The organism is Rhizobium aethiopicum, from assembly GCF_014197535.1.
Lineage (GTDB): Bacteria > Pseudomonadota > Alphaproteobacteria > Rhizobiales > Rhizobiaceae > Rhizobium > Rhizobium aethiopicum_A.
Map to the genome: position 1 here is coordinate 171424 of NZ_JACIFV010000006.1, position 57256 is coordinate 228679.

At 60.8% G+C, this 57256-nt stretch carries 52 protein-coding genes and 3 pseudogenes (2 of these 55 running past the window's edge); 23 read left to right on the forward strand and 32 right to left on the reverse strand.

The window, feature by feature from the left end; all coding sequences use genetic code 11:
• The 7 genes in view from cpaB to GGD53_RS11530 are tightly spaced (at most 14 nt apart) and all read right to left on the reverse strand, a layout consistent with a single transcriptional unit that may run on beyond the window.
• A protein-coding gene (cpaB, locus tag GGD53_RS11500) for a Flp pilus assembly protein CpaB (protein WP_184455965.1) crosses the window boundary here: on the reverse strand, positions 1–867 show its 5' portion. Its footprint begins 63 nt before the window's first position; the window shows 867 of its 930 coding nt (coding positions 1–867); its start codon is at positions 865–867; its stop codon lies beyond the left edge, outside the window.
• Positions 864–1775: a hypothetical protein gene (locus GGD53_RS11505; RefSeq protein WP_184455967.1), complete on the reverse strand. Its 912-nt coding sequence runs from the start codon at positions 1773–1775 to the stop codon at positions 864–866. Before GGD53_RS11505 ends, cpaB begins: the two co-directional genes overlap by 4 nt.
• 1 nt (position 1776) lies before the next feature.
• On the reverse strand, positions 1777–2457 hold the full coding sequence (locus GGD53_RS11510) for a TadE/TadG family type IV pilus assembly protein (protein WP_184455969.1): 681 nt from the start codon (positions 2455–2457) through the stop codon (positions 1777–1779).
• Complete coding sequence (locus GGD53_RS11515; RefSeq protein WP_184455971.1) at positions 2429–4069, reverse strand: TadE/TadG family type IV pilus assembly protein; 1641 nt, start codon at positions 4067–4069, stop codon at positions 2429–2431. The genes GGD53_RS11510 and GGD53_RS11515 overlap by 29 nt, the downstream gene beginning before the upstream one ends.
• Positions 4066–4863, reverse strand: a complete 798-nt coding sequence (locus tag GGD53_RS11520; RefSeq protein WP_184455973.1) for a TadE/TadG family type IV pilus assembly protein — start codon at positions 4861–4863, stop codon at positions 4066–4068. The genes GGD53_RS11515 and GGD53_RS11520 overlap by 4 nt, the downstream gene beginning before the upstream one ends.
• A 5-nt stretch (positions 4864–4868) precedes the next feature.
• Complete coding sequence (locus GGD53_RS11525; protein WP_184455975.1) at positions 4869–5432, reverse strand: prepilin peptidase; 564 nt, start codon at positions 5430–5432, stop codon at positions 4869–4871.
• A gap of 14 nt (positions 5433–5446) precedes the next feature.
• On the reverse strand, positions 5447–5650 hold the full coding sequence (locus tag GGD53_RS11530; protein WP_018246152.1) for a hypothetical protein: 204 nt from the start codon (positions 5648–5650) through the stop codon (positions 5447–5449).
• A gap of 510 nt (positions 5651–6160) precedes the next feature.
• On the opposite strand from GGD53_RS11530, the gene GGD53_RS32115 reads away from it, so the two are divergent.
• Together GGD53_RS32115 and GGD53_RS11535 are read left to right on the forward strand one after the other, a co-directional pair.
• Positions 6161–6292, forward strand: a complete 132-nt coding sequence (locus GGD53_RS32115) for a hypothetical protein (protein ID WP_257784635.1) — start codon at positions 6161–6163, stop codon at positions 6290–6292.
• Positions 6292–7446 carry a CpaF family protein gene (locus GGD53_RS11535; protein WP_246717755.1) on the forward strand — a complete coding sequence of 385 codons (1155 nt, stop codon included), beginning with the start codon at positions 6292–6294 and terminating at the stop codon, positions 7444–7446. Before GGD53_RS32115 ends, GGD53_RS11535 begins: the two co-directional genes overlap by 1 nt.
• A 65-nt stretch (positions 7447–7511) precedes the next feature.
• On the opposite strand, the gene GGD53_RS11540 is transcribed toward GGD53_RS11535, so the two are convergent.
• Together GGD53_RS11540 and GGD53_RS11545 are read right to left on the reverse strand one after the other, a co-directional pair.
• Entirely contained in the window at positions 7512–8246 is a 735-nt protein-coding gene (locus GGD53_RS11540; RefSeq protein WP_184455979.1) for a class I SAM-dependent DNA methyltransferase, read from the reverse strand.
• A gap of 46 nt (positions 8247–8292) precedes the next feature.
• Positions 8293–8544 carry a DUF1127 domain-containing protein gene (locus GGD53_RS11545; protein WP_184455981.1) on the reverse strand — a complete coding sequence of 84 codons (252 nt, stop codon included), beginning with the start codon at positions 8542–8544 and terminating at the stop codon, positions 8293–8295.
• A 95-nt stretch (positions 8545–8639) separates the two neighbouring features.
• On the opposite strand from GGD53_RS11545, the gene GGD53_RS11550 reads away from it, so the two are divergent.
• Complete coding sequence (locus GGD53_RS11550; protein WP_184455983.1) at positions 8640–9491, forward strand: helix-turn-helix transcriptional regulator; 852 nt, start codon at positions 8640–8642, stop codon at positions 9489–9491.
• Between the two features lie 20 nt (positions 9492–9511).
• A pseudogene (locus tag GGD53_RS32120) lies at positions 9512–9676 on the forward strand (carboxy terminal-processing peptidase); the annotation flags it as partial.
• A 17-nt stretch (positions 9677–9693) separates the two neighbouring features.
• Here GGD53_RS32120 and GGD53_RS31650 read toward each other — a convergent pair.
• From GGD53_RS31650 to GGD53_RS11585, 7 genes are all read right to left on the reverse strand, one after another.
• The gene (locus tag GGD53_RS31650; RefSeq protein WP_184491528.1) at positions 9694–10062 is read right to left on the reverse strand and encodes a hypothetical protein; all 369 of its coding nucleotides are present in this window, start codon (positions 10060–10062) and stop codon (positions 9694–9696) included.
• Between the two features lie 23 nt (positions 10063–10085).
• The gene (locus GGD53_RS11560) at positions 10086–10553 is read right to left on the reverse strand and encodes a hypothetical protein (RefSeq protein WP_184455985.1); all 468 of its coding nucleotides are present in this window, start codon (positions 10551–10553) and stop codon (positions 10086–10088) included.
• 20 nt (positions 10554–10573) lie between these two features.
• Positions 10574–11782: a hypothetical protein gene (locus GGD53_RS11565; RefSeq protein ID WP_184455987.1), complete on the reverse strand. Its 1209-nt coding sequence runs from the start codon at positions 11780–11782 to the stop codon at positions 10574–10576.
• A 54-nt stretch (positions 11783–11836) separates the two neighbouring features.
• Positions 11837–12601: a TfuA-like protein gene (locus GGD53_RS11570; protein WP_184455989.1), complete on the reverse strand. Its 765-nt coding sequence runs from the start codon at positions 12599–12601 to the stop codon at positions 11837–11839.
• On the reverse strand, positions 12591–13763 hold the full coding sequence (locus tag GGD53_RS11575; RefSeq protein WP_184455990.1) for a YcaO-like family protein: 1173 nt from the start codon (positions 13761–13763) through the stop codon (positions 12591–12593). The genes GGD53_RS11570 and GGD53_RS11575 overlap by 11 nt, the downstream gene beginning before the upstream one ends.
• 31 nt (positions 13764–13794) lie before the next feature.
• Entirely contained in the window at positions 13795–16770 is a 2976-nt protein-coding gene (locus GGD53_RS11580) for an ATP-binding protein (RefSeq protein ID WP_184455992.1), read from the reverse strand.
• A 142-nt stretch (positions 16771–16912) separates the two neighbouring features.
• Positions 16913–19525, reverse strand: coding sequence for an AMP-binding protein (locus tag GGD53_RS11585; protein WP_184455994.1), 2613 nt, complete (start codon positions 19523–19525; stop codon positions 16913–16915).
• A gap of 356 nt (positions 19526–19881) precedes the next feature.
• Here GGD53_RS11585 and GGD53_RS11590 point away from each other — a divergent pair, with 356 nt between their 5' ends.
• The 5 genes from GGD53_RS11590 to GGD53_RS11610 all read left to right on the forward strand — a co-directional run bounded on the left by GGD53_RS11590 (position 19882) and on the right by GGD53_RS11610 (position 27306).
• Positions 19882–20778 (forward strand): GGDEF domain-containing protein, encoded by an 897-nt coding sequence (locus tag GGD53_RS11590; protein WP_184455996.1) that lies wholly within the window; start codon positions 19882–19884, stop codon positions 20776–20778.
• A gap of 480 nt (positions 20779–21258) precedes the next feature.
• Positions 21259–21771: a hypothetical protein gene (locus GGD53_RS11595; RefSeq protein WP_184455998.1), complete on the forward strand. Its 513-nt coding sequence runs from the start codon at positions 21259–21261 to the stop codon at positions 21769–21771.
• Between the two features lie 279 nt (positions 21772–22050).
• Complete coding sequence (locus GGD53_RS11600) at positions 22051–25626, forward strand: DUF3427 domain-containing protein (RefSeq protein WP_184456000.1); 3576 nt, start codon at positions 22051–22053, stop codon at positions 25624–25626.
• A 271-nt stretch (positions 25627–25897) separates the two neighbouring features.
• Positions 25898–26662, forward strand: coding sequence for a hypothetical protein (locus GGD53_RS11605; protein WP_184456002.1), 765 nt, complete (start codon positions 25898–25900; stop codon positions 26660–26662).
• Positions 26659–27306, forward strand: a complete 648-nt coding sequence (locus GGD53_RS11610) for a hypothetical protein (RefSeq protein WP_184456004.1) — start codon at positions 26659–26661, stop codon at positions 27304–27306. Before GGD53_RS11605 ends, GGD53_RS11610 begins: the two co-directional genes overlap by 4 nt.
• Positions 27307–27493: 187 nt before the next feature.
• Here GGD53_RS11610 and GGD53_RS11615 read toward each other — a convergent pair.
• A pseudogene (locus GGD53_RS11615) lies at positions 27494–27775 on the reverse strand (ABC transporter ATP-binding protein); the annotation flags it as partial.
• 16 nt (positions 27776–27791) lie between these two features.
• Between GGD53_RS11615 and GGD53_RS31655 the strand changes: the two are divergent.
• Together GGD53_RS31655 and GGD53_RS11620 are read left to right on the forward strand one after the other, a co-directional pair.
• Positions 27792–28023: pseudogene (locus GGD53_RS31655) on the forward strand (hypothetical protein); the annotation flags it as partial.
• A gap of 178 nt (positions 28024–28201) precedes the next feature.
• Entirely contained in the window at positions 28202–30055 is a 1854-nt protein-coding gene (locus GGD53_RS11620; protein ID WP_184456006.1) for an AAA family ATPase, read from the forward strand.
• 155 nt (positions 30056–30210) lie between these two features.
• Here GGD53_RS11620 and GGD53_RS11625 read toward each other — a convergent pair whose 3' ends face one another.
• The 10 genes from GGD53_RS11625 to GGD53_RS31660 all read right to left on the reverse strand — a co-directional run bounded on the left by GGD53_RS11625 (position 30211) and on the right by GGD53_RS31660 (position 39820).
• A complete protein-coding gene (locus GGD53_RS11625; RefSeq protein WP_184456164.1) occupies positions 30211–30969 on the reverse strand; it encodes an ABC transporter ATP-binding protein in 759 nt (252 codons plus the stop codon).
• A gap of 47 nt (positions 30970–31016) precedes the next feature.
• The gene (locus GGD53_RS11630; RefSeq protein ID WP_184456009.1) at positions 31017–32006 is read right to left on the reverse strand and encodes an ABC transporter ATP-binding protein; all 990 of its coding nucleotides are present in this window, start codon (positions 32004–32006) and stop codon (positions 31017–31019) included.
• A gap of 1 nt (position 32007) precedes the next feature.
• Positions 32008–32865, reverse strand: a complete 858-nt coding sequence (locus GGD53_RS11635; protein ID WP_064808333.1) for an ABC transporter permease — start codon at positions 32863–32865, stop codon at positions 32008–32010.
• Positions 32866–32868: 3 nt separating this feature from the next.
• Positions 32869–33873, reverse strand: coding sequence for an ABC transporter permease (locus tag GGD53_RS11640; protein WP_085781016.1), 1005 nt, complete (start codon positions 33871–33873; stop codon positions 32869–32871).
• Positions 33874–33990: 117 nt separating this feature from the next.
• Entirely contained in the window at positions 33991–35895 is a 1905-nt protein-coding gene (locus GGD53_RS11645; protein WP_184456012.1) for an ABC transporter substrate-binding protein, read from the reverse strand.
• A 185-nt stretch (positions 35896–36080) separates the two neighbouring features.
• Positions 36081–37589 (reverse strand): alpha-N-arabinofuranosidase, encoded by a 1509-nt coding sequence (locus GGD53_RS11650; RefSeq protein ID WP_184456013.1) that lies wholly within the window; start codon positions 37587–37589, stop codon positions 36081–36083.
• Positions 37590–37800: 211 nt separating this feature from the next.
• Positions 37801–38727 (reverse strand): ArsR/SmtB family transcription factor, encoded by a 927-nt coding sequence (locus tag GGD53_RS11655; protein ID WP_184456015.1) that lies wholly within the window; start codon positions 38725–38727, stop codon positions 37801–37803.
• 103 nt (positions 38728–38830) lie between these two features.
• Complete coding sequence (locus GGD53_RS11660) at positions 38831–39253, reverse strand: PIN domain-containing protein (protein WP_184456017.1); 423 nt, start codon at positions 39251–39253, stop codon at positions 38831–38833.
• Positions 39250–39498: a FitA-like ribbon-helix-helix domain-containing protein gene (locus GGD53_RS11665; RefSeq protein WP_184456166.1), complete on the reverse strand. Its 249-nt coding sequence runs from the start codon at positions 39496–39498 to the stop codon at positions 39250–39252. The genes GGD53_RS11660 and GGD53_RS11665 overlap by 4 nt, the downstream gene beginning before the upstream one ends.
• 163 nt (positions 39499–39661) lie before the next feature.
• Positions 39662–39820, reverse strand: a complete 159-nt coding sequence (locus GGD53_RS31660) for a hypothetical protein (protein ID WP_246717756.1) — start codon at positions 39818–39820, stop codon at positions 39662–39664.
• 215 nt (positions 39821–40035) lie between these two features.
• Here GGD53_RS31660 and GGD53_RS11675 point away from each other — a divergent pair, with 215 nt between their 5' ends.
• From GGD53_RS11675 to GGD53_RS11685, 3 genes are all read left to right on the forward strand, one after another.
• The gene (locus GGD53_RS11675; RefSeq protein WP_184456019.1) at positions 40036–41124 is read left to right on the forward strand and encodes a polysaccharide pyruvyl transferase family protein; all 1089 of its coding nucleotides are present in this window, start codon (positions 40036–40038) and stop codon (positions 41122–41124) included.
• Between the two features lie 19 nt (positions 41125–41143).
• A complete protein-coding gene (locus tag GGD53_RS11680) occupies positions 41144–42658 on the forward strand; it encodes a lipopolysaccharide biosynthesis protein (RefSeq protein ID WP_184456021.1) in 1515 nt (504 codons plus the stop codon).
• A gap of 88 nt (positions 42659–42746) precedes the next feature.
• A complete protein-coding gene (locus GGD53_RS11685; RefSeq protein ID WP_184456023.1) occupies positions 42747–43838 on the forward strand; it encodes an acyltransferase family protein in 1092 nt (363 codons plus the stop codon).
• Between the two features lie 51 nt (positions 43839–43889).
• Here the strand turns inward: GGD53_RS11685 and GGD53_RS11690 are convergent, their stop codons facing one another.
• On the reverse strand, positions 43890–44648 hold the full coding sequence (locus GGD53_RS11690) for an IclR family transcriptional regulator domain-containing protein (RefSeq protein ID WP_184456025.1): 759 nt from the start codon (positions 44646–44648) through the stop codon (positions 43890–43892).
• Between the two features lie 132 nt (positions 44649–44780).
• Here GGD53_RS11690 and GGD53_RS11695 point away from each other — a divergent pair, with 132 nt between their 5' ends.
• The 8 genes from GGD53_RS11695 (at position 44781) to GGD53_RS11730 (ending at position 53670) form a co-directional block, all read left to right on the forward strand.
• Positions 44781–45488 carry a 3-oxoacid CoA-transferase subunit A gene (locus GGD53_RS11695; protein ID WP_184456027.1) on the forward strand — a complete coding sequence of 236 codons (708 nt, stop codon included), beginning with the start codon at positions 44781–44783 and terminating at the stop codon, positions 45486–45488.
• Positions 45485–46174: a CoA transferase subunit B gene (locus tag GGD53_RS11700; protein ID WP_184456029.1), complete on the forward strand. Its 690-nt coding sequence runs from the start codon at positions 45485–45487 to the stop codon at positions 46172–46174. The genes GGD53_RS11695 and GGD53_RS11700 overlap by 4 nt, the downstream gene beginning before the upstream one ends.
• 10 nt (positions 46175–46184) lie before the next feature.
• Positions 46185–47390 (forward strand): 3-oxoadipyl-CoA thiolase, encoded by a 1206-nt coding sequence (gene pcaF, locus GGD53_RS11705; RefSeq protein WP_184456031.1) that lies wholly within the window; start codon positions 46185–46187, stop codon positions 47388–47390.
• A gap of 48 nt (positions 47391–47438) precedes the next feature.
• Positions 47439–47921 (forward strand): GNAT family N-acetyltransferase, encoded by a 483-nt coding sequence (locus GGD53_RS11710; RefSeq protein WP_184456033.1) that lies wholly within the window; start codon positions 47439–47441, stop codon positions 47919–47921.
• A gap of 115 nt (positions 47922–48036) precedes the next feature.
• The gene (locus tag GGD53_RS11715) at positions 48037–49251 is read left to right on the forward strand and encodes an MFS transporter (RefSeq protein WP_184456035.1); all 1215 of its coding nucleotides are present in this window, start codon (positions 48037–48039) and stop codon (positions 49249–49251) included.
• 311 nt (positions 49252–49562) lie between these two features.
• On the forward strand, positions 49563–50357 hold the full coding sequence (locus tag GGD53_RS11720; protein ID WP_184456037.1) for an SDR family NAD(P)-dependent oxidoreductase: 795 nt from the start codon (positions 49563–49565) through the stop codon (positions 50355–50357).
• Between the two features lie 103 nt (positions 50358–50460).
• Complete coding sequence (gene glgX / locus GGD53_RS11725; protein ID WP_184456039.1) at positions 50461–52617, forward strand: glycogen debranching protein GlgX; 2157 nt, start codon at positions 50461–50463, stop codon at positions 52615–52617.
• A gap of 15 nt (positions 52618–52632) precedes the next feature.
• The gene (locus GGD53_RS11730) at positions 52633–53670 is read left to right on the forward strand and encodes a DNA topoisomerase IB (protein ID WP_184456041.1); all 1038 of its coding nucleotides are present in this window, start codon (positions 52633–52635) and stop codon (positions 53668–53670) included.
• On the opposite strand, the gene GGD53_RS11735 is transcribed toward GGD53_RS11730, so the two are convergent.
• The 3 genes from GGD53_RS11735 to GGD53_RS11745 all read right to left on the reverse strand — a co-directional run bounded on the left by GGD53_RS11735 (position 53643) and on the right by GGD53_RS11745 (position 55088).
• Complete coding sequence (locus tag GGD53_RS11735) at positions 53643–54368, reverse strand: glutathione S-transferase family protein (RefSeq protein WP_184456043.1); 726 nt, start codon at positions 54366–54368, stop codon at positions 53643–53645. The two genes, GGD53_RS11730 and GGD53_RS11735, sit on opposite strands and share 28 nt — an antisense overlap.
• Before the next feature lie 2 nt (positions 54369–54370).
• Positions 54371–54661: a DUF3175 domain-containing protein gene (locus GGD53_RS11740; RefSeq protein WP_184456045.1), complete on the reverse strand. Its 291-nt coding sequence runs from the start codon at positions 54659–54661 to the stop codon at positions 54371–54373.
• Positions 54662–54773: 112 nt separating this feature from the next.
• Positions 54774–55088, reverse strand: a complete 315-nt coding sequence (locus GGD53_RS11745; RefSeq protein ID WP_184456047.1) for a plasmid stabilization protein — start codon at positions 55086–55088, stop codon at positions 54774–54776.
• A 177-nt stretch (positions 55089–55265) separates the two neighbouring features.
• Here GGD53_RS11745 and GGD53_RS11750 point away from each other — a divergent pair, with 177 nt between their 5' ends.
• On the forward strand, positions 55266–55655 hold the full coding sequence (locus tag GGD53_RS11750) for a hypothetical protein (RefSeq protein WP_184456049.1): 390 nt from the start codon (positions 55266–55268) through the stop codon (positions 55653–55655).
• On the opposite strand, the gene GGD53_RS11755 is transcribed toward GGD53_RS11750, so the two are convergent.
• Positions 55652–57256 carry the 3' portion of a hybrid sensor histidine kinase/response regulator gene (locus GGD53_RS11755; RefSeq protein WP_184456051.1) on the reverse strand. Its footprint extends 1131 nt past the window's final position, so 1605 of the gene's 2736 nt are visible here — the last part of the coding sequence; the start codon falls outside the window, past its right edge — the gene reads right to left on this strand; it ends in the stop codon at positions 55652–55654. The genes GGD53_RS11750 and GGD53_RS11755 overlap by 4 nt on opposite strands.

The window sequence follows — 57256 nt, forward strand, 5'->3', positions numbered from 1 at the left end:
CACGAGGTTGAGGCTGCCATTGGCCTGGCCCATGGCGAAGATCAGCATCTCGGCTTCCGACGGCGTCACCTCGACCGTCACGTGATTATAGCTGCTATTGGCCTTGGTGACCGCACCTTCCGGCGTGGTCGCCGCGCCGACGGCGAGCACCTTGACGTTCTGCAGGAAGGTGCGGGTGACGACGCGGGTGCGCGAGCTGATGCCGAGCTTGTAGTCCTGCGCCTGTTTCCGGTAGGCGTTGATGTCGTTCTCGTCGGCGCCCGGATACTGGGTGAGATAATTCTTGAGCATCTGCTCGACCGGCGAGGGCGGCTGGGCCGGAGCCGCCGGTGCGGCGGGCGCCTGGCCGGGTGCTGCCGGTGTCTGCCCGGGAGTTCCCGGCTGTGCCGCAGCGGGCGGCGCCACCGGCTCGACCGGTTCGTCGACCGTGCCGAGAATATCGACATAGCTGCCCGGCTCGACGAAATGGCCGACCGCCTCGGCGGCGTTGACCGGCAGGGTGAGCGCCCGCTTGCCGGGGGCGATCATCGTCGTCAGGCGCCCGCCGTCGGTATCGTCGAAATACTGGAAGAGCAGCACCGAGCCGGCCGGAATGTCGGCCGCGGCCGTCCGATCCTTCAGCCATTCCTGATAGGCGCTTGCCGCAGGCACGGCCAGCTTGGCGAGCGCCCCGAAACTTTCCGGCAGCATCACCGGTTCGGCGAGCATATCAGGCGTGATCGCCTGACCTCTCGTCACCTTCTTGTCGGGCTGGAGCCGCATGAAGGCATAGGCCACCTGCTCGTTCTTGACGCTCTCGGTCCAGAAGTAGAGGAGAACGCCGGTGATGAGCCCGACGATGACAGCGGCAATGAGCTTCCAGTTCATGGTGTTATTCCCCCTAAGAAGGCTTGCCTGATTTGAATGACCTCAACGGTCCTGCCGTCGGTTTTGCTTCTGGTGTAGAGAACATTGGCTTCGACGCTGCCGCGCCGGCCGTAAAGCGCGGTGACGCCGCCACGCTCAGCCGGCGGCGTTTCGATGGTGAAGCCATCGCGGATTAGCAGGTCGGCGCGCTGATCGGACCAGCGCGCGGCGGCAAGCGTGCCCTTCGATACCACCGTGCGCGACATATGGCCCTTGTCATGGTCGCCGATATCGCTCAGCACCTCGACGCCGGCCGGCGGCCGCAGCGACAGCGGCAGCTTGCCGATATCGGCAGGGGCGGCGAAGGCCGGCAGCGTCGCGGCGACATCGTCGAAGCGGCTCATCAGCACTTCGGTCATCGGCGCATCGGCAGGCCGGCGGATCATGATCGAGACACCCGGGATCGGCGCTCTCGCCGACGGATCGTTCGGATCCTGCCGCCTGAGGTAGTCAAGCGCAGCCTCGCCGTCGCCGTCGAAGAAGCGCACGACAACGGCAAGATCGTCGCGGATGCGGCTCACCTTCGGGACGATCATCATGTTGGCGGCGATGACGGCGGTCAGTTCTTCCCGATCGCTGCTTTTCGGCATGGCCGGCCGGGTATTGGCGGCCAGCACCCGCAGCCACTCGTCGGTGATATCGGCAATGCCGCGATCGCTCTGGTAGGGCGTGAACTCGAGCGGCTGGCCGTTGATGACGAGATCGCGCGGCGCCCGTTCCGGCGTCCCGAGAATGCCGGCCAGCATCGAATTCAGCGTCACCCGGATATCCTTATAGATCTCGGCGCGGCCCGGCGTGGCCATCACGGCGAGCCCGACGACCAGGGCCGTGCCGATGAGATGAACGGAGATGCGTGAGCGCTGTGCCATGTCACTTCGCCCCCGGAAAGACGCCGTCGAAAAGATCGCCGGAATCGCTGGCCACATCACGGATTTCCCGGCGCAGCGTCGGATCGTAGCCGCGGCGCGTGGTGTCGTTGTCGTGCGAGATAAACAGCGTCGAGTCGTCGACCGTGAACGCATCCTTCCAGCGGATGCTGCGGATGGTGTCGAGATCGTCGGAATCCCTGAACTTGTAGACGCGGTCGGCGGTCGCGGTGACGAGCTGCGGCTTCTCGTCGGCAAGCTCGCCGACCATATCGCCGAAGTCGCGACCATTACCCTTGAGGGTGTTCTGCACGTCGTCCCAGACAAAGGTGCGTTGGGGATCGCCGCCGCCTTCATGCGAAGGCGTGCGCGAACAGTTGATCGCGTCTCCTCCGGGCAGGGCCGGCAAGGCCGGGATCGGGAACACGTTGGAGAAATCCGAGGTGCAGGTGAGGCCGCTCGCCTCGGCGAAGGCGGAATTGCGCATGGCGAGCATGGTCGCGACCTTCTTGGTGGAGATCTTGTTGGCGTGAATGACGAAGATCACGATCAGCAGGATCACCGGCGCGGCGAGCACGAATTCGATCGAGGCAAGACCGCGCCGGTCGCGGTGCAGCCGCATCATGAGCCCGCCGGCCGCAGCGCTGACCGCATGCTCAGTGTGTATTGACGGCAGCCCAGGCATTGGCTCCTCCCTGGTCGAAGACGCGCGTCAGGCCGGTGAAACTGTCGGCGGCAGGGCTTTGTTTGATGGTGCCGGAAACTGCGCCGATATCATCGGCGAGCGTCGCCGGCGCCAGCGAGGCAAGCCAGTCCTGTGTGTAGAGGTCGAAGGCCGTGTAATTGTGGACCCAGCTCTGCGCCAGGGCGTAAGCCGACGGCGTCTTGTCCTTGAACAGCCGGACCTGGAGCCTGGCGCGCGGCGCCCGCGAAACGATCGCCAGCGTCTGGTAGTCGGTAAGCTGGTCGCCGCCGAAGGGCGTGAAATTGAAGGGGATGCGGCCCTTCAGCCAATAGGGCTTCGGGAAGGAGAGGAGCGGCAGACTGACGCCGGTCACCGAGATCGCCCCGCCCGCCGGGCCGCAGACCTGGTTCCAGATCATGTCGAACTTGCGGGTGAAGTCGTTCTCGTCCTTCGTCTGTTTGTCGGAATAACGCGGTGGCACGTCGATCGGCAGCTGGAAGGGGTTCACAACCCCGAATTCGATGCCGAAGAATTCCTCCGCCACAAAGAAGCTGCCATCGAGCAGCAGTTCCTGCCACCAGCTGAGATCGGCATATTGCTCGATAATCGCCTTGAACGGGATCTTGCTCAGGTATTTCGGGCCGAAGGCTTCGTAGAAGATGTAGAATTCCACCAGCTGATCGTCGATGCCGCTCTCGTGGTTGACCCAGTCGCGGATATGGCTGCCGTCGACGCCGCCCGCCGTCAACGGGCCCTTGCCGTTGGGGAAGCCGCGATTGGCGTATTCGCCGCGCATCAGGAGCGGATCCTGCCCCTGGGTGCCATAGGACATGGCAAGGCACATTTCGGTGTAGGCAGCGGCTGGATTGACGCCGTCACGGTCGACCGGCAGGTTGCCGCCGGCGCCTTCCCCGGCCTGGCCGCAGGATTCGCAGGGCGGATGGAAGACGACATGATCCGACTTGTTCAAACGAACCAGATGCAAGGCGTCGTTGCCGACCCGCTCGGGAAAACTTTCGACGAGGTAATCGTTGAGGTCATTCATCGCGTCGATGATGTCGCTCGATTTGTTGATCAGACCGAGGGGATCATACTTGACCTGCGCCGCCACCGTATAGGCGATCGCCTTGGTGGCTTCGGTCGCCCGGAACCCCTGGAACGCCAGGCAAGCGCCGTAGATGATGCCGCCGACGATCGGGACCTTCTGCCAGCCGGGGCAATAGGGCATCGGCGGAAGCGGCGGCAGGAGCGATGCCGGTCCGAAGCCTTCGGTGAAGGAATATTGGGCGAGTTTCGCCAGAATGGCGGCCGAGCGCAGGGCGAGTTCCGCGGTGGTCAGCTGATAGGCGACCGACGTCGCCATGACCACGGTGGCCTGCGAGGAGGCGACATTGTTCATTGCCATGATGTTGAGATAGCGCGCCTCCCAGTCGGCATGGACGAGCGCGGCGGCATCGGCGGTATCCTGCGTGCGCTGCTTGTCGTAGATCATCTGCCCGGTGTTCAGGATCCAGACGATCATCAGCGCGAGCGCGATCGTCATGTAGAGGATGATCGGAGACAGGAAGCCGCGCTGATCGCGGTGCAGTCGGTTGATGAAGGACGGTGTCATAACAGGTTCACCTCCGCCGTCGAAATCGTGTAGTAGCGCCCGTCCTTCCGCTGGCCGCGGGCAAAGACCCAGCCGGCATATTCGAGCAGCAGGAAGCGCGCTTCGACCTTCGCCGTGACAGGCACATGCGGCGAGCGGTTGATGGCGGCATAGAGCGCCATCGGCGCGCGATCGACGGTGACCGTGACGTTCTGCGGGTCGAACATGTAGCGGGCCTGGTTGCGCATCGCGCGCCAGTTCTTCGAAAGGCCCGAGGCGTCGGCAAGGCTCTTCAGCGCCTCTTCCGGCGGCTGGCAGGCGCCGACGCATTTCAGCTGGTCGTAGGGAGCGGCCGGGATCAGCGCCAGGCGGGCGGCGAGATCGGCCTTGCCGGCTGCAGCGTCGTCATCGCAGGTCTTGGGGCCGATGAAGCTGTGGATGGTGATCGGCAGGGCCGGGCAGAAATAGACGCGGGCGCTGCGGGCCGCCGCATAGGCGGCATAGTGGGTGAAGAGGTGGTTCTTCGCCAGGATCGTGAACTGGAAGACCACGAACATGAAGAAGACGAAGATCGGGGTGACCAGCACGAAATCCATCATCGTCGTGCTGCCTGAGGTATCGCCGTGAAGCTCCGACATCCGGCGCCGGCGGGCGGAAAGCCGTGGCAGCAGCAGCATCGCGGTTAGCAACAGCATGGCGATCGCGAAGGTGCCGAGAAGCGCGCCGTGATCCTGAGGGATCCAGAAGGTCCGCGAGTGCAGGATCGAACTCCAGAAAGCACCGTCGAAAGTGGGGCGTTCGAGTTCCGCGCGCATTGCCGTTACCTCACGAGGGAAAGAGGGGTGAAATCAGGCATGAACAGGCACCAGAGAAGTCCGAGAGCGGCGGCGACGCCGAAACGGACGGTATGATGGGTTTCGCGCGGCTTCAGCACGGTGGCGGCATCGCGGAAACCGGCGGGCAGCAGCAGGGCGAACAGGCCGACGGTTCGCGCCAGCACGCCCCATTGAACCCGCCGCGCCATCGAGAAGACGGCAATCGCGCCGCCGATCATCAGCGATGCGAGCGTCACGTCGACGGCGGGCCAGAGGCCGAGAACGGCGCCGAGCGCCGCCATCAGCTTGACGTCACCGCCGCCGCAGCCTCCGGCTGCGAAGGCGATGATGAAGATCAGGCCTGAGGCAAGGAGACCGGCAAAAGCCAGGCCGATCCCCGCCAGACCGCCGCTGATCGCTGCCAGCATGAAGCCGGCAAGCAGGCAGGGGTAGGTGACGGCGTTCGGGATCTGACCATGGCGGTGATCGAACACCGCCGCGGTCGTGGCGCAGGCGACGGCAAGAGCCGCCGCCGCTGGCATCAGGGTCAGATCGTAGGTCATGTCCATGACACCGACCCCGCTTATTGGCCCGGTTCAGGAATTCTCTCGGCATCGGAGAGAGCCGTGTTCTTTTCGTTGAACCATTCGCCGATCTGTTTGCCGAATGCGAGCAGGAGCAGCATCAGCGGAATGACGATCAGGGCGACGGCGAGGACGATCTGGGCCATGTCGCCGCGTTCGTCCTTGTGAAGTGCAATTGCGAGAGTCTTGAGTTTTCCAAACATCTGCGTATTCCTCGTTCCATGGTTTGTTTCGGATCGAAGACCTTGGTGAAGAAGAAGCAAGCATACGCTATCGATCCGAACCAGCACGTTGCTCGTTCCAATGATTTTTTCTGCTTCTGCTTTTCTTCCCCGGTCGCCAACGCTTGTTGAGCAACATCATTAAGACCCAAGAGTGCGCCCAAGGCCAGCCCTCCGTCAAGCAAACGGAAGGCAGGGTTCCAATTGTCTTGGAGGCGTCGCCTGCAGACATGCGGTTGGCGGTGGCGTTTTCACGCTAACCGACTGATTACACTATAATTTTTTTGGGAGAGGCATGTTGTGAGGCGGTTTTCGCTGATATCGTCAGCTGCTCCATTATTGGTCAATGGTTTCAAGGTGATAGAACAGGCGGAAGCAACGCGCCCATACTGTCGCGCGGGCGAGGGCGCCCCCATGGCGTTGCTTGCCGATCTGGATTAAGCTCGTCGTCAATATTGGGTATGGCCCGTCAGTCGTTCCGGAGACAAAACCATGGAAACGATGAGCAGCGTCTTGATACTTGCATTGGTCCTCATTCCACTGATGTTGTTCTTTCCGACTGCTGTCCAGATGATGGTAACGCTGTTCGGCATGAGCTCCGTCCTTGTCGGGATGCCGCTCTGATGAAAGCCGTTTCCGACGACGCTGCCGAACAGGCGACCTTCCAGGTTCTGACCCGGGCGCTGGACAAACTGCTGGCGCCGATCCGCTTCCTGCTCGAGGATCCGAGCGTTTCCGAAATCCTGATCAACGGAACCTCCGACATCTTCGTCGAACGGCGAGGCAAGCTCGAGCGTGCCGATACGCGTTTCGCCAGCCGCGAGGATCTGGAATCGGCGGCGCGCAGCATCGCGCAATTCTCAGGCAAGCGCCTGACGCCGGAGGAGCCGAGCGTCGAAGCGCGCCTGCCGGACGGTTCGCGCGTGCAGATGATCCAGCCGCCGGCCGCCCGCACCGGGCTCTGCATTTCCATTCGCCGCTTTCTGAGAGAACATCGCAGCATTCGCGACCTCGTCACCCAGGGCAGCCTGACGGAGGAGTCGCTGTCGTTGCTGCAGGCAGCGGTCGGGCTGCAGAAGAATGTCATCATCTCTGGCGGCACCGGGACCGGCAAAACGACGATGCTGAACGCGTTGTCGGAAGCCTTCGCCGATCATGAGCGTGTCATCGTCATCGAGGACACCTCGGAACTGCAGATCCGCAAGGAACACGTCGTCTATCTCGAAGTCACCAAGCCCGACAGGTTCGGTCGCGGCGGCGCCAGCATTCGTGAGCTGTTCCGCTCTTCCTTGCGAATGCGGCCGGACCGCATCATCGTCGGCGAGTGCCGCGGCGGCGAAGCGCTCGATATGATCCAGGCGATGACATCGGGCCATAGCGGCAGCCTTTCGACCGTGCACGCCAATACGCCCTATGACGCACTGCACCGGCTGGAAACCCTGGCGCTGATGTCGGATATCGACATGCCGCTGCGGCCGCTGCGCTCGCAGATCGCCTCGGCCGTCGACGTCGTCGTCCAGATTGCCCGATTCAAGCGCACCGGGCGGCGACGGGTGATCGAAATTTCCGAGATCAAGGGCCTGAATGATGACGGCCAGTATGTCGTCGAGAGCATCTACAAGCTCGACGGCGGCGGCCATTCGAACTCGGATGGAGAACTGCGCTGGACAGGCGCCGTGCCGAGCTTCGCCACGGAAGCCTTTGAGGAGCTGGGAACCGGCCTGACGGAGCTGCCGAGCTGGATGAAGCCCGCAGCGACCCCTCACCGGCCTGAGTAAAAAGGCGGGATCGGTCTCGCCGACCTCGACAGATCGCGAGCGACCTCGCCGTTCAATTCCCTGGCCTAACCTGCAATCTTCTGCCAGACGGAGACATGTCGATCGCTGACCTTTGTGAACGGCTCCTTTTTCCACCCGCCCCATCGGTCTTTGAGTTTCAGGCCGGCCAGCCGCGCCATCAGGTCGAATTCCGCCGGCCATGCATAACGAAACGGGACCGAGAACTGCCTGTAGTTTCCGTCCCGGATCCGGATGTGATGGGACGTGAAGTTTTGGCTTACCACGTCATACTCGTCGACGCCCCAATGGGTATCGGTTCGGTCGAACGCCAGGATCGTATCGCCGAGCGGAAGCCGCTGAAGCGGCGGGACGCCAACCTCGATCAGGAAGTGCCCGCCAGGTTCAAGGTGTGCGGCCGCATTCAGAAAACACGCGACCTGGGCTTCCTGCGACGTCAGATTGTTGATTGTGTTGAAAACCAGATAAACCAGGGAAAAGCGCCTCTCGAGACGGGTTGTCGCCATGTCGCCGATCACCACCGGAATGTCCGCGCCGCCCTCTTTATCGCGAAGGCGAGACACCATCGCTCGCGACAGCTCGATGCCTTCTACCTCCACCCCTTTGCGCGCGAGAGGGAGCGCCAGGCGCCCGGTCCCGATCGCGAATTCCAGCACGCCCCCGCTGCCGGCGAACTCGGCCAGGAGATCGACCTGGGGATCGACGACCTCCGGGGCCGAGATCCCGTCAGCGTCATCGTAGGTAGCCGCGATCTCATCGTCAAAAAAACCGTCGTCGTGCATCTTTCTTACCTCTCTGATAGCAGTTGCCTGAGGACCGGTCGTGCCATCACCTTGCCCGCCGCTTCGCGGGCAACGCGTCAATTGGTCCTAGCGATCGCGCCAGCTCGCCAATCTCGTGGCGGGCGACGCCGATGTCTTCCAGATCGCGGTCCGACAGCCACTCTAGTGCCTGTTCCGTTTCGCGCCGTTGCCACCAGCGGAGGAGCACGGGCGCTGCAAACCGCAAAGCTGCCATCTTCGTCAGAAGGCTGGGAGCAAAACGATCCGAAATTTCAATGTGCCGGAGTTCGAATGTCATAACCTACGTCCAAGTTGTGTTGCGGTGATATCAATCTAGCGAAATGCCAGCCGACGTGTTATCGGCAGTCTGTCAAAATATGTCTGTGAGACGCCATGATTGCCCGCGACAACCTGACCAACGTTCATCTGCCGGAAGACGCATTTGGAGATTATCCGCACACCGCCGTCGCTCAGGGTGGCGCAGAGCCCGCCGGGCGAACCTATTCTTTCCACGTGCACCACCGCGCTCAGCTTTTCCAGATCGTGCGCGGTTCGCTAAGGCTGGAGACCGAGCGGGGCTACTTCATCGTTCCGCCTGAACGGGCCGTGTTCGTGCCATCAGGCGTCCTGCACGAAGTGACATACCTGCAGGAGACGGAGCGCAGCTACATCTTCTTCCGGCCCGATGCGGTCGTGAACCTGCCCTCAGAGGTCTCAGTGATCGGTACGACGCCGCTCCTGCGCGAACTGATCCTGGCGTTCCTGGAGATACCGCGCGCGGAGGCCGGCAGTGCCCCTGCCGAACGGCTCGTCGCCGTCATTCTCGACCAGCTTCAGACGAGTCCGGTCGCGCCGCTGTCGCTTCCCTCGCCGGCAGCCGAACGCCTCCGCAGCATCGCTTCGGACATCCGCAACGAACCGGGTGCCGATTGGCCGCTCGATGAACTTGCCTCGCGTGCGGCCATGTCCGCCCGCAGCTTTCAGCGCCATTTCCAATCCGAGACCGGCATGAGTTTCCGCGCCTGGCGTCAGCAGGCGAAACTCCTCAAGGCAGTGGAGTGGCTGGCCGCCGGCCGCAGCGTCGGCGATATCGCCTTCTCGCTCGGCTACTCGGGCCCCAGCGCCTTCATTGCGGTGTTCCGGACGGCCTTCGGAGTCTCTCCCGGACAATACTTCCAGGAAACCTTTCCTAGCCCTGGTGCCGGATCCCCCGCGCCGCCGGCGCAATCACGCGCTTCTGGCTAAAAACGGCAAAGGCAGAGTCATCGCCCAATATCAGCCTGCGGGGACTGTCGGATCTCGCGAATTTCGGCGAGACTAGTTATGACAATGCTCTGCCATGGGCGGAGATCAAGCCGGCGAAATACGCGCCGGAAGGCGATGTCGCCGCCTTGCTGCCGGAGCTGCAGAGCCGCCATGATGCGCCGGTCGGGCGGCTTCCAATCCGCTACTTTAGCGCCGCGACCTCTCGCCTTAAAGCCGCGACCTCCTCCCTTAACTCCTCGACCCCTTTGGCAAGGTTGTCGAGATCCTTTGGCGATACGGCCCCTTCTTTAGGAAACGTAATTTTTCCACTCGCATCAAGCTCGCGCGGAATATTGTATTTGGAAGTACCATGTGCCGGATCATCGATATCGACACGACCTGCGCCGTCTCTAATCCCCACCGCTATCTCGAAGGTCGTCGGGGCAGCTATTTCAACCTCTTTGATCTCTTCACCCGTTGCTAAGTTCACGCAGGGTCTGTTGCTGAGCCAGTCTGTCGCTGTGAGCGCTGCACAGGCTTCCGATACGTAAACCTTGACTCTATAAGCCATAATTGTCCTCCCGTTGTTGCGAGCTAGTCGTTTTGCAGGCGGCCATTGCGATGCGCCATCCTCAACGTGATAGCGTAGGAGCTAGGGGATCTCTTCCCGGGCAGCTGCGAATCCAAGATAAGACTCCTGGCATCGGCAAAGGCCGTTGAGACTTCGAGGATTTGTTCAGACGCGGTGATCCGCCACATTTTGTAACCGAGGCATGTGTCAAAGCCGCAGCCGACCGCAGGCTCGGCATTCGGACCTGTAACAATAAAAATGCGAGTTGAATCCAGCCTGTAGCAGTGACCCTCGAAAGCGTAGCCATAAGCAAGCACCGTGGAGCCGATTATTGTTCCGGCGCGTAGTCTGATCTGGAGCTCCGTCGTTCCCGCCATCCCGACCTCCAGATGGGCAATGCCGAGGGCGTCATTCAAATCCACTCCATAGAGTATGATTTCATCCGCTACATAGTGAGGTCCAGAAGGTGCTGGAACGCTGTCGTCTGTCATCGATGCCTCCCGTCGTGTGGTTAAAAAATGCCGCGCCACCTCATGCAATCTTCAAGCTGGTCGAGATAAGCCACCCCGCGCCCGCGGCTCGCCGCCTCGAGGAGGGCCAAGGCCGCCGCTTCGAAGGTCAGGCTGTCGGGGTCGAGATATTTCCAGGAACGCAGTAGCGCTTCGCCGACAATGTCGCGCGCCTCCTGCAGGGCGGCCTTTACAGCGAAATGCCGCAGTTCATAGGATGCCGCCGGTGTCAGCAGCCCTTCTTCCATCAGCCTCGGCGCCATCTGCCGACGCAGATCGCTGAACCGCTTCGGATCGATGTCCGACAGCCCGCGCGCAAAAAGCAGCGACTGGTAGACCTCGATCAAGCAGTCGAACAGGCCTGCCGCAAAGGGTTTCGACTGGTCGTGCACTTCCCGGCTGACATCGCCGATGCGAAGCGAGTTGTTGAGCAACCGCAGCTGCTTCTCGTCGCTGAGCTCGGCGAATTTGTCGAGTTCGTTGTGCAAGAGCAGATTTCCGCCGGTGCGGCGCAGCAGCCGGTCGAGCGCCGTGTCGAAATGCAGCAGTCCAAGCAGCGAGATGAAATCGGCGATCGCCTCATGATAGGAAAAGAAGTCGCTGCCGGATCCGTCGCCTTCCAGTAACCCGAGTTCGCTCAGAAGAATGAGGTGGCCCATTTCGTGCGCGACTGCGTCGAAATTCAGCGCGAAACAGGATGCCGGGCGTTTGCCTTCGCTCTCGCCCAGTTCGAGAAAGCCGAAGCCGGATTGGGCGTTCTGCCAATGCGGGATGCGCGGAACAATTTCCAGCCGTTCCAGCGTCGGCTGGAAGAACCAGACGAGCGGGCGCCCGAGATAGCCCTCGCAGATGTCGAGGACGCGGCGGGCGCAGGCATAGCTATGGGTTGCAAGGAATGCCGGCGAGTCCGGCCCGATGTGATCAAAATGCCCGTCCGGGCCGGGCTCGGCCGGCGGGCGCAGCAGGCCGGGATAGGGCGGAATATAAGGCGCGGCATAGGGCGGTTTCGCTTCGACAGGGTTTGCCACATAGATCCTGTCGTCGGACGGCCCCGCCAGGATCGGCCCGGCCGAAGGTCCGATCCACACCACCTCGGGTTTTTCATAGCCGGGAATGAAGGAAGGCTGGGGAAAGACAAGGAAACGTGTCCCTAACGGCCGCTCTGCGGCTGCCCCGGTGCCTGTGCCCTCGTTCTGCGTGATGGCATCCAATGCTGCCCCCGCCGCTCGTTGCCCAACGTCAAGCGATCGTCGACTATACCAGTACTACGTGCCTTTCGGCAAGAGACTGTCGAGCATGTTGCAGTACTCCATGTCGTTGGCGAATGATTCCGTAAGTTCAAATTCGCAAGGAGTGGGCGTATTCGGCCGTTTGATCTTTTGGCCCGCGAGATATGTCAGCAGATTTACCGCCTCTGTCCGCTTCCGGCTTGTGGCGCCAATTTTCAGCCAGGTCTTTAGTGCTTGAAGCTGGTTGGCTGGGCACCGGTTGTTTTCAGCCGCCGCCAGAAGCCTGGAATATGATCTTTCGCTGAAGTGAATTGCGCGCGCCAGCGTTTCAAGCTGGTCTCGAAGCCGCCTTTGAATGATGCCGGCGCGTTCGGCTTTTCTGAGCGTCAGCCTGATGTCGATCAGAGCATCGCCCAATGCGCGTGATCCGAGTGCTGCGGGCGCCATCGGCACGGTGACATCGGCATCGTCGGCGAGCGGGTGCCGCCGGTACCAGCGGTAGATCATCCCATGGCCGATCATGCCCTCAGGCGCGAGTTCGGCAGCCCGCAGCGCACCGATGCTGGCGGCACCATAGACGCGCACGCCGCGCACCATTGCCCATAGAATTTCCTGGTGGCGAACCGCCGGAAGCTCCCCGAAGACGCCGTCGATCAGCACGATCGCCGCAGGCTGATGTCGCGCCACGGCCCGCACCACATCCGCGCATCCGACCGGAGGACGATAGATCGCGTCGAGATATGTCCGGGCCTCGGTCTCGGAAAGCGTGGGGCCGAGAAAAACCACGATATCACAGGGCAAGATCGGCCTCCGGATTGGTTTCCAGCGGCGGAGCAACCACCCGCACGACGTGGAGCGGCACGCGGTCATCGGAATGAAGAACCACCAGAGCGGCCGCCTGCGCGCCCGCCAGCTTCAATGCCTCGATCACCGTCCGGATGGAGCGGCTGCCGGCGGCGGACCCATCTTCGCAGACATAGGGTCGGCCGCCTCTTGTGAGCTCTCCGCGCCAGGCGGTTAATTCCGCGGCGTCGGCATGGCCGTAAAGCTCCGACCTGATATCGTCGCGCGCCGCTGAAATCACGCCGAGGCGGGACTGGCAGGCTTCGAGCAAGGCGCTCGTCAGCGCCCTGTCGTGGCTGAAATCGCAGCCGAAGCCCTCGGCCGGCAGCGGCGCAAAGGGGGCTCGGCTTGCATTTTCCATGACATGGCACCAATAGACCGGCAGCGCATGCGGCGTCGGGATTTGCCAGATCCCGACGACAAACCCTGCCTTGGACAGACGCCGGATGATCTCGCCGGCGCTGCCCCGTTGAACCGACCTACTGTCAATCTGGAAGCGGTCGAAGAAATGCGGCGTCTTCATCGCCGTGCAGCGGGCCTGCCGTTCCAGAACTTCGAGGCACGCATGCAGCACCGCGCCTTGAAGACTGGTGCCGGCTGCAAGCCCCGTCGTGTCGCGGGCGAGCCAATGGGGATGCGGCGACGGGACGATATAGGCGGAGTCCACAAGGGCGAGCGGGACGGCGATTTTCCGCCCCGAAAAGAGATCGAGCCCGTCAATCCAGGAAAGCGTCTCCGCGCCCCGGCCAGGGCCGAGGTGCGACCAGTCTCCCCGTTTGACGTCGCGCAGGCTTGCCGTGAAGATGCGCTCCGGCGCAATCCGCTCCGAAGCCCAGCCCTCGAGCGATTCCATCAGGCCCGATATCGCCGCTAAGGCAAAGGTCAGCCCCTTGCCCTGGCTGACCGCGACGGAGCGTGAGCGCGGCCGCACGACCTGGACGACCGGGATGCCGATCCGGTCGAGCCCGGTGATCGAACCCAGCCTGGTAATGCCGTAATCCTCTCTGCGTGCCAGGATGCGCCGCACCGTCTGCCCGGGATCGGGAGGCGAGGGGGCCTCGATATCCAGGACGGTATCAAGGATGATATCGAGGATATTATCGAGCCGCCCTTCGTCCATCGCATCCTTCCATCTCAGGCTACGGCCGCGGCTATGCGTCCAGGCTGCGCTTTGCCCTTGCCGCCAGCCAGGCGGCTTTCTGTCCCTCGGCGATCTGGACCGCGCGCGTCAGGTCTCTTCTTATCGATGACGGCGTTTCATTCAGATCGCGCCTCAGCGTCGCGCTGAGGCGATAAAGCTCAGCCAGCCAGAATGACTGGCCGCTGTTGCGGCCGACATTGATCGCATTCTGGATGGTCGCCAGCGCTTCGGCGGGCCTTCCGAGCCGCCGCAGCACCTGCGCATGCATGTCGCTGTGCATGGAAAAATTGTCGTCGGTGCCCAGTTGCTGCTGCAACAGCAGGCCGGCCTTGAAACGCGCCTCGCCGCGCGCTGCCGATGAGGTCATCAGCTCCGCCCAGCCGCAATACATATTGGCGCGCGCCTGGCTGGCGGCGAGCCCATGCCGCTCGGCAAGCGCCAGCATCCGTTCACCGAGCGCATGCACATCGTCATATCGGCTTTGGCAGCGGCGGAGCACGATGGCGTAATAAAGCGCATGCACCATGCTGCCGGCATGATCGATCGAACCAGCCCATTCCAGGCACTCGTTAATCGCAGTTTCGCTGGCCCCGGCATCGTCGAGCAGCAGATAGGCGAGGGCACTTTCGCCAAGTCCGCAGACCTTGGCGTCATGTCCGCCGAAGAAAGCGCGATGTCTGACCGCGCTTTCCGGATCGTAGAGCTTGAGGCCTTTGGCAACGCAATCGAGACAAAAGCCGTGCTCGCCGGCGTGGAAGCTGGTCGCCCAGCCGCAGTGATAGGATTGAAGCCTGGTTTCCCGATCCTCGACGGCCTGCATATCCGCCACGAGAATGCGCGCGCGTGATTGCTGCGTCAGAATGTTGGGCGCCGTGAACCACCATCCCCAATAGACCGGGAAATGGTTCATCCGCACGGCCGGCGGTTGTTTCTGCAGAAGCTGCATGGCGCGGGAATAGACCCGCCGCGCGTTCTCCGATCCCTCGCCTTCGAGTGCGCTCGCCACGACGCCCTGAAGTTCGCACAGGCTGAGGGCGAGCTCGGTGCGCTCTGGGTGGCGCCGGGAAAGGCTCGCCACCTCCCGCGCGCAGAGTTCGAGCGAGACGCTGGCCTCGTGCATGGCCGAGCGCAGAACGCTTGCTTCCGCCGCCGCCAGGGCAAAGCGGGCGGCGGCATCATGCAGACCGGCCTCGGCACATTGCCAGGCGGCGATCGCAGCCGGCAGGCTGGGCTTTGCTTCGGTGATCAGCCGATCGGCGATCCGCCGGTGGATGCGGCGCCGGTCGCTCTTCAGCAGGCTGCCATAGGCCGCCTCCTGCGCGAGCACGTGCCGGAATTGAAAGGAGCCCTGCGTGACGGACGAACGCTCGATGATACCCTCGGAAAGCAGCCGGTCGATATCGGCGTCGACGCTCCGGCGGCTGACGCCTTCAAGGAGGTAGATGAGCAGCGAGATGTTGAATTCGCGGCCGATGACGCTTGCAATCTGCGCCACCCGCCGTGCCGAACCGGTCGCAGCGAGCTTGGCGGACAGCAGATCGTTGAGCGAGGTGACGCTGCCGTCGCGCAGCAATTCTTTCCATTCGGACAAGGACTTGCCCAATGGCTGCCTTCCCTGGAAGAAATAGGCCAGTTCCTCCGCGTAGAGCGGCATGCCATCGCATTGATCGAGAATGAAATCCGAAAGCCCGGGCGGCGGATGCTCACGCCAGATCGAGGCGACGAGATCGCGAACCGCGGCAGAGCTCAGCCCCGACAGCTCGATCTCGCTTGCGACCGCGAGAGACCGCCTGATTCTCGATGTCTGCACCACGAGAATCGGCAGAGCGCCGGCCAGCGACCCCAGCCGGTCGATCAGTTCCAGCGTCATGTCGTCGGCCCAGTGAACATCCTCGAAGATGAGCAGCGTCGGGAAAGCCGGCGCCTTGCAGGTCAGAATCCCGGCCGCGGCGTCGATCACCTTGCGCCGGAACGCCAGCCCGGATGGGTCGGAGACGCGGATATTGCGCGACATTGGCAAGGAACGGTCGGCGGTGAATGAGAGGATCGCGTCGGCGACGGCGGCGTCCACCTCTCGGCCGGAGGCCTGAAGCGCCCGCATGAAGGTCTCACGGTCGCCATCCCTCAGAACCGAGGGCTCGACCAGCCTCTCGAGAAAAGAAACGAAGGGATGCAGGGGCTGGCTCTCCAGCCGCCTGCCGCACTGAAAGACCACCGTCTCATGGGCGGCCTGCCGCAGCCGCCCGGCGAATTCGCCAACCAGTCTCGATTTGCCGATGCCTGCCTCGCCGACGACGGCGATCGGGCTTCCCTTGCCTTCGAGCGCCGAATGCCAGGCGCCGGAAAGGGCGGCAAGCTCCTTTTCCCGGCCGCGGATCGGCCTGTCGCGCTCCTCAGACGGCGAAGCTTCGGGCGCTGACCGGTCACGCTCCTGCGGCCGCCAGAGCGCAATCGGATCTTCGAAGCCCTTCAGTCGTGCTGCGCGAACCAGCCTATAGTCGAATTTGTGCCGGGTGAGCCGAACTGTGGAATCAGCGACCAGCACGGAATTGGGCTCGGCCTCCGCCTGCAGGCGAGCTGCCAGCACCGGCGCCGTGCCGACAATCTCATCACCTTCCGTCGAGAAGACCACGAGACCGGTGGCGACCCCGATCCGCAGCTGGAAGGGCGTGCGCGCTTTGGTCTTGCTGCCGGCGGCGATGTGCAGCAGTTCCAGAGAGGCCTGCACCGCGCTTTCGGCGGCATCTTCGGATTGCTCGGGATATCCGAAGAAGCAGCATCCGCCATCGCCGAGCCGCTGATGAAGAAACCCGCCGTGTTTCCTTATGATCGTTTCGGCATTCTGATGTAACGCCGAAACCGATCGGAAGAATTTCTCCGGCTCGCTCCGCAATAGCAGTTCCGTCGAGCCGACGATGTCATAGAAAAGGGCAGTGACTTGTCGCCGCTCACCTGTGAACCGAATTCGCGCGTCGAGGGTTTTCATTTGCGGTCGCCCAACACCACAGAAGCCTTGTTCAGCACATCCGATTTAGTGCTTGCATGCAAGCTTTTCGTGCCGTGGCGCTAATATATCCGCTATTTCGCCTGATCAGCGTCAGCCCGGTCGTAGCCGCGCCGAAAACGGCTCAGGCCGTCTCTGCTGCCATGGCGCGCCCGCCCGTGCCGCGGGCCGTCGCCAACCCGCCCAGCAGATTGCGAAGATCCGCCGCGGTTCTGTTGGCGATGACGCCGAGCGCCAGGCCGCCTGAAATCGCCAGCAGATGAAAAAGGGGAGCCGGCAGCGCGGCCGCAACCGGTAGCATCAGCAGCTCCGGCACGAAGCGGTGCAGCAGGTAGGTCGGAAAGGCGGAAACGGCGACCAGCGTCACCAGGCGCCCCAGCCGCACCGGCAGGGGAATGCGCGGCAGGTAGAGCAGCGCCAGAAGTGCGGCGAAGATCGTCAGATATTTGATCGTCGTGCCGATCCAGAGCGTTTCCCAGAAGGCGAGATAACCGAGCACGGCGGCGGCAATGACCGTCAGGATGAGCCGTTGCGCCAGCTTGCCGGCAAGGCCGGCGCACCAGCCGAACAGGCCGAGATGCAGGCCCCAGTAGAGGGTGAAGATCTGCCGCCGGCCGATATCGAAGACGTGCGGCAGGCAAAAGCGCGCGGTGACCGCGAGCGCCAGCAGCGCCAGCGAGAAGGCGAAGGGTTGCGCCCGCGCCAGCCTGCGCACGTCAGGCACGGCGAAGACAAGGGCGAAGACGAGAAGCGTCTGCGCATAGGCCTCGATGAACCAGTAGAGATAGGGGAGCATCTCGTGACGCTCCGGCTCGGCATAGCCGAAATTGCCGGTCAGCGTCACCGAGGCCCAGGGAATGGTGCGCCAGGCGAGCCCATAGGCGGCGACGATCAGAAAATAGGGAATGAGAACATTGATGGCAGGCCGCAGCGCATGGCGGAAATTGCCGGCGAGGAAATGGCCGGACTGAAAGCGCGCCAGGCTGAAGCCGACGAGGAGCAGCATCACGCCCGATCCGCCGGGAATGGGCCAGAGCATCTCGTGATGGATGACGACGAGCAGGATGGCGATTGCCCTCAGAACCAGATCGGTCGGCAGCGCCCTCAACTCTGCGCTCCGGCCTGACGCGGTGGGCCGCGGGGCACTATCGAGATCGGCGATCCGCCTCTGCTCCCAGCCGTCCGGCAGCTCGACGCCAAGCCGGTCGAGCGCCATCGTCAATTGCAGGAAACGCAGCGAATCGCCGCCGAGCGAGACGAAGCTGTCGTTGCGGCTGACGGTATGGGGGTAAAACACCCCGGCATAGGCATCGAGCACGCTGAGCACAGCCGCACGGCTCGTCTCGCGCGCCGCCAGCATCTCTTCGCTAAGGGTCGCATAGTCGATCTTGCCGGAGGCAAGCCTCGGTAGCTCGCTTCGCACCCTGACGGTAACAAGGTTGGCCGGAAGATGGCTCGCCTCGACCAGCACCTGGAGCGCCCGGTCGGCATCACGCGCATCGGTCACAAAGGCCCGCAGGCCGTGATCGTCGCCGACGATGGCGGCCGCGATCCCAGCTTCGGCCAGAACCTGCTCCATGATGTCGAAGCCGATGCGGAGCCCCGCAATCTTGGCGAAACGGCTCTTGCGGCCGACGATCCGGAAGAAACCGTCCTCGTCGCGCATGGCGATGTCGCCGGTCATCAATGCCGCGACCTCGGGCCCGCGCTGAAGATCGGCGCGATCGGCGCCGTAGCCCATCATCACGTTCGGGCCGGCATAGACGAGCTCTCCGGCGACACCGGTTCGGTCGAGCGGACGCCCGTCATCGCCAACGAGGCTGAGGCTGCCGCCGGGAATGGCGATGCCGATCCGCTCTTCATCATCGCCCAGGCTCTCCGGCGGCACGAAGGCGATGCGGGCGGCGGCCTCGGTCTGGCCGTACATGACGAAGAAGCGGCCGCCATTGGCGCGCATATGGTCGCGGTAGAGGCGGATCAGTTCCGGCGCCAGCCGGCCGCCCGCCACCGTCATGAAGCGCAGCGTCTTCAGAGCCTTCGTGCGGAAACCGGTCTTTTCCATCAGCTCATAGGAATAGGGCACGCCCGAAAGATTGGTGCAGCCGCTTTCGCCGAGCAGTCTGGCAAAATCCTCGCTGACCACGGAGACATCAGGCATGAAGATGCTGCCGCCGGCAATGAGATGCGAATGGAGGACGGAGAGGCCGTAGGAATAGTGAAGCGGCAGGACGAGCGCGGTCCTGTCGGCAGCGGAGAGTTCGAGATAGGAAGCGATCGAGCGCGCATTGGCATCAAGATTGGCATGCGAAAGGCGAACGGCCTTCGCCGGGCCCGAACTGCCCGATGTCATCAGCAGCAGAGCGAGATCCGGATGCAGCGGCCCGCCGCTTTGGCTCGGCCAGGTTTCCTCGACGAGCCGCCAGCGGCCATCGGCCGGGCGGTAGGTGAAGTCGGGCTGAAAGGTCGACAGAAACTCTCGCCACAGCCTGTCGTCGCAGGGCGGCAGCATCGCCACCGCATGGCCGGCGCGCAAGGCGCCGAGATAGGCGACGATCGCATGTTCCGAGATCTCGGCCGAAATCGCCACAAGACGCTTTTGCCCGCCTCCCAGCCGCTCGGCAAAGCGCCGCGTCCGGGCGTTGAGATCGGCATAGGAGAGCGTCCGTCCGTCGGCGAAGACAAGGGCAGGGCGATCGTCGGCGCGAGCGATTTCGGAAAGCAGGGTGGCGGGGATCATGCTGACGTTTCGGATTGGCAGAAAACTGGTCGAAGCGCGTATAATCCTTGACTATCGCAGTCAACTAATTTGCGGGTGCATTACCGCGACCGGGCCAACCGTGCGGCTCCCTGGCATGCGCGGCGGCGAGCGTTTGCCGGTCGCTGCGGCGGCCGTTTCACCGCGGCGGCGAGATCCAGCCAGCAGCATCGGAGATCTTCCGTCCCGATCTCGTGGCAGCCGATGTCCGATCACCAGCGGGAATGGCGCGTGTTGACGCTTCCCTAATCACTCCAAGCGCCTTTGCTTGCCGAGCGGCTCTTTTCTCATAGGATTTCTGCGCCATCTCTTGCCGGAGCAACCAGACAGGGTGCTGTATGGACGAGACAATCGAACAGCTTCTCCATCTTTCCGCACAGACGGAAACGCTGATGGCGGTCTATGATGGCGACGACCGGCTGCGCTATGCCAACAGCGCCTTCCGCTCGGCCTATTTCATCGAGCCGGAGGAAACGCCGCTCTGGCCGGATCTGATGCGGCGCAATTTTGATCTCGGCCGCGGCACCGTCATCCGCACGGATAATTTCGAGGAATGGCTGCGCTCGACCCAGTCGCGCCGCGGCAAGATCGGCTATCGCGCCTTCGAGACGGATCTTTCCGACGGCCGCTGGCTGTGGATGACCGAGGCGGTGCAGAAGAACGGCTGGATGCTGTGCATCGCCAGCGACATCACCCGTCTCAAGGTTCATGGCCGCACTGTCCGGCAGGATCGCGACCAGGCGATCAAGGCCTCCTACACCGACGAACTCACCGGCGTCGCCAATCGCCGCTTCGTCATGGCCCGCGTCGAAGACATGCTTGAAGCCGCCCGGCATGGCAGCAGCGGCTGCCTCGCCGTCTTCGACATCGACAATTTCAAACGCATCAACGACCGGCTCGGCCACCATGCCGGCGATCTCGTGCTGCGCGATTTCGCCCATCGCATTCACCAGAATGTCCGCCGCAACGATTGCTTCGGCCGGGTCGGCGGCGAAGAATTCCTCCTCGTCATGCCGGCCACCGGCCCGGAAGACGCCCTTGCCATGGTCGAGCGCATGCTGACGGTGATCCGCTTCTCCCGGCCGCTGCCGGATTCGCCGGATTTCAGCTACACCTGTTCTGCCGGCATCGCCGCGTGTGTGTCGACAGACAGTGCGTCGGAGCTTTACCGGCGGGCGGATCAGGCGTTGTATGATGCGAAGATGAGCGGGCGGGATAGGGTGCGGGCGGCGTAGGGGCCGGACAGCAATGCCTTGCCCGCTGAGGCGGGAACCTAGGTTGTTAGATGCGATTTACTAAATTCCTGAACTGTTGAGCTGGGGCTGTCGTCATCTTCCCAGGGCGAGGGTATCGAGCTGCGATCGAGCTTGGCCAAGGGTGAAGCATGACAATTCACTTTCGAGCTTCACAATAAAAGGATTTGTATTTCCAGTTATTGATCATCCGGGCCAGGGATGTTTTTTATCTGCATCAAGCCTTTACCGATCATCTTCCCCTCGGCACTGCGGTTTGGAATCTGCAGGAAGAGGGCGGTTGCTGAGTCGCGCACGAGAACAGGCAGGCTTCCCGACTTCCTCCGGGGCCCGGCGGTGAACTCAACTCCACCTTGTTGTCGTTAAGTTCCAACTCCGTGCCACCTGGCCTAAGCGAAAGCGTTCTTGTATTGTCTCAGCTCAAGTTCCAAACCCAACTTACATCAATTAAATGGACCTCTAATGAGTGCGCGCCTATCGACAGCCATTAGAATCGGAGAGGCTGCAAGGGGAATTTTTCGAAAAACTCAGAGCTTTCCAGGCCCAGAATTCGGAAAGCACGGAGAACTAGGTGAAAGCGAACACGTCGGTGTTGAACCGATGCTTTTGGCGCTTTCCATGGAATTGGCACTCAAAGCCTGGTTCGTTTTCGACTACGACGATCCAAAAGTTGTCAAATCGCACAACCTGATGAGGCTGTTTGATAGCCTCAAGCCCGAAAGCCAAGAGAAACTCGACGCGGAGTTCAAAAGATCAGTGCTCCCGTATCATCCCATCGCGTTCTCCATCGACTACAGCATTCGTCACATTCTGTATCAGCACCAAGATGCCTTTACCGACTGGCGCTACCTTCACGAAGCAGAGAAATCGATGATGTTCGACCAGGGTGCTTTTGAGGCAACGCTCGAAATGGTGCTTCGTGAGTTCGAGAAAAGATATCGCATTGAACGGGTGATGCCGATTTGGCAATCCTGAACACAGTCTGGACCGGAGAAGTCCCGATGCGGCCTTAAACATTCATTCTAAGCGGTAGCTTCGGCACAGAAGCTTTCTTTGTCGGAGCGGAAGGCTAATGACTGCATCAGGTCGACAGCGGCCGGGCGGCTATGCGCCCCATTCCGGCCACAGCTTGCATTCTAGCAGCCTCCCGGTGCATCGGTGAGAGGCCAGGGTTGCGTCGAAAGCAGCTTGAATCGAAGCTCTCTCAATTTGCCCGCCTTGTTTTGAACGACGGCTGCTCTCAATAATCATTGTGTGGAAAAGCATCAGCCATCCTGGTGGTGCGTTGGCCAGGCAGCCCATAATCTGCCGATGATTCAATGCCCTTTCTGCACCGCCGAATTGAGCCGCATCGCCTTTATGGACGATCAAGTCGTCGCGCTTTGGGATTCCTTTCCGGTGTCACCCGGACATCTGCTCATCGTTCCACGACGGCATGCGGCGACATGGGACGATCTCTCCGCGGACGAGAAGCAGGCTATCTGGCGAAACATCGACAGGGCAAAATCCGACATCGAACGAAAGCACAAGCCGGATGGTTACAACGTCGGTTTCAATCTGGCTGAAGCTGCAGGGCAAACGGTTTTCCATTTCCACTTGCATGTCATTCCGCGCTACTTGGGTGACATCGACGACCCGAGAGGCGGAGTCAGACACGTTATCCCAAACAAGGCCAACTACCTAGCCCAAGAGGTCAGCGGCACCGAAGAGGTAAAGCGACTGGTCACTGGCGGAAGCGACCATCTTCTGCCCCATCTCATCATGCATATGGACCAGGCGAATGCCTGCGACATAGCGGTAGCATTTCTGCTGGATAGCGGCGCAAGACTGATCGTGGAACATCTGAAAGATTTTCTGGCCCGCGGCGGACGTGCCCGCATTCTCGTCGGCGACTACATGGACGTGACCGAGCCGATCGCACTGCGGCGTTTGGCCGATCTCGGCGGCGACCTGATGCTCCGGGTCTTCGAGGCTACGGCGCAGGGATTTCACCTCAAGACTTATATCTTTCGGTCGGACAAGGAGGGCGTGGCATTTGTCGGCAGCTCCAATCTGTCAGAGGCGGCCCTGACCACATCGATCGAGTGGAACTACAAGGTCATTTCGAGCCACGACCGAACGGCCTTCCCCGAGATTAGCAAAGGATTCGATGACCTCTTCAATTCCTATAGCGCCGTCTCCGTCACGCCGGAGTGGATCGACCGCTACGAAAACCGAAGAAGCCCACTAGGCTTTAAGGAGGCTGGCATGGCATACGAGCCGCCGCTGCCTCCTCCCGAACCCCACGCGATCCAACGCCAGGCTCTCGCAGCGCTCGAGCAAACACGGCAGGATGGGTACACAGCGGGTCTGGTGGTGCTTGCTACGGGTCTCGGCAAGTCCTGGCTGGCGGCCTTCGACGGCGATCGATTCGAATATCGTCGCATCCTCTTCGTCGCCCATCGCGAGGAAATCCTCAATCAAGCGATCGAGACATTCCGGCGCGTGCGGCCGACCGCTCGGATCGGAAGATTGTCGGGCGATCACAAGGACACGGATTCCGATCTCCTTTTCGCCTCCGTTCAAACTCTCGGCAAGCCGAATCAGATCAGGCAATTTCGGCCGAACACCTTCGACTATATCGTCATCGACGAGTTTCATCACGCAGCCGCAGGCACGTATCGACGCATCATCGATTATTTCGAACCGAAGTTCCTCCTCGGTCTCACGGCGACACCGGAGCGAGGCGATGGAGCTGATCTGCTCGGTCTGTGTCAAGAGAACCTCGTTTTCCAGGCCGGCATCCATCTGGGGATAGAAGGCGGGCATCTCTGCCCCTTTCATTACTTCGGCGTCCCGGACACCGTAGATTACCGAAACATCCCCTGGCGAAGCGCGCAGTTTGACTTGACAGAACTCACCGCTGCTGTCGCCACGGAAGCACGTGCGCGGAACGCGCTCGAACAGTACCGACTACGCGGCGGGACGAAGTGCATCGGTTTCTGCTGCTCCCAGACACACGCGGATTTCATGGCCGATTTCTTCAACCGCCATGGGGTGTCGGCTGTCGCCGTCCATGCCGGCATCAATTCGGCACCTCGGGCTACGTCTCTGCAGAGACTGGAAGCGGGCGAACTCGAGGTAGTGTTTTCCGTCGACATGTTCAACGAAGGTGTCGACGTCCCGAGTATCGATAGCGTGTTGATGCTACGGCCAACGGAATCGACGATTATCTGGCTGCAACAACTCGGCCGCGGGTTGCGAAAATCAGCAAACAAGAACCGTCTCGTCGTCATCGACTATATCGGCAACCACCGTATTTTCCTCACGAAGTTGCGTGCGATCGCATCGATTGCGAATGTCGATGCGTCGTCCGGCGGTCATGTCCGCGAGTTTCTGGAAAGGCTGCAGGGCGATCAAATCGCTTTGCCCACCGGCTGTGAAGTGACCTACGATCTCGAGGCAATCGAAATACTTCGCATGCTGGTGAAGCCGGCAAGCACAGAAAATGCTCTGGAAGACTTTTACCGCGACTTCCTAGAGCGGCATGGCGTTCGGCCCACGGCGTCAGAGGTTTTCCACTCGGGTAACAATCCGAGAAGCAGCAGCGAGCGTTCATGGCTCGGATTCGTGGAACGCATGCGTGGGTTGAGCGATCTGGAGCGATCGATCTGGTTGAATCATCGAGATTTCTTTCTCGAGATGGAGAAGACCGAACTAACCCGAAGCTACAAACTCATGACGCTTCTCGCGCTGTTCGATGAGGAGACCGTGCGGGACAGTTGTGCCGTCGATGAGATCGTCGAGCGCGTCGCGCAGTTGGCCTCTCGAGTCCACAAGCTGCAGCAGGACTTCTCTGTCGATCTCGCGGATCGGAAAGCGCTCAAATCGCTGCTGCTAAAGTTTCCGATCGATGTCCTAACGAAACTGCGGGATAGCGAGGGCGCCCCCTTTTTTACTTTGACGGAAAATCAATTTGGGCTAGTAAAAGCGACAGGGGACCGAGAGACGTTCAGCCAGATTTTGCGGGAAATCCTCGATTGGCGTCTTGCGCAATATTTGACCAGAAGCGGTGTTTCCAACGAGCTGGCAGATGCTGTTTGTCGCGTCGCCCGAAACACGAGCGGACAACCTATCTTATTCCTCCCGACGCCGTCGGGCGCAGCGCAGCTGCCGGAAGGTCCTCTGGGCGTTTTTGTAGACGATCAGCCGATGGAGGCTACAGTTGCCAAGATCGCGATTAACGTTGTGCGAAGAGCCGGCGATCCGTCCAACCGCTTGCCCACCATTCTTCGCGGATGGTTCGGCGACGATGCCGGACTTCCGGGCAAAGGCGATCGTGTCCGATTCCGGTTCCAGAGCGATGTCTGGCGCATGGAACCGATGGGCATACAGAGCCAGGCACAGGCAGGCCTTCGGCTTTGGGAACGCTATTCGCGGGAGACTATCCCTCCAGCCTTCGGCCTAACCTTCGATCAGGCGACGTGGAACGCCGGTTTCGTGCCGAAACCGCCTCACATCTTTCTGCTCGTAACCTTGGAGAAGGAGGGGATGATAGACACGCATCGCTATGCTGATCACTTCACCTCAGCCACGGAATTCTCTTGGCAAAGTCAAAACAGGACCAAGCAACACTCGAAGCACGGCGAGATGATCCGCGACCATCAAGCCCTGGGTTTTCACATCCACTTGCTGGTCCGCAAGACGAAGAAGATCGGCCCAAAGCCGGCACCGTTCATCTATTGTGGCGAAGTGGATTTCGACACGTGGACAGGCGACATGCCGATTACCGTGACATGGCGACTGCGGCAGGCGGTCCCAACAATGCTTCTGTCACAACTGAAGAGATAAACTGTTGACGCTTTCAACTGCGTCACAACGCTGATAGGTCGATAAGCGGGGGCTGTGTGTGTCAACTTGCCGAGATGCCGCGGCGGCTAAGCGCCTCCACGTCGGTCGTCCAGGGCGATCAGATACCTGAAAGCACACTTTTGGTGCTCTGTGCTACCATGGGCGCGACAAGTCCCGCGATTTTACAAGCCACCAACCTAGGCGGTATTGACTCTAAAGAACAAATCGCCTCACGTCGGAAATCTCGCTTTACTCCTTCAGATGTATGCCGATGACAAACCCACATCTAACTGTGTTCGTGGAAGGCCATGCGGACAGTTCAATGGTCCTAACGTTGGTCAACGCCTTGGGACTGCATGAGAAAGCTCATGTAAATGTTCGATTGATGGGTAATAAGCGGAATATCGCAGCTCATGTCCGCCAGTTAAGTAATGACCATTCAAATAAGTTTGCTGCTCTCGTGGACGCCGACGAGGCGAGCGTCGCAGATTCAAGGGAGTTGGCACGTCAGCAATTGGGGCATCCATCAATTGATGTATTTTGTGCGGTCCCGACAATCGAAGCATGGATATTTGCCGATCCGGAATTTGCGAAGAGCGCGGCACGTAGTCCCCATGCGAAAGAAATGATTGATCGCGCACCGTTACCGGAAACAATCCCATACCCAAAGCAGTTCGCGATGAACGTATTTGGATCAGCAAGTAGGTACCCAAACGCTGGGAATTTCGATGTGAATCTAGCTGCTGCGCGCTCTCCTTCGTTGCGGGCTTTTGTTGAGGGAATCGGCACATTGATAGGTGCTGAAGTTGACTTCAAGTTGCCGGTTGGCAAACTCTCAGATACCCGTGATGTAGTCTCTACACTGTTGCGAGAACTACCTGAAACGAAGGTCGTTTGGAAAACGATGACAGGTGCACGGATTAGCGCAGGCGAGTTGGCTAGAGCAATTGCGGAGGGAACGCCGCTCGGAAATCAATACGCGACGGAGCTATTGAGGGTTGCCCGCGATCTAATCGCACGGCAAGCTAATAAATGACGATTTTTTTTGTTTCCTCGACGGACCCTGCAACGCAGGCTAATCACGCTATTGCATTACAAATGCTAGAGCAGAATGACGTCACCCTCTTTGCGGCCGATGCGACTCGCGCACGTTTACACTCGGAGTTCCAAGCCGCTCCGGAAGATAACCTCGTCTTTGCGATGAGTCACGGTTCACCAAATGCGCTTTGGGATTCAAACGGAGAAGAAGCGTTATCTGCTGACGACGCGGCTAATCTGCAGGGATACAATATCTTCTGCTGGGCGTGCCACACAGCTAAAGAGCTAGGACAATCCTTTGCTGCGTACGGTTCCACATGGTGGGGATATGACTGCGCGATAACTGCTCCTGATCCGCGCCCGCCGTATTCGACCGTTTTCCGGGATATACTGCTCAATTTGAAGCAAAGTTTCCCCGCCGGCGTAGATGCTGCTTCAGTCGCCGCTGTCTTCGCGACCACAAGAGCCGCGTGCGTCGACGCAGAAACACGATTGGAGGAAATCGGAGCGTCTGACGATGATGACGCGATGTCTATTTATTCATGTTGTAACCAGATCTGGCAGCATCTTTGCGTTTGGTTGGCGGGGCAAGGCCAGCCGATTTTCCACCCAGACGCTCCAAGTTCTTCAATCTTCGGGTAGTTCTTAACGTACTTTTTCTGGTACAAGAGCATTCCGCATATGTTTTGCTCCGACTGCTTTGGATCGATCCTCGACCTTGCTGTGAGTACTTCGATCTCGGCCTCCTTGTATGCTACCCTGGGAACGAAAAGGTCTGCTCTCCGCTCGAAATAGCATTGTAGACTAGTCGATGTCCGCTACTGGCCAACTACACCACCGTATTAAATTCCGCCGCCGGCACCGCATCCTTCAGCGCCCAGGGATACGCATGCTGGGGGTCATCCAACACCGCCCGAGCCGGCCCGCGCTCGACGATCTCTCCCTATCGCATGAGGATGTTGTCGCTGACGTAATAGGCGGTCGCCCAGATCATGCGTGATGTAGATAATCGAAACGCCGAGTTCGTTTCTCAGCCAGCCGAAGAGGTTGACGATCGCCATTCGCAGCGATGCGTCGACCATCGAGCCGGTTCGTCGGCCACCAGCAGCCGACTCAGGGATCAGCGCGAGGATTGCGGCACTCACTCGCTCCGGCGCACGAGGCCGCGAATGATCTACAAAGCGGCGGGGAATCTTCGTGCCATCCAAATCCTGCTAGGTCACACCAAGATCGAGAATGGAGGCAGGTATTTTGGATTCGGACATCGAGGATGCGCTGGAACTGGCGGAGCCGTGCGCGCCGCGACACACGCGCGTTCCTCGCATGCGCAAATGGCGGAACAGCTATGCGCCTCGATAGGCCGCTATTCGTAGGTGCTAACGCTGTCCCCGACAGCCGCCATACGGTGAGGTTCTACAACCGAACCAAGATCACCGGGTGGGTGATCGTCGGCATACATCACTCACCCACCTCAACCGCAGCTTGAGCAAAAGGTCGGCCCTCGGTATGCTACTCCGGTAAAGGGTATAGGTAAGGCATGCGAATCGATTACCTTCAAATATCAAATGTTCTCAGCTTTCCCTATCGCGCCGATGTGAGTCAGGCCGATAAATTAGAATTCGACGATGGTCTAAATATTATTATCGGCGAGAATGGCTCCGGAAAATCGACAGCCCTCGAAGTTGTTAACTTCCTCTTCCGAAGGGTCATATATCGCCAGTTCAGCTTCAATCGTGAGCTGTTTGGGCGCCGCTTAACCCTTGTAATGAATGATAGGCAGCAGGTTCTGCAGCCAGCCAATCACACCGATATCAATGGTTTCCGGCTGGACGCTAACTGGGATAGCGAAGATCAAGAGCAGCGTATTCGTATAGCAGTGCGACTCGACGACATCGACCGGCAGAACATTCGCAATATCAGGGCTCACCTTGCGGAGCTTACCGAAACGCTAGGATCATACTCTACTTATAAGGTTATTAACGCCGCTGGCGAAGAGCGCGACACGTACGTTATTGACGTGATATTGAACCGTGCGGCGAATAATTTCTCGGTTCAGCTGCAGGGTGGAGAACATGACTTTGGCTTCACTTATCTAACTGACTATCACTTTTTCAGAGAAGCCATTTCTCTTCAAAATGCCCTCATGGGCGGTGAGCCGATCCCGCCGCTCTATGAGAGCTTCACGCTTATCAGTAGCTATCGCAACTACCACGCGTTTCAGCCTTCAATTTCCCTCAGTAGCGCCTCCGCGTCGCAGCAAATTCAGGACATACGGAATCAAGATTTCAATCGTAGCCTCAATGCCACCGACCGCCATGAACCCCCTGTGTTCGCGCTCGTGCGGCTGCAGGTTGCTGAGCGCCATTTCCACCTCATTTCACAAGCAAAAGACCTAGCGCAGTGTGAGCAAGAAGCGAACGATCTACCCTTTGTGAGGTCGGTCAATGAGCGACTGCGCGTGGTAAATCTGCGATGTCAAATAAAGCTTCTGGACCAGCGGACATGGCAGTACAGCTTTGAATTCTACGACACCCGTCGCAACAAGCCTATCGGCGACATCAACAGCCTGAGCGCGGGTCAAAAAGCGATTATTCACCTAGTGCTTGAGGCCTATGGGAGGGGTGAGCTGAAGGGTGGCGTCGTTATCATTGATGAACCTGAAATTCATTTGCATTATCAGTTTCAGCACGAGTATCTGCAGGTACTCCGGGAGCTGAACCGGACGCAGAACTGTCAATATATTCTCGTTACCCATTCGGAATCGCTCATCAACTCGAGCACCATAAATTCCGTACGCCGGTTTGCGCTTAATGCGAACGGTCAAACATCAATCTTCTCGCCAACACTTTCCGCAGATGAGAAAAGCCTCATACGCATTCTCGACAACTCCCGATCCACCTATGCCTTTTTCTCGAAAAAAGTGGTTCTGGTGGAAGGCGACACCGACCGCTATTTCTTCAGGGCGCTGCTCCAGGAGCGGTACCGTCTGCTCGAACAAGAAATCGCGGTTCTCCATGTCGGCGGAAAGAGAGAACTGCCGAAGTGGTACAGCCTGTTTTCAAGCTTTGGCCTCCGCGTTTATGCAATCTCAGACTTCGATTACATCGTGAATTTGCATTATCCCGCCGACAACGGTGTTCCCCTCCGAACTGATGAACAAATCGCCGCGTTCAAACGAACACACGTGGATTGGGAACGTCACATAGACGCCTCGGCAGCAGGCGGCACGTTCGTCCTACGTGAAGGAGATCTCGAAACGTACCTTGGTATTGGGAAGGATCTTAGTCATGTGATCGAATTCTGCCAAAACGGTCTTCAGGTATTTTTGTCAGACGACACTTCCGGCAAGAGCCGCGAAATACGGTCGATCATCGATGCCATCGTAAACTAATGGTTCTGCAATGACGCCGAGGCGCTACTAGGAAGCAACGCGGCAACTTGCGCTCCGACGTTAGCTTCGCCCGCTGCTGAGCCCGAAAGCTGAAATGCTGCTTACGGCCCCAAATAAGTCATTCCAGCCAAGGCGGTGTCAGCGCTAATAGCGAACTACCCCACCTCACCAAACTCCGCCGCCAACACCGCATCCTTCAGCGCCCGCGAATACGCATGCTGCGGATCATCCAGCACCGCCCGCGCTCGCCCGCGCTCAACAATCTCGCCCTTGCGCATGATGATAATATTGTCGCTGACATAATAAGCCGTCGCCAGATCATGGGTGATGTAGATGATCGAAAGCCCCAGCTCGTTCTTCAGCCGGCCGAAGAGGTTGACGATCGCCATGCGCAGCGACGCGTCGACCATCGAGACCGGTTCGTCGGCCACCAGCAGGCGCGGCTCAGGGATCAGCGCGCGGGCGATGGCGACGCGTTGCAGCTGGCCGCCGGAGAGTTCGTGGGGGAAGCGGCCCTTTACCTCTTCCAGCGTCAGGCCGACATGGTGGAGGGCGGTGTCGGCCATCTTCTCCACCTCCCGCCGGTTCGGCCGCTTGCCGGAGGTGGAGAAGTTGCTGGCGGTCTCGAAGAGGTAGCGGTCGACCCGCTTCAGCGGGTTGAAGGCTTCGAAGGGGTTCTGCAGCACCGGCTGCACCTCCTTCATGAAGGCGGTGCGTTCGGCCCTGTTGTGGATCGCCACGGTCTTGCCGGCAAATTGCAGCTCGCCTTCGGTCGGCTCGGCCTGGCCGAGGATCATCGCCGCCACCGTCGATTTGCCCGAGCCGGATTCGCCGACGATCGAGAGGATCTCCGGCTCGTCGCCGATTTCGAAGCTGACATCCTTGACGGCGGTGATCAGCCGCCGGCCGAGCATGCCGCCCTGGCGGTAGATTTTCGTCACATGCGAGAGGCTAAGCAGAGTCAAACCTGATCCCCCGTAACCGCAAAACACGCCACCCGCCGCTCCGGCGCGACGGTGACCAAGGGCGGAACCTTCTGTGAGCAGATCTCCATGCGCTTCGGGCAGCGCGGGTGAAAGCGGCAGCCCTCCGGCGGCATGGCAAGGTTCGGCGGCCGTCCCTCCAGCGAGGGCCGGGTGGTGGGGTCGCCGATCTTCGGCAGGCTGCCGACAAGGTGCTGCGTATAGGGGTGGAGCGGCGCGCTGAAGAGTTTCGCCGTCGGCGCCTCCTCGACCAGCCGGCCGGCATAGACGATGCCGATGCGATCGGAGACCGTCGCATGCACGCCCATATCATGGGTGACGAACAGGAAGGAGGAGCCCATCTCGCGCTGGATGTCGCGGATCATCGACAAGACGTCGCGCTGCACGATGACGTCGAGCGCCGTAGTCGGCTCGTCGGCGATGATGAATTCAGGCGTCAGGATGGTGGCGAGCGCAATGGTCATGCGCTGGCGCATGCCGCCGGAGAGTTCGTGCGGATAGGCGTCGAGCAGCTGCAGATCGAGCTTCAGCCGCTCCAGATGGGCGGCGACCTTCTCGAAGAAGACCGGCTTGCTCAGCTTCACGTGGCGGAAGGCGAAATCGGTGAAGGAATGGCGGATCCGGCGCACCGGATTGAGCACATTCATCGAGCCCTGCATGATATAGGAGAGATGCTTCCAGCGCAGCGCCATGCGCTCCTCCGGCGTCATCGCATAGAGATCCTGGGTGCCGCCGCCGAAATGGAATTTGACGCTGCCGGAAACGACCCGGAGCGGCGGCCGGATGGCGCCGGCAATGGTCTTGATCAGCGTCGTCTTGCCGCTGCTCGATTCGCCGGCGACGCCATAGACCTCGCCGCGGCGGATCGTCAGGCTGATGTCGTCGACGGCGCGCACCTCGCGATCGACGCCATAGAGGAAGGCGCGGTAATAGGCTTTCAAGTTGTCGATTTCGACCAGATTCTCCATGCTAACTTCCCATCCGGTTCAGCCGGCTGCGCGGATCATTGTATTCGTTCATCGACATGGAGAGCAGGAACAGCGCCAGGAAGAGAATGACGATGACGGCGACGGGGGCGGCCACCCACCACCAGATGCCCGAAATCAGCGCCGAATGCGCATTGGCCCAGTAGATCATCATGCCCATGGTCGGCGTCTCGATATCGGTGAAACCGAGCACCGAAAGGGTGATCTCCATGCCGATCGACCAGATCATGTTGTTCATCGTCGTGGCAAAGACGATCGGCAGCACATAGGGCAGGTGCTCCTCGACCAGGATCTTGCGCATCGTCATGCCGGAATAGACGCTCTGGGTGGTGAACGGCCGGCTCTTCAGGCCGAGCGCCACCGAGCGGATCAGCCGCGCATCATAGGACCAGCCGAGCGAGGCCATGATGACGATCAGCGCCACCCAGGTCATGTTGTCCTTCAGCACGAAGTAGAAGAGGATCAGCAGCGGAAATTGCGGGATGACCATGACGCTGTCGTTGATCGCCATCAGCACCCGGTCGACCGCGCCGCCGGCATAACCGGCGACCAGGCCGACCACGAGCGAGATGATGCGCGAGAGAAAGGCGACGCCGATGCCGAAATAGAGCGTGTTGCGAAGGCCGATCGTCAGCTGCCAGAACACGTCCTGGCCGCGCGAGGTCGTGCCCAGCCAATATTCGCCGTCCGGCGGCATGTCGGGGGGCAAGAGATAGATGTCGGTGGCGCCATAGGGCGAGAAATAGGACAGGATCACCAGGCCAACGATGACGGCGAAGAGCAGCAGGCCGCAGAGGAATTCCATGTTCTGGCGGGCGAGGTCGCGGATGATGGTAAACATGGCCTATTCCACCTTGATGCGCGGATCGATCAGCGGGCTCAGCACGTCGATGATGAAGACGGCGGCGGCAACGCCGACGATCGACAATGCGCTGAGGCCGAGCACCAGGCTGTAGTCGCCGGCATGCACCGCTTCGATCAGCAGATTGCCGATGCCGGGATAACCGAAGACGATTTCGGTGATGACGGTGCCGTTGAAGATCGCGCCGAGCGACATGGCAAGGCCGGTGAATTGCGGCACCATGGCGTTGCGGGCGATGTAGGAGCGCAGGATCTTGCCCTTCGGCACGCCGCCGAGCTCGGCAAAGACGACATAGTCGTCGGTGATGATGTTGGAAACCAGCGCCCGCATGCCGATCAGCCAGCTGCCGGCGCCGACCAGGATCAGCGACAAGGCCGGCAGGATCGAGTGTTTGAGGATATCGAGGACGAGGGCAAAGGAAAGGTCGAGATTGGCGTTCATCTCATAGCCGCCATTGATCGGCAGCACCGGCCAGATGAAGCCGAAGACGATGAGCAGCACGAAGGCCAGGATATAATAGGGAATGGGCAGCATGGCGATGAAGACGAGGCTGACGGCCTTCAGCACCATGTCCTTGCGGTAATAGCCGGCAAGCGCGCCGATCGCATTGCCGAGCACGAAGGTGATCAGCGTCGAGACCGTCATCAGCCCGATCGTCCAGGGCAGCGAGCGCAGGATGATGGTGGAGACCGGGGTCGGAAAGGCCGAGAGCGAGGGGCCGAGATCGCCGGTCGCCAGCCGCAGCCAGAAGTGCAGATATTGCTGCCAGATCGAGCCCTGCATGCCGTAGAGCTCGCGCAGCGACTGGCGCATCAGCTCGATCGCATTGGGATCGGACTGGCCCATCTGGGTGATGGCGCCTATGCTTTCTTCGACCGGGTCGATCGGGGTCAGGTGGGTGACGAAGAAGGTGATCGTCACGCCGAGAAAGACGACGAGCAGAAACTGACCAAACCGCTTCAGCACAAAGATCAGATAGGGCGTCATAAGGCAGTGGTTCCTCTCTGCTTCCCTTCTTGAAAGGATCGACGAGCATGGCAGCTGGGGCTCATGCCCGCCGATAAGGGGGCCGGCGCGATGGCTGCCGCGCCGGCGTTGGGAGGGTTATTGCGATTGGGCCGGCTTCAGCTTGACCATCATCAACCGCGAATTGGCCCAGTTCGGCACCGGATCGGTATAGGGGTCCTTGATGGTGGGATAGCCGGTCCAATAGGTCGTATCCATCGAGGTGAAGACGTTATAGGACATCAGCGGGATCGTCGGCATTTCGCGGGCGACCAGCTTCAGATAATCCTTGCCGAGCTCCATGCCCTTCGGATCGTCGGCGCTGATGCCGCGGATGCGCTCGATGATCTTGTCGAGCTCCGGATTGGACCAGCGCTGCCAGTTGCGCGGCGGCTGAACCTCGCCCTTCTTGGCGACGAACTGCGAGTGCCAGCTGTCGAGGAAGAAGGAGAGGTCGGGATCGCCGCCCCAGGTTTCGACGCTCCAGGCAATCGCCACCTGGAAATCGCCGGGCTGCAGCGCCGTCTGCCAAAGCTTCGCGGCGGGCACGGCTTTGGCGTCGATGCCGAAGGCGGCCCATTGCTGCGCAATCAGCGTGCCGGCGCGGGTGAAGACCGAGCGCGTGTCGCCTTCGACCGTCATCCGGATCTTGAAGGGCTGTCCATCCGGGGTCAGCCATTTGCCGCCTGACTTTTTGAAGCCTGCCTTCTCCAGCAGTTCGCCGGCCGCTTTCGGGTTCGGCTTCCACCAGCCATAGCCGAAGGCACCGCTGATCGCTTCCGGATCGGTCGGGATCTGGTCCTTGAACTTCGGCTGCTTGCGCAGGATATCGGCGATCTGCTGCCCGACTGTCGGGTCATAGGGCTTGATCTTGCTCTTGCCGGTATCGATCTCGAAATCCTTCAGCCAGTCCTGCATCGGCGCCTGATAGTCTTTCATCGTCGCCGCCGTCGGCGGCACGCCGAGCGCGGAAAGCGTCGCCGCCCCGCGATAGCTCGCCATGTCGACGGCCTTGATGTCGATCAACAGGGCCAGCGCCCAGCGCACGTCGGCATTGTCGAAGGGCGCATCCTGGGTGTTGAAGATCACGGCGGGCAGCGTCGGATCGGGATGGGCGAAGGGGAAGCCCGGGAACCAGGTATCGATGGTCTTCGACTTCTCCTTGAGGGTGAACATGCCCTCCGGCGTATTGTCGTGGATGATATCGAGATTGTGCTCGAGCTGGGCGATCGTGCGTTTATCCGGCGGGCCGGGATCGGTGTAGGTCACATATTTCGGGGCCGGCTCGCCGAAGCGGGCAAGCGAGGTGCGCTGCCAGTCGTCGCGCTTCTCCCAGGTATACCATTTGCCCTGCGGGTCGTAGGCTTTCAGCTTGTAGGCGCCGAGCGAAACGGGATTGGCGAAGTCATAACGCAGCGGATCTTCAACCTTCTCGAACACGTGCTTCGGCATGATCCAGGCGCCGTTCCAGCGCACGGTGAAGATCGCATGGAAGCGCGAATTCGGCTTCTTCAGCTTGAACACCACGGTCTGCGGATCGGTCGCCTCGACGCTTGCCACCTGCACCGAGAAGGCCGCGCTCCAGACCATGCCGGGGTGGTCCATCTGCGTCTTGACGGTATAGACGACGTCATCGGCGGTGAATTCGACGCCGTCGCTCCAGTAGAGCCCCTTGCGCAGTTTCACGGTCATTTCGGTGAAGTCGGCATTATATTGCGGCTTGTCGGCGGCGAGTGAATTGTCCCAGGCCGCGCCGCCCAGCCCCTGTTCAGGGTCGATGTACCAGAGCGTATCCATGGTCAGCTGCTGCAGCCCGGTCGAAACCCCGCCGCCGCCATTGACCCAGATGTTGAACCAGCCGGGATTCTTGATCGTCCCTTCCGGATTTTCAACGATGAGCGTCTCCTTGCGCGGCAAGGAGGTGTAGTCTTCGGCGATGGCCAGACCCGTCAGACCGAGCGTGGCCAGCACGAAGCCGAATGCAAACCTCTTCCACTTTTGCATGAACTCCTCCCTTGTAAGCGACGATGCGGCGGCCCCAAGGCACGCATGGGCATGTCGCGGTTGTCGGTTCCCAGAAGCCGGAGCTTGGCGCTCTGGGCCCTGGTGAACCATTCCTCCGGCCCGCCTGCCTCCTCGCAGCCGGGCCGAATCCTCGGCCGGGGCCGATCGGCTCCCGGCGCCGGCTGTCACACCGACAGCCGGATGACGTTGTAGGACAGCGGTTTCAGCGCCGCCCGTACCCGTCCGTCCTCGATCTTGGCGCTCTCGACCTGCACGGGCACGACCGTCTCCGGCCGCCGCGCCGTGTTGACGGCTTCGAGATCGCCATGGGTCATCTCCACCTGTTCGATCAGGCGGGCGCCGCCGAAACCTTCCAGCCGCACGTCGAGATCGAGCGCGCTATCCGGATGGCGGTTGACGGCAAAGAAGGTCAGCGACCGGCCATCCTCGGAATGCACGGCCGAGACGTCGAGATAGGGAACCTCGTTCTCCTCGTCGCTGTCATAGCTCGGGCCGTCGACAACCAGCTGCAGCGCCGCGCCGCGGCCATAGCGCGAGGCGTAATAGAAGGGATAATAGATCGTCTGGCGCCAGGCCGCGCCGCCATCCTCGGTCATGATCGGGGCGATGACGTTGACGAGCTGGGCGATGCAGGCGATGCGCACCCGGTCGGAGCGGCGGATGAAGGTGTTGAGGATGCCGCCGACCTGCAGCACGTCCTCGAAATTATAGATATCTTCCAGCAGATGCGGCGCATCCGGCCATTCGTCGCGCGCCAGGATCTCCTTGTCCTGCTGGTTGGAATGATACCAGACGTTCCATTCGTCGAAGGAAATGCCGATCGTCTTCTTCGAGCGCTTCTTCGCCTTGATGTAGTCGATCACCCCGCCGATCGTGGTGATGTAGCGGTCGAGCTTGGTCGCCCGGGCGAGATAATTCAGCGTGTTCTTCTCGCGGTTGGCGAAATACATGTGCAGCGAGATGTAGTCGGCGCTGTCATAGCACTGCTCGAGCACCTGGGCTTCCCAATCGGGATAGGTCTTCATGTCGGAATTGGACGAGCCGCAGACGACGAGTTCGAGCGATTTGTCGAAGCCGCGCATGGCTTTCGCCGTCTCGTCCGCCAGCCGGCCATATTCATAGGCGGATTTGTGACCAACCTGCCAGGGGCCGTCCATCTCGTTGCCGAGGCACCAGAGTTTGACATCATGCGGATTGGACCAGCCGTGCTTGCGGCGCAGGTCCGACCAGTAGGTGCCGCCGGGGTGATTGCAATATTCGAGGAAATTGCGGGCGGCGTCGAGACCGCGCGAGCCGAGATTAACGGCCAGCATCGGCTTGGTATTGGCCTTCTTGCACCAGTCGACGAATTCGTTGACGCCGACCTGGTTGGCTTCGCGGGTGCGCCAGGCAAGGTCGAGGCGCACCGGGCGCTCGGAACGCGGGCCGACGCCGTCTTCCCAATTATAGGCCGAGACGAAATTGCCGCCGGGGTAACGGCAGTAGGGCGTATCGAGCTCACGCACCAGATCGAGCACGTCGCGGCGGAAGCCGTCTTCATCGGCTGTCGGATGTCCGGGCTCGTAGATGCCGCCGTAGATCGCTCTGCCGAGATGCTCGAGAAACGAGCTGTAGAGCCTGGCGTCAATGGTCGCGATGCGAAAATCGCGGTGGGCAACGACATTCGTCTTCAACGGATCCTCCCCGTTTATGTATCAGGAATTTTGTTTTCGTGCCTCTAACTTGATATCAGGAATGTTGTGATGTCAACCGAAAGGCGGATTTAATCATACTAATGACAATCCGAATGAAAAATAATGAAATACAATGGCTTGATTAAGTTTAGCGACCGCTGAAACACGAAATAAATGCGATTTTTAAATCAGGATATCCGATATTAACTTTTCAGACATGCAGCCGCATGGTGATGTCGCGGCCGTGATTGCCGAAGCCGCGGCCGAAAATATTGACGCCGCCTGTGTGGCCGGCATTTTCGGCGATGCCGACGCGCAGGCGGATCGACGAATGCTGGCCGAGCGCTAGATCACTGAGCGTCACATTCGATGCGGCGATACCGTCGATAAAGGTGCCGCGCGTCGAGATCCGCCAGGTTTTCATCGTCCCGTATTGCGAGCCTTCGAGCTTCCACCAGGCGGGCGTGAAGGCGCCGCGCTTGTCGCCGTAATCGCCGGGCGAGGTCCAGGTGCCGATCGCCATGCCGTTGACCCAGAGCGTGATGTCGGACGGCCAGTCCGGATTGGTGCCGGGCACTTCGGATGACAGCTCCAGCGAAAATTCGATAGCGCGAATATCCTTGTTCAACACCTTGGCATTGTTTGGGAATTTATATTCGACATAACCCCGGCCGAACCAGACCAGCCCGGCCTGCATGCGCTGCGGATCGAGGAAATAGTCGGGCACATCGAGCGGGCCGATGACGCTCTCGGTCGAGCAGAGACCGCAGGGCGCATGCACGTCGCAACTCGTATAGAGCCCGACCGGCATTTCGACTTCGATGATATTGTTCGCCCGCTGCGCCGCGCTTTCCTCGAAGCTGATCAGGATTTCGCTATAGACCGCCGAGCAGATCTTCTGGTTGCCTTTGCGCGCCTTGGCCAGCCGCGAATCCACCAGCCCGGCCTCTTCGAGGATCTGGATGCCGGTGGCGACAGTGGATTGCGGCAGGGAAAGCGCCTGGGCGATATCGTTGATATTAAGCGGCCCCTTGGCGCAGAGCAGCTTCAATATCTCGATCCGCGCCGGCGCCGAAAGCGCGCGTATCGCCTCCCCATTCTCGCCGGCGGCGATCGTCAAAAACGAACGTTCCATCATTTCCCCATAAGTTCCGATCTCATGATGTATATCGGAAATTATGGTGCATCAAGGGGGAAGGCCGACCAGGACTGGGTTTTACGAGTTGCCATTCGATGCGGGCTTAGCGATTCTTCCACGGATTGATGATCTGCAAGCCAATTCCCTCGAAATCAGACACATTGCGGGTAGCGAGTGAAGCGCCGCGCGAGATGGTGATCGCTGCGATCTGTGCGTCAAACTGGCTGATCGGCCTGCCGGCCTTGCGGCGATCGGTGGCAATGATGGCGTAGACATCTGCCGCGTCACGATCGAATGGCAGAACACGGCTACTCAGATCCTCATTGAATATCGGCAGCACCGCTGCCTCGAGATCACTCCGGCGCCGACCGGGAGGGAGGAGGCGCAAGCCATATAGAATTTCCGCTTCGGTGACCGCTGTCGTAAATACCGATGAGGGATGTTGTGCGCCCAGCCAGTCGATGACAGCCACATTCGGCGCCGGCGTGAGCAGTTCCGAAATGACGTTGGTATCGAGAATGATCACGCGTCGAAGTCCGGCGCGTCACGGATCGGCTCTCGGGGTGGAATTTCGAGTTCAACTCCCCCGACCGGCTGCAGGCGGGCGCGAATGATCTCGGCCAGGTTGCGCGCCGCCGGCTCGGTGGTCGCAAGTGCCGTACGCAGAATATCGCGTGCTTCATCTTCCATGGAACGGCCATGCGTAGCGGCGCGAACGCGCAGCCGCTGCTTCAATCCCTCATCAAGATTGCGGATCGTCATGCTGGCCATTTTGCCTCCATTCATCAATGATAGCATATAAATCATTGATTGCATATTCTCAAGCAACGGTCGAGAAACGCACTCCTGTCGTCAGTCTATCAGGTAGTGACAAGGACTGACGCTTGAGGAGCGAGATCCGCTTCAACCGCAGCGCACGCTTTTCCAGCAGATGTCATGAGAGCCAGCCGAACATCCACACTGTCGGCCGGGAAAGGGTAAAGACCGCCCACGACGTGCTGTACTGGCCGAGAGCATGGTTCATCACCTGCTCGATCGGCCGGCCATGGAGATAGGTCCTGTAGGAGACGTCGCCCAACGAGCCGTAGCCCACCGCCTCCGTCTATCAGAGCGAACGCTGGGAGCAGACCCGGCGCAGTGAGCGATAGAAGGTCGTTATCTCCGACAATCCAGCATGCCCCAACCAGTGAACATTACAAAACGGTAAGGTAAATTGGTGCGCTTCTATGTCGCGCTGAAGTCCAATTGACAGATAAAACTTGGAGATATAAGTCATCCTGATGAAATTTAGAGAATCAAGTAGAGTTTATGCATCATCTCGGCCAAGTTGTAATACAGAGACAAAAACAAAAGCTGATTGAAATAGTAAGGAGGTTTGTAAAGGCCGGGCAGCCTTACATAATAATGGACTATCCATCAAAAAAAGATCCAGGACACCATGCAAGCTGGCTTGGCCTTTCGACAGTATTAAAAGAAGTAACGGGCCGGATGCCCGTGCTTACTTGCGGCGATTCTCAAAGTATAGACGAGATTAGGGCGACGCCGGGCGACGCTCCAATTTTTATTTGCGGCTGGAGCGATTTTGGGGATTTGCGGGCGGGCAGGGATGATCTTCGCTGCCGATTAATGTGGAAATATCCGGATCGGACGATCATCCAGATGCCGCAGAGGGTTCACTTCGCCAATGAGGCGCTCAAGGATTACACCAGGCGCACGATTGGGAGACATCGCAACTTCTTCTGCGTGACGCGCGATGACCAGAGCTTTGCGCTGGCAAGAGCGAACTTTGATTGTGAGGTCGAGGTTGGCCCGGACACGGCATTCGGAATCGAGACGCTGAGGCCCTTCGACGCCGACCCTCTGAGGGTGTTGTATGTCATGCAGCCTCTTGGCGAGGACGACGACGTCGATATAGCGAAAGCGCGCTCGATTGTTGACGGACCTCTGACCAATTGGATCAATGGTCCCGACAGTTTGTCGCGCCTGCGCATGTCGAGCATCGTCAGCTCGGCGCTGCGGCATGGATTGAGCCGCACGGCAATGCTGGCCCAGCACCGCGAGGATGTCGCCCGTCGCTATGTCGAATATGGCGTGAGGATCCTGTCGGGCGCGGAGCGGATCATTACCAACCATTTACACGGTCACATTCTCTGTCTGTTGCTCAATAAGCCGCATATCGCGGTCGCGAGGGAGGCAAGCAATCTTCACGCCTTCATCGACAGCCGGACTGGCGACAGTCCTCTGGTGGAGAAAGCAACGAATGCCAGCGAGATTTTCGCGGCAATGTCTCGCCTGCCCTATGAGATTGGCGGAACCTGGTACAAGTCGAGCCGACCCATGACTGTCGGTGCCAGCATTCCCGGCCCCGATCTGGTCCCTCAACCTTCCATCCTCTGATTATCGGTAGGAGCTCAGTTTGTCGGTTTTGCAAGACGACGATATTCTCTTCAGCCACGTGAGTGAGAACCGGTCGGCCGCAGCCGTAACGGGTGCATTCTGGTCGGCGCTCAGTACGCTTGTTCCGACGGTCCTGACCTTCGCTGTTTTTGTGGTCACGTCCCGCGTTCTCCAGCCTCAGGACTTCGGTCTTGTCGCGCTGTCATTCAGCATCGTCTCGTTTGCAGCGAGTTTTGGGCCGACGGCCTTTGGCGAAGCGATCATTCAGAGAGCCGAGATCAGGCGCAGCCACCTCGACACGATATTCCTGCTTTCGCTCGGCTTTTCGTTCCTGGTCTACGCCGCCTTATGCCTGGCCGCTTCGTCGATCGCGGCCTATGTCGGACATAAGGAGGTCACCTATCTCATTTACATCATGGGATTGAAGGTATTCTTCGACTTCACGGCCGTCGTTCCGAATGCGATCGTGAACAGGAAAATGTCCTTCCATCTGGTGGCCGTCCGCACAGTCATCGCGACCGTCACGTCTGCTTGCCTTTGCCTGGTACTGGTTCTCGCCGGTTTCGGCCTGTGGGGTCTTGCCATTGCCCAGATCGCCGCCACAGCGGCATCGTGCGGCGCCGCTTTCTGGGGTGCGGGTTGGATTCCCGGCCTGAAGATCAAGAGAGCGAGCCTCAACGACCTGCTTCACTATGGTTTCTTCGCATCCGGCACCCGCTTTTTACAGACGATGAGCCTGGACAACTTGCTCATCGGCGTGCTGTTGAGCCCATCGGCGCTCGGTATCTATAATTTTTCGAAGCGCCTGTTCGACATGATCAACAACGTCATCGCCGGCGGCTTGACGTCGGTGACGCACGTGCTGCTGTCTTCACTGCGGGCCGACCCGAAGAAAGTCCGTGAAGCATTCCTGATGGCGACGTTTGGCTGTGCTCTGGTTTCCTACCCGGTCTTCATTGGGCTTGCGGCAGTTGCCGATGATGCGATCACGACGATTTTCGGGGCGCACTGGATCGAGGCGGTCTGGCCGGTTCGGTTCTACTGCGTTATTGGCTTGATGGCTGGGATCGGCTACGTGCAGGCATCCCTGATAAAAAGCCAGGGAGAGATGGATTGGTGGTTTTACTACCAGCTGGCACGAAACGTTCTTACGCTCCTGACCATCGCAGTTCTTTACCCCTATGGCGTAACGACAATCGTGTTTGCGATTATGATCGAAGTTCTGCTGTTCTGGCCGATCACCAGCTGGAAGGTTTCGCAGCATATAGAGCTGAGTGTGCCGGCGTATTTGGCGCAGTTCCTGCGGCCGACCACAGCCAGTGCAGCGATGGTGGCTGTCGTTTTGCTGCTGCACCAACTGTTGCTTCATTGGTCGCCCTACGCACGTCTGGCGATCGAAGTCCTCGCAGGTGGCAGCGCTTACTGCAGCTTGATATTCGTCCTGTGCAGGGCTCGTTTGAATGTCTTGATCGGCAGCATCAGGCAGGCTCGGCAGCGCAAGGGCAACAGGGGTGCAGTGGCCACGCCTGTGTGATTTCCTGGCCCAGCGCGGCGAATTGTTTCGCCGCCCGTCTCTCAACCCAAACGGCCTTCGGCCGCAAGCGCATGGGATAATCGATAAGATGACCGATCTCGACCGCGATTATCCGTCACATCAGCTTCACCGGGCAGATGTTTCGACAAGCGGCCGCAGCCGCTACTATACGCTCGATGCCATGCGCGGCTTTGCCGCCATTTGTGTTGTCGCCACGCATTTCCAGGAGAGATATGCGCCATCGGCCTATCTGGCAGTCGACTTTTTCTTCGTTCTCAGCGGGTTCATTATCGCCGACATTTACGGACGAAGGCTGTCGCGCGGCCTGCCGTTCCAGTCATTCATGAAGGCTCGTCTCAAACGCCTGTATCCGCTTTATCTGATCGGAATCTTGGTTGGCCTCGTGCAGATCATTCTGTTGACGAACTGGGGACTGCGCGCTCAAAGCGCGGTCGATCTGCTGATGTCGACGGCGACGAACATGTTCGTCCTGCCGAGCCCGATGTATTTCCTTCAAGCGCATCCGATGCAAGGGATGTTTCCGATCAACGGGCCGGCCTGGTCGATGTTCTGGGAATTGCTCGTCAATATCGTCTTCGCATTGTGGCTCTTCCGGCTCTCTGTCCGCGCCCTCTGCGCCGTTGCGCTCGTCTCGGCGGCATTCTTGGTTTTTGTCGGTCTGAAATACGGCATGTTGAATATCGGCTGGGAGTGGCCTTCAGCAGTGGGTGGACTGCCCCGGGTGATGTTCTCATTCACCGCAGGTGTCGTTATCAGTCGTCTGTTCAACGGCGTATCGGCGTGGAGGCGCGGCTGGGTCGCACTAGCGCCCTGCCTGCTTTTGCTGATCTGCATCGTAGCTCCGGTTCCGCTCGTGCTGCGGCCTTACTACGATCTGATCTTCGCGATCACCCTGGCGCCGCTCATCGTAACACTCGGCCTCTTGCTGGAGATGCCCGCCCAGGCAGAAGGGCTGGCGATGTGGATCGGATACATCTCCTATCCCTTGTACATCTTGCACCGAGGCGTGATCGGCGTCTTCAAGCCATTTGCCGGTTCGATTGGTCTGAATGGCCCTGCCGGCTTCCTGGTGCTTCTGGGCGCAGTCGTCTGTTTCGCTTACATGACCGCTCGTCTCGTCGACAAAGCTACGGCTTTCCAGGCGCGTCGGGCCGCATAGTTCGATCACAGACAACCGCGAGTGATCTGGCATGCGCAGTTCCAGCTGCCGTCACCGTCGCAGCAGCGGCCGCAGTGCGGCCTGTGTTTCCTTCAACAGCTTGAGATAGCGCACCTTCATCTCGGCGGCCGGGACGAGGGCGGCCGGGGCGCCGATATTGATCGCCGCGATCGTTTCGCCGCGGTCGTTTTCGACAGGCACGGCGATCGAGCAGAGGCCGATTTCCAGCTCCTGATCGATGATGGCGTAGCCTTCGGCGCGCACCCGGCGGAATTCTTCGATAAGGTCCTCCGGGTCGGTTTTGGTCTTTGCCGTGTTCTGTTTGAGCTCGCTCCTGGCCAGGACGGCGCGCGCCTCGCTCTCGGAAAGCGCCGCCAGCAGCACCCGGCCCATCGAGGCGCAATAGGCGGGCAGGCGGCTGCCAGGGGTGAGGTTGATCGACATCACCCGGCGCTGCGCGGCGCGGGCGATATAGACGATCTCGGTGCCGTCGAGCACCGAGGCCGAGGCGCTCTGGCCGGCCTTTTCCGAGAGAGTATCGAGATGGGGCTGCAACAGCGCCGGCAGCGGTGTCGCCGCCAGATAGGCATGGCCGAGCCGCAGGATCTTCGGCGTCAGCGTGAAGAACTTGCCGTCGTAATCGGCATAACCGAGCTCGGCGAGCGTCAGCAGTGAACGCCGCACCGTGGCGCGGTCGAGCCCGGTCAGCTTCGATGCCTCGGCGATCGACAGCCGCTGCCGCGTCTCGCCGAAGGCTTCGATGACTTTCAGGCCGCGGGCAAAGCCGCTGACGAAATCGGTTTCGCGCATGAATTCGCTTCTCCTTCAATACGCGACTTTGTGCGATATACGAACAAAAGTCAAATAACGCACAAAATATCTTGCCGCTGCTCCTGCTGCGTTTTATTTCTGATGACAAGAACGGGCTGAGGAGAGATCCCCATGGACAAGATAATCGCGAGCACGGCAGAAGCCGTCTCCGAGATCGGCGACGGCGCCACCGTCATGATCGGCGGTTTCGGCGGCTCCGGCGCGCCGATCGAGCTGATTCATGCTTTGATCGACAAGGGCCCGAAAAACTTGACTGTGATCAACAACAATGCCGGCAACGGCCGCATCGGCATCGCCGCAATGATTGACGCCGGCCTGGTCCGAAAAATGATCTGCTCGTTCCCGCGCTCCTCCGATCCGCGCGCCTTCACCGACAAATACCTGGCCGGCGAGATCGAACTCGAGCTGGTGCCGCAGGGGACGCTCGCCGAGCGCATCCGCGCCGGCGGCGCAGGCATTCCGGCCTTCTACACCCCGACCGGCTACGGCACCGAACTGGCCGAGGGCAAAGTCATCGCCGAATTCGACGGCCGCCATTATGTGCAGGAGCGCTGGCTGAAAGCCGATTTTGCCATCGTCAAGGCTGCGGTCGGCGATATCAGCGGCAACCTCACCTACAACAAGGCCGGCCGCAATTTTAATCCGCTGATGTGCATGGCGGCGGCGAGCACGATTGCCCAGGTCTCTTCGATCGTGCCGGCCGGCGGCATCGATCCCGAACATGTGGTCACTCCGGGCATCTTCGTCGACCGTCTCGTCGCCGTCCCCCATCCGCAGCAGGAAGAAGAGCTCATCCGAGCCGGAGTGGCCTACGTATGACCCTCGATATCAGGGACGACATCAAGCTTTCCAATGCGCAGATCGCCTGGCGCGCCGCACAGGACATTGCCGACGGCGCCTATGTCAATCTCGGCATCGGCTTTCCCGAAATGGTCGCCCGCTATCAGCCGCCCGGCCGCCAGGCGATCTTCCACACCGAAAACGGCATCCTCAATTTTGGCGAGCCGCCAGCCGAAGGCGAAGAGGACTGGGATCTGATCAACGCCGGCAAGAAGGCCGTGACGCTGAAGCCGGGGGCGGCCTTCTTCCACCATGCCGACAGCTTCGCCATGGTGCGCGGCGGCCATCTCGACGTGGCGATCCTCGGCGCCTATCAGGTCGCCGAGAACGGCGATCTCGCCAATTGGCGGGTCGGCAGCAAGGGCGTGCCGGCGGTCGGCGGCGCCATGGACCTGGTGCACGGCGCCAAGCAGGTCTGCGTCATCACCGAACACGTCACCAAGACGGGCGAACCGAAGCTGGTGGAGAGATGCACCTTCCCGCTGACCGGCGTCGCCTGCATCACCCGCGTCTATACCAGCCACGCCGTCATCGACATCGTCGAGGGGCGCTTCGTCCTGCGCGAGAAGCTCGCCGCCATGTCGCTTGAGGAGCTGCAGGCGATGACCGGGGCGCGACTGCTCGTCGAGGGGCTGGTGGCCGATCTCCTTGTCCCGAAACTCTGAAGGAAACGCCATGACCGAAGCCTTCATCTGCGACTATATCCGGACGCCGATCGGCCGCTTCGCCGGCGCACTGTCCCAAGTGCGCGCCGATGATCTCGGCGCCATTCCGCTGAAGGTGCTGATCGCGCGCAACGGCGGCGTCGACTGGGAAGACGTCGACGATGTGATCTTCGGCTGCGCCAACCAGGCGGGCGAGGACAACCGCAACGTCGCGCGCATGTCCGCCCTTCTGGCCGGCCTGCCGATCGGTGTCCCGGGGACGACGATCAACCGGCTCTGCGGCTCCGGCATGGATGCGGTGATGACGGCGGCGCGCGCCATCCGCGCCGGCGAGGCGGAACTGATGATCGCGGGCGGGGTCGAGAGCATGTCGCGCGCGCCCTTCGTCATGCCGAAGGCCGAGACGGCCTTTTCGCGGGCGGCCGAAATCCACGACACCACGATCGGCTGGCGCTTCGTCAACCCGCTGATGAAGAAGCAATACGGCGTCGATTCCATGCCGGAGACCGGCGAGAACGTCGCCGCGGATTATCATGTCAGCCGCGCTGACCAGGATGCCTTTGCGCTGCGCAGTCAGGCGAAGGCGGCGGCAGCTCAAGCGAGCGGACGGCTGGCGAAGGAGATCGTCCCTGTCACCATTCCCCAGCGCAAGGGTGAGCCCATCGTCGTCCACATGGACGAGCATCCGCGCGCGACCACGATCGAGGCGCTGGCGAAACTTGGCACCCCTTTCAAAAAGGAAGGCGGCACGGTGACGGCGGGCAATGCTTCCGGCGTCAATGACGGGGCGGCGGCGCTGATCGTCGCTTCGGAAGCGGCAGCGCGGAAATATGGGTTGACCCCGATCGCCCGCATCCGCGGCGGCGCGGCCGCCGCGGTTCCGCCGAGGGTGATGGGCATCGGGCCGATTCCGGCTTCCCGCAAGCTGATGGCGCGGCTCGGCATGACTCAAGAACAGTTCGACGTCATCGAACTCAACGAGGCCTTTGCCAGCCAAGGACTGGCGGTGCTGCGGGAACTCGGCATTGCCGATGACGACCATCGGGTGAACCGCAATGGCGGCGCGATCGCGCTCGGTCATCCCCTGGGCATGTCGGGCGCCCGCATCACCGGCACGGCGGCGCTGGAACTTGCCGAAACGGGCGGCCGTTATTCGCTGTCGACCATGTGCATCGGTGTCGGGCAGGGGATCGCCATCGCCCTCGAAAGGGTCTGACAGGGCTCGGCCCGTTGCCTCCGGTGCCGGGCTTCGATAAAAACGGCCATGCTGATCCGAGCCGCAAACAATGACGACCGAAGCGCCATCTGGAGGATCATCGGCCCGACGATCCGTGCCGGCGAAACCTATGCGCTCGACCGCGATCTCTCCGAAGCCGATGCGCTTGCCTACTGGATGGGAGCGGACCGCGAGACCTTCGTCGCCGAAGAGGATGGGGTCATCCTCGGCACCTATTACATCAAGGCCAATCAGGCCGGCGGCGGGCGGCATGTCTGCAATTGCGGCTACATGACCGATCCCGCCGCGGCCGGCCGCGGCGTCGCTCGCCTTATGCATGAACATTCGCTGCAGCATGCCCGCGCCAGCGGCTTTCGCGCCATGCAGTTCAATTTCGTCATCAGCAGCAATCAGCGCGCCGTCGCGCTGTGGCAATCCCTCGGCTTCGAAATCGTCGGTCGGCTGCCGGGCGTTTTCCTCCATCCCAGCGAGGGTTATGTCGACGCATTGGTGATGTTTCGCACTCTGTAGACAGCCCGGCGAAAAAAGATGGGAGGGCGCTGTCGAAATCGCGGCGGCTCAAACGTCTTAAGATTGCGGGGCGCAGGCGTCGCGATCACTCTGTCGGCATGGAGGTTTTGAAGCCATGGGTGTTTCCTATCGTTGGGTCATCGTCGCCGTCGGCGCGTTGATGTCGTGCGTTGCCATCGGCGCAATGTTCTCGTTGGCGATTTTCCAGGAGCCGATCGCCACCGCCACCGGCTGGTCGCATGTCGGGATCGCCAGCGCCATGACGCTGAATTTCCTCGTCATGGGTCTCGGCGGTTTCCTCTGGGGCGCGGCAAGCGACCGTTTTGGGCCACGCATCGTCGTGCTGGTCGGCTCCGTGCTGCTCGGCCTGGCGCTGGTGCTCGCCAGCCGCGCCGCAACGCTCATCGAATTCCAGCTGACCTACGGCATCCTGGTCGGACTGGCCGCCAGCGCTTTCTTCGCGCCGATGATCGCGGCGACCACCGCTTGGTTCGACGTGAACCGCGGTCTTGCCGTGTCGCTCGTCTCCGCCGGCATGGGGGTGGCGCCGATGACCATTTCGCCTTTCGCGCGCTGGCTGATCTCGGCCTATGAATGGCGCCCCGCTATGCTGATCATCGGCATCGCCACCTGGGTGCTGCTGGTGCCGGCCGCCCTGCTGGTCAGGCGCCCGCCTGTCGAGAGCGTCGATGCCGGCACCGAGTTTGCCGCGGCAGGCGCCCGGCCACAGCTGTCGAAAGTCTTCCGGTCACCGCAATTCATCGTGCTCGGCCTCACCTTCTTTGCCTGCTGTGCGGCGCATTCCGGCCCGATTTTCCACATGGTGAACTATGCGACGATCTGCGGCGTCGCACCGATGGCGGCCGTCAGCATCTACAGCGTCGAAGGCCTGGCGGGCCTCGGCGGCCGGCTGCTCTATGGCAGCCTCGCCGACAGGCTCGGCGTGAAGCCGGTCCTCGTTGCCGGCCTCCTGGTGCAGGCGGCGGCGCTCGCGACCTATCTCCTGGTCAGCGAGCTGACGGAGTTCTATGCGCTCGCCATCGTCTTCGGCAGTGCCTATGGCGGCGTGATGCCGCTCTATGCGGTGCTGGCGCGTGAATATTTCGGCCAGCGCATCATCGGCACCGTGCTGGGCGCGGCGACGATGCTCTCCAGCCTCGGCATGGCCTTCGGGCCGCTGATCGGCGGCTGGATCTTCGACACGTTCGCCAATTATTCCTGGCTGTTCATCGGCTCGGCCATGGTCGGTCTCGGGGCGGCGGCAATCGCGCTGGCGTTTCCACCGCTTGTCCGGCGGGAGCAGGAGGCGGTTTTGGGTGTGTCTTCTTGACAAAGAAAGACCCCTCCCCAACCCCTCCCCACAAGGGGGAGGGGCTTGGATGCCGCGCTGACGTTATCCGTTTCACCGTCTCATCCGCAGAAGCGTTGATGTTTGTCGTGGGACGGTGCCGCGCATAGCCCCTCCCCCTTGTGGGGAGGGGTTGGGGAGGGGTCTTGAATGGGCCGGACCAGCCAGCCGTGGCATCCCTCACTCATGCAGTTCTCGCCTTTTCGTGCATTGCCTTCCGCCGATTTCGCCTGATAGACTTCCCCCGTCTGTTTCATCACCTATGTCCTTGTTTTTCGGGAGGCTTCTTGGCCATGACAGAACTTGCTCAATTGCTCGCATCCATCAAACTGCCGGATCTCGCCGGCAAGGCTGTGCTGATCACCGGTGCCTCGACCGGTATCGGCGCGGCGCTCGCCCGCGCCTTTGCCGCCCAGGGTGCCAAGGTCGGGGTGCATTATAATGCCAGCCGCGAACCGGCCGAGCGGCTCGCCGATGAGATCCGCGCTGCCGGCGGCACCGTGCATCTGATCCAGGGCGACGTGTCGAGGGAAGGGGAGACCGAGCGTGTCGTCGAGGAGACGGCGAAGACCTTCGGCCATCTCGACGGGCTGATCAACAATGCCGGCGGCATGCTGGGGCGCAAGCCGACCTCCGAATATACCGACGCCCATTATGCCGCGGTGATGGACCTCAACGCCCGCTCGGTGCTGGCGGCGACGCGTGCGGCCCATCCCTGGCTGAAGAAGCAGGGCGGCTTCATCATCAACACCACCTCGATCGCCGCCCGCAACGGCGGCGGCAACGGCGCGGTCCTCTACGCCGCCTCCAAGGGCTTCGTCTCGACCATCACGCGCGGGCACGCCAAGGAGTTCGTCGCCGACAGGATCCGCGTCAACGCGGTGGCGCCGGGTGTGATCGCCACGCCCTTCCACGAGCGTTATACCAATGACGAGCAGATGGAGCTGCAGCGCAAATCGATCCCGATGGGCTTCGTCGGCACATCGGAGAATTGCGTCGGGGCCTATCTCTTCCTCGCCTCGCCGACGCTCTCGGGCTACATCACCGGTCAGATCATTGAGGTCAACGGCGGCCAACTGATGCCGTAAACGCTTCGATCGGCAAACGACAGCGTCCGCTTTCCCCCGGGGCGACGGAACTTTCGAACCACCTTCACGTTTCCCGCTTGGTCTTTTCATCAAGCGGGGCGCCATGAGCTTTTCATTTTCGGAACTCGACTTCCTCAAGCCGGAGCTGGGGGCGGAGTATACGGGTTCCGGTACTCATTTCGCCGTCTTCTCGGCGCATGCGGAACAGATCGAGCTCTGCCTGTTTTCCCCTGACGGAAAAGATGAGATTGCCCGGCTGCCCCTGCCCAAACGCGAGGGCGACATCTGGTCGGGCTATATAGCCGGTATCGGACCAGGCACCGTCTACGGCTATCGCGCCCATGGCCCCTATGATCCGGGCGCCGGCCATCGCTTCAATCCAAACAAGCTGCTGCTCGACCCCTATGCCAAGCAGGTGACGGGCGAGCTGGAATGGCACGATGCGCTGTTCGGCTATCGGATCGGCGAGGACGATCTTTCCTTCGATGACCGCGACAGCGCGCCCTTCATGGTCAAGGGCGTCGTGCAGGATCCCGACTTCGACTGGGCGGGTGAAGAGGCGATCCGGCGGCCCTGGCCGGATACGATCATCTACGAGGCGCATGTGCGCGGCCTGACGATGACGCATCCGAAAGTGCCCGACCGGCTGCGCGGCACTTTTCTCGGCATGTGCAGCGATCCGATTATCGACCACCTCGTCAAGCTCGGCATTTCGGCGATCGAGCTCCTGCCGATCCAGTATTTCCTCGACGACCGCTATCTCCTCGAAAAGAAGCTGAGGAACTATTGGGGCTATCAGACGCTCGGCTTCTTCGCGCCGCAATCGCGCTATCTCTCAAGTGACAAGATCACCGAAATCAAGACCATGGTGAAGCGGTTCCATGCGGCCGGCATCGAGGTCATCATGGACGTGGTCTACAACCATACGGCCGAAGGCAGCGAAAAAGGGCCGACGCTCTCCTTCCGCGGGCTCGACAATGCGAGCTATTACATCCTCTCTCCCGACGATCCCCGCCACACGTTCGATACGACGGGGACTGGCAACACGCTGAATGTCGCCAATCCGATGGTGATGCGCATGGTGCTCGACAGCCTCCGCTACTGGGTCGGCGTCATGCATATCGACGGATTCCGCTTCGATCTCGCCAGCACGCTCGGGCGACAGGATCTGGAGTTCGACCGGCAGGGGCTGTTCTTCGGCGCCATTCGTCAGGATCCGATCCTTGCCGGCGTCAAGCTGATCGCCGAGCCCTGGGATATCGGCTCGGGCGGCTATCAGGTCGGCGGTTTCCCGCACCCTTTCCGCGAATGGAACGACAAGTTCCGCGACGACGTGCGCCGTTTCTGGAAGGGCGACAGCGGAATGGTGTCGGAGCTGGCGGCGCGCATCACCGGCTCGGCGCCGCAATTCAACCATTCCGATCGTGGGGCGACCTCCTCGATCAATCTTCTATCGGCGCATGACGGCTTTACGTTGATGGATGCGGTTTCCTTCGACGGCAAACACAATGAGGCGAACGGCGAGGATAACCGTGACGGGCATTCGGACAATCATTCCGACAATATGGGCTTCGAGGGCGCCACCAATGATGCCAATATTAACGCGGCACGCGCACGCCGGCGGCGCAACATGATGGCGACGCTGATGCTGTCCCAGGGCGTGCCGATGATCCTGGCCGGCGACGAACTCGGCAATAGCCAAGGCGGCAACAACAATGCTTATTGCCAGGACAATGAGATCGGCTGGACGAGCTGGGACGGGCTCGAGGATCCCTTCCTCGATTTCTGCCGGCAGGCCGTCGCCTTCCGCAAGGCTCATCCGGTCCTCAGACAGGAGCGGTTCCTGACCGGCGAGACCAGCGAGGACGGGCGCATCGAGATCGCCTGGTACAAGCCCGACGGCAGCTTCATGGACGACGGCGCCTGGAACGACGACGGACTGCAGGTGCTCGGCCTCTACCTCTCGAAAAGCGCGCATGCGCTCGACACCGAGAACATGGATGACCTTTTCCTCGTCTTCAACGCCGGCGGTGACTGCGAGGTCCATCTGCCCGAGGTGAACGGACTGACGCAGTGGTCACGGGTTCTCGACACCGGGGCGGAGACCGGCGCCTTCGAGGTGCATGATCAGGACAATCCCGTCATAGTCTACACTCAGAGCCTGGCTGTCTTTGCGCCGACAGGCCAGACGCAACCGCCGGAGGGGGCGAGCAAGGCCCAGCGGCGCCGATGGTTTCAGTTCGGCCGCCGGAGCAAATAGCAGGTCGTCAACAGCATGAATGCCGAAGCCATTACCGAACTTGGCCTGATCTATGTCAGCGATACCGAACCGGGCATCCGCAGACGCAGGAAAGGCAAGGGCTTCAGCTATGTGATGCCTGACGGTACGACCCTTTCCGATGAGTTGCAGCGGGCACGCATCGGTGCGCTCGGCCTGCCGCCGGCTTACGAAAATGTCTGGATCTGTCTCTACGAGAACGGCCATCTGCAGGCGACCGGCATCGATGCGCGCGGGCGCAAACAATATCGCTATCACAAGGACTGGCAATCGTTCCGCAGCGCCGGAAAATTCTACCAACTGATCGAATTCGGTCAGGCGCTGCCGAAGATCCGCCGCACCGTCCTGCGGCATCTCGACACCGGTGCCGAGGATGTCAACGGCGTGCTGGCGGCTTTGACGACGCTGCTCGACGAGGCGCATCTGCGGGTCGGCAATCAGGCCTATGTCAGGGAGAACGGCACCTATGGCGCGACGACGCTCTTGAAGCGGCATCTGAAAATCGTCGACGGGCGGATCGAGCTCAAATTTCGCGCGAAGGGCGGCAAGCGCGTCCAGCGCAGTCTCAAGCATCCCAGGCTGCAGAAAATCCTGGAAGAGATTTCCGACCTTCCCGGCCGCCAGCTCTTCGTCTGGAAGGATGAAAGCGGCGTGCTGAAACCGGTCGACTCCGGCCGGCTGAATGCCTATCTGGCCGAAATATCGGGCATTCCGATCTCCGCCAAGACCTTCCGCACCTGGGCCGGATCGCTGGCGGCCTTCGGGGTCGCCCGCGAAAGGATCGTCGGCGGCGGGCGGCCGACGGTGAAGGAAATGTCGGAGGCTGCGGCCGAGGCGCTGCACAATACGCCGGCGATCTCACGCTCGAGCTATATCCATCCGGCCATCATCGCGCTCGCCGGCAATGATCATCCTTTGATCGAAGGCGGCAACGAGCCGCTGCGGGGCTTGCGGGCCGAAGAAAACAGGCTTCTTGATTTCCTCATACACGAGAGCGAGGGATCTCTTCAGCTAGCGGCGTCCAGCTCCGGATAGTGTCTGAAAATCCCTTCCTCGTTGAAGGCGAGGCGGCGAGGGGAGGCGAGATAGCGGGCGATGTTCGGACGCTTCGCCACCGCATCATGCAGGGCAAGGAGAGCGGGGTATTCGGCCTTGCTCCTCTTCATCGCTTTGGGAAAGGCATAGGTGAGGCCCTCGATCACCTGAAAGAGCGAGAGGTCGACATAGGTGAGGGCACTGCCAACGATGTAATTGGGACCTTGCGGATTTCGCGTCAGCACACGCTCGAAATAACCGAGGAATTTAGGAATGCGGTCCCGGATGAAGGCGGCCGAGCGGCCTTTGGCTTCCTGCTTCTGGTCCTCATAATAAAGCGACAGGTCGATCGGGTGGTGCGTATCATGCACTTCGGCGACGAAATCGGTGATGGTGAGCTGCAGGCCATTGGCGACATAACGAAGGCTTTCGTCCTCCGGCGCAAGGCCGAGCTTCGGCCCGAGGTAAAACAGGATATTGGCGACATGCGGGATAAGAAGGTCGCCGTCCTTCAGGAAGGGCGGAGCGAAGGGAATGTGCGACTCGCCTTCGCTCTTCATGATCTCGAGCATGGCGCCTGTTCCCCGGCCGGGCTGACGTGTGACGTCGATATAGTCGGCTCCGGCTTCTTCCAACGCCAAGCGCACGAATTCACCACGGCCTTGAATGCCGTCCCAATAATAAAGCTCATATGCCATGTTCAATGCCTCGGTTGACGACCGAAGTCTTTTCGCAGTTCGTCCTTGGCTTTTTCAAGGGTGCCGCGCCGCTTTTTCGACAGCTGCTCGCCAGCGCGGTTGATGTAGAAGGTCAGCATCGACATGGCGGCACGAAACGGGCTCGACTTGCGGCGATCGCTCTCCTCGGCGGAACGCTTGATCGACCGGGCGATCTTCTTCGGATCGTCCGATTTGAACACGCCTTCCTTGAGATCCATCGCGTTGCTGTGCTCGGCAACATCCTGCGACCATTTCTTCTTCGATTTGGCCATGGCGAAAATCCCTTTGCCGGATGGGCTGGCGATAGACTGACGCCTGCCGATCCTCGATTACAGAGTTGGAGCATGATGCCGCCAGGGACCGCTCACACCCTTCGGCACATGCTTAGTGGTGGCTATGGTGCTCGTTGCGCTTGCGTGTCGCGGCCGCCTTCTTGGCGGAAGCGGAACGTTCCTCCTTCGAGCGTGCCGCGGATGCAGCGCCGCCGGCCCGGCCGCCCTTTTTGGAGGATTCATGCGTATCCTTCTTGCCGCGGCCGGAACCGGATTTGTTGCCGCCGCCGCTTTCCTTGTTGACCGTCGCCCAGGCGCGCCGTTCGGCCTCCTTCTCGGAGACGCCGCGATCCTCATAGCTCTCCTCGATGTGTTCGGCCTTGCGTTTCTGCTTGTCGGTATAGTCGGATTTGTCTCCTCGCGGCATCTTCGCCTCCTGTGGTTTGCAAAGCGCTCGAACGCGATTTGTAAGAGAATCCAACCGGTGCCGAGGGCAAAAGTTCCCGACAGGGTCATTGCCCCAGATTTCGGAACAAAAGCCGGTTTTTTCAGGTTTCCGATGGGTGAGCCTGCTTAAGCCCGCATGCAGCAAGGAATCGAGAACATGGAAAAACACATCGTCATAGCCGATGGAAACGGCGCGATCGACGTGAACGGCCAAGTATCGCCGGTTACCTACACCGTCAGCTTCAAGGAAGGGAAGGGACATTCCTACGAGGTCGATATCCGCCTGATGGCGCCGCGCGACTGGCTGCTGCAGAGGGGTTTCAAGAGGGATGCCGTGCTTGTCAGCCAGAGCGGCGCCCGCATTCCGGTCTATCACGATGGCGGCAGCCATCACAATGGCGGCAGTCATTACGATGGCAATCATCATGACGACGGGCGCCTCGATCCTGCCGCCACGATCTCAATCGAATTGACGGCGCGCGACGACAGCTGCACCAGCGAGGTCGACCTGATGCGCAAATATCCCGAGTTCGACGGTGCGGGTTAGAGCGGTTCAGCTTGGGAAAGCTCGACGGCGCTCTTGACCGCCCGGTCGAGCGCAGCGCTGGTGTAGGGTTTCGTCAGCAGCACTGAGCCGAAGAAGCGATCGGCGTCAGGCGGGTCGCTGTCGCCCGTGGCGAAGACCAGGCCGACGGACGGAAAGGCTTCCCGCGCCTTGGCGGCAAACGCCGAGCCCGACATGCCGGGCAGGCCGACGTCGACGACGATGACGTCGATGAGCGTGTGGCCAAGGATATCAACGCCCTGTTCGCCGCTGTCGGCCGCGATGACGTCGTAGCCGAGGTCCTGCAGGATTTCTGCAGTGTCCATCCGGATGAATGCATCGTCTTCCACCAGCAGCAGCCTCAGCCTGCCGGCCGTGCCGGGAACCTTTGGATCAGGTTGCTTTGCATTGGACACCGGCGCCTTGGCCTCTGCCTGGTGGCGTTGCGGCCGGTTGGCGAGCACCTGGCGGATCTTGCGGGCGAGCTCCTCGCGCGTATAGGGTTTGGAGAGCAGCTCCAGGCCCGGATCGAGCCTGCCGCCATGGACGATCGAGTTTTCGGTATAGCCCGAGGTGTAGAGCACGGCGATGTCGGGCAGGCGCTGTCGCGCCATGCGCGCAAGCTCCGGACTCCGCAAGGGGCCGGGCATGACGACATCGGTAAAGAGCAGGTCGATATGGGCGCCGCTCTCGATAACGGTGAGGGCGCTGTGCGCATCCTTCGCCTTCAGCACGTAATAGCCGAGATCCGAGAGCATCTCGACGACCGTGGCGCGAACGCCCTCGTCGTCCTCGGCGACAAGGATGGTTTCGGTTCCACCGGTCGCCGGTATGGTGTCAGCCGCCGCGGCGCGATCCTCGCTGCGAAAAGAGCGGGCGAGGTAGAGTTTGACGGTCGTGCCTTCGCCGATCTCGCTGTAGATCTTTACGTGGCCGCCGGACTGTTTGACGAAACCGTAGACCATCGACAGGCCGAGACCGGTGCCCTTGCCTTCCGGCTTCGTCGAGAAGAACGGCTCGAAGGCCTGCTCCATTACCTCTTGCGTCATGCCGGAGCCGGTATCGGTGACGGCGAGCACGACATATTGGCCGGCCTTCACCTCGGGATGGGTGCGGTTGTAGGAATCGTCGAGGAAGGCGTTGCCGACCTCGATCGTCAGCTTGCCGACGCCATCCATCGCGTCGCGCGAGTTAATCGCGAGGTTGAGCAGGGCGTTCTCGATCTGGGCCGGATCGGCGAAGGTGTTCCAGAGGCCGCCGGAGACGATGGTCTCGACTTCGATTTCCTCGCCGAGCGCGCGACGCAGCATGTCGTCCATGCCGGTGACCAGGCGGCCGATATTGACGACCTTCGGTTCCAGCGCCTGGCGGCGGCCGAAGGCGAGCAGCTGGCTTGCCAGTCGCGAGCCGCGTTCGACGGCGGCAAGCGCATTCGAAATGCGCTCTCTGGCCCGGCCGTTATCGGCCACGTCCTTGCCGAGAAGCTGCAGATTGCCTGAGATCACCTGCAGCAGATTGTTGAAGTCATGGGCAACGCCGCCGGTGAGCTTGCCGATCGATTCCATCTTCTGCGACTGTTGGAGCGCTGCTTCGGCCTGCTGGCG

Coding starts and splice junctions, on each gene's coding strand:
- GGD53_RS11505 (WP_184455967.1), bottom strand. CDS start 1,775: ATGGCACAGCGCTCACGCATCTCCGTTCATCTCATCGGCACGGCCCTG.
- GGD53_RS11510 (WP_184455969.1), bottom strand. CDS start 2,457: ATGCCTGGGCTGCCGTCAATACACACTGAGCATGCGGTCAGCGCTGCG.
- GGD53_RS11515 (WP_184455971.1), bottom strand. CDS start 4,069: ATGACACCGTCCTTCATCAACCGACTGCACCGCGATCAGCGCGGCTTC.
- GGD53_RS11520 (WP_184455973.1), bottom strand. CDS start 4,863: ATGCGCGCGGAACTCGAACGCCCCACTTTCGACGGTGCTTTCTGGAGT.
- GGD53_RS11525 (WP_184455975.1), bottom strand. CDS start 5,432: ATGGACATGACCTACGATCTGACCCTGATGCCAGCGGCGGCGGCTCTT.
- GGD53_RS11530 (WP_018246152.1), bottom strand. CDS start 5,650: ATGTTTGGAAAACTCAAGACTCTCGCAATTGCACTTCACAAGGACGAA.
- GGD53_RS32115 (WP_257784635.1), top strand. CDS start 6,161: ATGGAAACGATGAGCAGCGTCTTGATACTTGCATTGGTCCTCATTCCA.
- GGD53_RS11535 (WP_246717755.1), top strand. CDS start 6,292: ATGAAAGCCGTTTCCGACGACGCTGCCGAACAGGCGACCTTCCAGGTT.
- GGD53_RS11540 (WP_184455979.1), bottom strand. CDS start 8,246: ATGCACGACGACGGTTTTTTTGACGATGAGATCGCGGCTACCTACGAT.
- GGD53_RS11545 (WP_184455981.1), bottom strand. CDS start 8,544: ATGACATTCGAACTCCGGCACATTGAAATTTCGGATCGTTTTGCTCCC.
- GGD53_RS11550 (WP_184455983.1), top strand. CDS start 8,640: ATGATTGCCCGCGACAACCTGACCAACGTTCATCTGCCGGAAGACGCA.
- GGD53_RS31650 (WP_184491528.1), bottom strand. CDS start 10,062: ATGGCTTATAGAGTCAAGGTTTACGTATCGGAAGCCTGTGCAGCGCTC.
- GGD53_RS11560 (WP_184455985.1), bottom strand. CDS start 10,553: ATGACAGACGACAGCGTTCCAGCACCTTCTGGACCTCACTATGTAGCG.
- GGD53_RS11575 (WP_184455990.1), bottom strand. CDS start 13,763: ATGGACGAAGGGCGGCTCGATAATATCCTCGATATCATCCTTGATACC.
- GGD53_RS11580 (WP_184455992.1), bottom strand. CDS start 16,770: ATGAAAACCCTCGACGCGCGAATTCGGTTCACAGGTGAGCGGCGACAA.
- GGD53_RS11585 (WP_184455994.1), bottom strand. CDS start 19,525: ATGATCCCCGCCACCCTGCTTTCCGAAATCGCTCGCGCCGACGATCGC.
- GGD53_RS11590 (WP_184455996.1), top strand. CDS start 19,882: ATGGACGAGACAATCGAACAGCTTCTCCATCTTTCCGCACAGACGGAA.
- GGD53_RS11595 (WP_184455998.1), top strand. CDS start 21,259: ATGAGTGCGCGCCTATCGACAGCCATTAGAATCGGAGAGGCTGCAAGG.
- GGD53_RS11605 (WP_184456002.1), top strand. CDS start 25,898: ATGACAAACCCACATCTAACTGTGTTCGTGGAAGGCCATGCGGACAGT.
- GGD53_RS11610 (WP_184456004.1), top strand. CDS start 26,659: ATGACGATTTTTTTTGTTTCCTCGACGGACCCTGCAACGCAGGCTAAT.
- GGD53_RS11620 (WP_184456006.1), top strand. CDS start 28,202: ATGCGAATCGATTACCTTCAAATATCAAATGTTCTCAGCTTTCCCTAT.
- GGD53_RS11625 (WP_184456164.1), bottom strand. CDS start 30,969: ATGCTCGGCCGGCGGCTGATCACCGCCGTCAAGGATGTCAGCTTCGAA.
- GGD53_RS11630 (WP_184456009.1), bottom strand. CDS start 32,006: ATGGAGAATCTGGTCGAAATCGACAACTTGAAAGCCTATTACCGCGCC.
- GGD53_RS11635 (WP_064808333.1), bottom strand. CDS start 32,865: ATGTTTACCATCATCCGCGACCTCGCCCGCCAGAACATGGAATTCCTC.
- GGD53_RS11640 (WP_085781016.1), bottom strand. CDS start 33,873: ATGACGCCCTATCTGATCTTTGTGCTGAAGCGGTTTGGTCAGTTTCTG.
- GGD53_RS11645 (WP_184456012.1), bottom strand. CDS start 35,895: ATGCAAAAGTGGAAGAGGTTTGCATTCGGCTTCGTGCTGGCCACGCTC.
- GGD53_RS11655 (WP_184456015.1), bottom strand. CDS start 38,727: ATGATGGAACGTTCGTTTTTGACGATCGCCGCCGGCGAGAATGGGGAG.
- GGD53_RS11665 (WP_184456166.1), bottom strand. CDS start 39,498: ATGGCCAGCATGACGATCCGCAATCTTGATGAGGGATTGAAGCAGCGG.
- GGD53_RS11675 (WP_184456019.1), top strand. CDS start 40,036: ATGCATCATCTCGGCCAAGTTGTAATACAGAGACAAAAACAAAAGCTG.
- GGD53_RS11685 (WP_184456023.1), top strand. CDS start 42,747: ATGACCGATCTCGACCGCGATTATCCGTCACATCAGCTTCACCGGGCA.
- GGD53_RS11690 (WP_184456025.1), bottom strand. CDS start 44,648: ATGCGCGAAACCGATTTCGTCAGCGGCTTTGCCCGCGGCCTGAAAGTC.
- GGD53_RS11695 (WP_184456027.1), top strand. CDS start 44,781: ATGGACAAGATAATCGCGAGCACGGCAGAAGCCGTCTCCGAGATCGGC.
- GGD53_RS11700 (WP_184456029.1), top strand. CDS start 45,485: ATGACCCTCGATATCAGGGACGACATCAAGCTTTCCAATGCGCAGATC.
- pcaF (WP_184456031.1), top strand. CDS start 46,185: ATGACCGAAGCCTTCATCTGCGACTATATCCGGACGCCGATCGGCCGC.
- GGD53_RS11710 (WP_184456033.1), top strand. CDS start 47,439: ATGCTGATCCGAGCCGCAAACAATGACGACCGAAGCGCCATCTGGAGG.
- GGD53_RS11715 (WP_184456035.1), top strand. CDS start 48,037: ATGGGTGTTTCCTATCGTTGGGTCATCGTCGCCGTCGGCGCGTTGATG.
- GGD53_RS11720 (WP_184456037.1), top strand. CDS start 49,563: ATGACAGAACTTGCTCAATTGCTCGCATCCATCAAACTGCCGGATCTC.
- glgX (WP_184456039.1), top strand. CDS start 50,461: ATGAGCTTTTCATTTTCGGAACTCGACTTCCTCAAGCCGGAGCTGGGG.
- GGD53_RS11730 (WP_184456041.1), top strand. CDS start 52,633: ATGAATGCCGAAGCCATTACCGAACTTGGCCTGATCTATGTCAGCGAT.
- GGD53_RS11735 (WP_184456043.1), bottom strand. CDS start 54,368: ATGGCATATGAGCTTTATTATTGGGACGGCATTCAAGGCCGTGGTGAA.
- GGD53_RS11740 (WP_184456045.1), bottom strand. CDS start 54,661: ATGGCCAAATCGAAGAAGAAATGGTCGCAGGATGTTGCCGAGCACAGC.
- GGD53_RS11745 (WP_184456047.1), bottom strand. CDS start 55,088: ATGCCGCGAGGAGACAAATCCGACTATACCGACAAGCAGAAACGCAAG.
- GGD53_RS11750 (WP_184456049.1), top strand. CDS start 55,266: ATGGAAAAACACATCGTCATAGCCGATGGAAACGGCGCGATCGACGTG.